At 42.7% G+C, this 57,064-nt stretch carries 59 protein-coding genes and 2 pseudogenes (2 of these 61 only partly in view); 35 read left to right on the forward strand and 26 right to left on the reverse strand.

Annotated elements, in window-relative coordinates:
* Positions 1-549, forward strand: partial view of a Tex family protein gene (locus RH40_RS08310; protein WP_009600992.1) — the 3' end only. The gene continues 1,755 nt to the left of window position 1, outside the view; the window shows 549 of its 2,304 coding nt (coding positions 1,756-2,304); the start codon falls outside the window, past its left edge; the stop codon is at positions 547-549.
* 67 nt (positions 550-616) lie between these two features.
* Here RH40_RS08310 and RH40_RS08315 read toward each other — a convergent pair whose 3' ends face one another.
* Both RH40_RS08315 and bioH read right to left on the reverse strand, forming a co-directional pair.
* Positions 617-1,087, reverse strand: coding sequence for a hypothetical protein (locus tag RH40_RS08315; protein WP_009600993.1), 471 nt, complete (start codon positions 1,085-1,087; stop codon positions 617-619).
* A gap of 112 nt (positions 1,088-1,199) precedes the next feature.
* Positions 1,200-2,003, reverse strand: a complete 804-nt coding sequence (gene bioH / locus RH40_RS08320; RefSeq protein ID WP_039954448.1) for a pimeloyl-ACP methyl ester esterase BioH — start codon at positions 2,001-2,003, stop codon at positions 1,200-1,202.
* A gap of 122 nt (positions 2,004-2,125) precedes the next feature.
* On the opposite strand from bioH, the gene RH40_RS20320 reads away from it, so the two are divergent.
* The 4 genes from RH40_RS20320 (at position 2,126) to cysQ (ending at position 5,054) form a co-directional block, all read left to right on the forward strand.
* Positions 2,126-2,758 (forward strand): ComF family protein, encoded by a 633-nt coding sequence (locus tag RH40_RS20320; RefSeq protein ID WP_241209872.1) that lies wholly within the window; start codon positions 2,126-2,128, stop codon positions 2,756-2,758.
* 147 nt (positions 2,759-2,905) lie between these two features.
* Positions 2,906-3,493: a Fe-S biogenesis protein NfuA gene (nfuA, locus tag RH40_RS08330; protein WP_009600997.1), complete on the forward strand. Its 588-nt coding sequence runs from the start codon at positions 2,906-2,908 to the stop codon at positions 3,491-3,493.
* 115 nt (positions 3,494-3,608) lie between these two features.
* Positions 3,609-4,163 (forward strand): ADP compounds hydrolase NudE, encoded by a 555-nt coding sequence (gene nudE / locus RH40_RS08335; RefSeq protein WP_009600998.1) that lies wholly within the window; start codon positions 3,609-3,611, stop codon positions 4,161-4,163.
* 63 nt (positions 4,164-4,226) lie between these two features.
* Complete coding sequence (gene cysQ, locus RH40_RS08340) at positions 4,227-5,054, forward strand: 3'(2'),5'-bisphosphate nucleotidase CysQ (protein WP_039954467.1); 828 nt, start codon at positions 4,227-4,229, stop codon at positions 5,052-5,054.
* Positions 5,055-5,062: 8 nt separating this feature from the next.
* On the opposite strand, the gene recG is transcribed toward cysQ, so the two are convergent.
* From recG to gmk, 5 genes are all read right to left on the reverse strand, one after another.
* On the reverse strand, positions 5,063-7,141 hold the full coding sequence (gene recG, locus RH40_RS08345) for an ATP-dependent DNA helicase RecG (RefSeq protein ID WP_009601000.1): 2,079 nt from the start codon (positions 7,139-7,141) through the stop codon (positions 5,063-5,065).
* Between the two features lie 329 nt (positions 7,142-7,470).
* The gene (gene trmH, locus RH40_RS08355) at positions 7,471-8,154 is read right to left on the reverse strand and encodes a tRNA (guanosine(18)-2'-O)-methyltransferase TrmH (RefSeq protein WP_009601003.1); all 684 of its coding nucleotides are present in this window, start codon (positions 8,152-8,154) and stop codon (positions 7,471-7,473) included.
* Between the two features lie 57 nt (positions 8,155-8,211).
* Positions 8,212-10,323 (reverse strand): bifunctional GTP diphosphokinase/guanosine-3',5'-bis pyrophosphate 3'-pyrophosphohydrolase, encoded by a 2,112-nt coding sequence (spoT, locus tag RH40_RS08360; RefSeq protein ID WP_009601005.1) that lies wholly within the window; start codon positions 10,321-10,323, stop codon positions 8,212-8,214.
* A 37-nt stretch (positions 10,324-10,360) separates the two neighbouring features.
* The gene (gene rpoZ / locus RH40_RS08365; RefSeq protein WP_009601007.1) at positions 10,361-10,633 is read right to left on the reverse strand and encodes a DNA-directed RNA polymerase subunit omega; all 273 of its coding nucleotides are present in this window, start codon (positions 10,631-10,633) and stop codon (positions 10,361-10,363) included.
* Between the two features lie 70 nt (positions 10,634-10,703).
* On the reverse strand, positions 10,704-11,327 hold the full coding sequence (gmk, locus tag RH40_RS08370) for a guanylate kinase (RefSeq protein ID WP_009601009.1): 624 nt from the start codon (positions 11,325-11,327) through the stop codon (positions 10,704-10,706).
* A 437-nt stretch (positions 11,328-11,764) separates the two neighbouring features.
* Between gmk and RH40_RS08375 the strand changes: the two genes are divergently transcribed.
* The 6 genes from RH40_RS08375 (at position 11,765) to RH40_RS08400 (ending at position 18,090) form a co-directional block, all read left to right on the forward strand.
* Positions 11,765-12,895: an efflux RND transporter periplasmic adaptor subunit gene (locus RH40_RS08375; RefSeq protein WP_009601011.1), complete on the forward strand. Its 1,131-nt coding sequence runs from the start codon at positions 11,765-11,767 to the stop codon at positions 12,893-12,895.
* Positions 12,885-14,159 (forward strand): TolC family protein, encoded by a 1,275-nt coding sequence (locus RH40_RS08380; RefSeq protein ID WP_009601013.1) that lies wholly within the window; start codon positions 12,885-12,887, stop codon positions 14,157-14,159. The genes RH40_RS08375 and RH40_RS08380 overlap by 11 nt, the downstream gene beginning before the upstream one ends.
* The gene (locus tag RH40_RS08385) at positions 14,156-15,370 is read left to right on the forward strand and encodes an ABC transporter permease (protein ID WP_009601015.1); all 1,215 of its coding nucleotides are present in this window, start codon (positions 14,156-14,158) and stop codon (positions 15,368-15,370) included. Before RH40_RS08380 ends, RH40_RS08385 begins: the two co-directional genes overlap by 4 nt.
* 2 nt (positions 15,371-15,372) lie before the next feature.
* Positions 15,373-16,656, forward strand: coding sequence for an ABC transporter permease (locus RH40_RS08390; RefSeq protein WP_009601016.1), 1,284 nt, complete (start codon positions 15,373-15,375; stop codon positions 16,654-16,656).
* Between the two features lie 25 nt (positions 16,657-16,681).
* Positions 16,682-17,389, forward strand: coding sequence for an ABC transporter ATP-binding protein (locus RH40_RS08395; RefSeq protein ID WP_009601017.1), 708 nt, complete (start codon positions 16,682-16,684; stop codon positions 17,387-17,389).
* 95 nt (positions 17,390-17,484) lie between these two features.
* Complete coding sequence (locus RH40_RS08400) at positions 17,485-18,090, forward strand: LysE family translocator (protein WP_009601018.1); 606 nt, start codon at positions 17,485-17,487, stop codon at positions 18,088-18,090.
* Between the two features lie 50 nt (positions 18,091-18,140).
* Here the strand turns inward: RH40_RS08400 and RH40_RS08405 are convergent, their stop codons facing one another.
* Positions 18,141-19,007: a YicC/YloC family endoribonuclease gene (locus tag RH40_RS08405; protein WP_009601019.1), complete on the reverse strand. Its 867-nt coding sequence runs from the start codon at positions 19,005-19,007 to the stop codon at positions 18,141-18,143.
* Positions 19,008-19,159: 152 nt separating this feature from the next.
* On the opposite strand from RH40_RS08405, the gene rph reads away from it, so the two are divergent.
* The gene (gene rph, locus RH40_RS08410) at positions 19,160-19,876 is read left to right on the forward strand and encodes a ribonuclease PH (RefSeq protein WP_009601020.1); all 717 of its coding nucleotides are present in this window, start codon (positions 19,160-19,162) and stop codon (positions 19,874-19,876) included.
* Positions 19,877-19,991: 115 nt separating this feature from the next.
* Positions 19,992-20,633: an orotate phosphoribosyltransferase gene (gene pyrE, locus RH40_RS08415; protein ID WP_009601021.1), complete on the forward strand. Its 642-nt coding sequence runs from the start codon at positions 19,992-19,994 to the stop codon at positions 20,631-20,633.
* 59 nt (positions 20,634-20,692) lie between these two features.
* Here pyrE and lpxM read toward each other — a convergent pair whose 3' ends face one another.
* From lpxM to coaBC, 4 genes are all read right to left on the reverse strand, one after another.
* Positions 20,693-21,685 (reverse strand): lauroyl-Kdo(2)-lipid IV(A) myristoyltransferase, encoded by a 993-nt coding sequence (lpxM, locus tag RH40_RS08420; RefSeq protein ID WP_009601022.1) that lies wholly within the window; start codon positions 21,683-21,685, stop codon positions 20,693-20,695.
* Between the two features lie 11 nt (positions 21,686-21,696).
* Positions 21,697-22,644 (reverse strand): LpxL/LpxP family Kdo(2)-lipid IV(A) lauroyl/palmitoleoyl acyltransferase, encoded by a 948-nt coding sequence (gene lpxL, locus RH40_RS08425; RefSeq protein WP_009601023.1) that lies wholly within the window; start codon positions 22,642-22,644, stop codon positions 21,697-21,699.
* A gap of 5 nt (positions 22,645-22,649) precedes the next feature.
* Positions 22,650-23,240 carry a nucleoid occlusion factor SlmA gene (gene slmA, locus RH40_RS08430; protein WP_009601024.1) on the reverse strand — a complete coding sequence of 197 codons (591 nt, stop codon included), beginning with the start codon at positions 23,238-23,240 and terminating at the stop codon, positions 22,650-22,652.
* Between the two features lie 108 nt (positions 23,241-23,348).
* Positions 23,349-24,554, reverse strand: coding sequence for a bifunctional phosphopantothenoylcysteine decarboxylase/phosphopantothenate--cysteine ligase CoaBC (gene coaBC, locus RH40_RS08435; RefSeq protein WP_009601025.1), 1,206 nt, complete (start codon positions 24,552-24,554; stop codon positions 23,349-23,351).
* Between the two features lie 301 nt (positions 24,555-24,855).
* On the opposite strand from coaBC, the gene radC reads away from it, so the two are divergent.
* The 5 genes from radC (at position 24,856) to mutM (ending at position 27,639) form a co-directional block, all read left to right on the forward strand.
* Positions 24,856-25,500, forward strand: a complete 645-nt coding sequence (gene radC / locus RH40_RS08440) for a RadC family protein (RefSeq protein ID WP_039954472.1) — start codon at positions 24,856-24,858, stop codon at positions 25,498-25,500.
* Positions 25,501-25,774: 274 nt separating this feature from the next.
* Positions 25,775-26,011 carry a 50S ribosomal protein L28 gene (gene rpmB / locus RH40_RS08445; RefSeq protein WP_006881432.1) on the forward strand — a complete coding sequence of 79 codons (237 nt, stop codon included), beginning with the start codon at positions 25,775-25,777 and terminating at the stop codon, positions 26,009-26,011.
* Between the two features lie 13 nt (positions 26,012-26,024).
* Positions 26,025-26,195 carry a 50S ribosomal protein L33 gene (gene rpmG / locus RH40_RS08450; RefSeq protein ID WP_004410866.1) on the forward strand — a complete coding sequence of 57 codons (171 nt, stop codon included), beginning with the start codon at positions 26,025-26,027 and terminating at the stop codon, positions 26,193-26,195.
* 128 nt (positions 26,196-26,323) lie between these two features.
* On the forward strand, positions 26,324-26,806 hold the full coding sequence (locus RH40_RS08455; protein ID WP_009601027.1) for a hypothetical protein: 483 nt from the start codon (positions 26,324-26,326) through the stop codon (positions 26,804-26,806).
* Positions 26,807-26,832: 26 nt separating this feature from the next.
* On the forward strand, positions 26,833-27,639 hold the full coding sequence (mutM, locus tag RH40_RS08460) for a bifunctional DNA-formamidopyrimidine glycosylase/DNA-(apurinic or apyrimidinic site) lyase (protein ID WP_009601028.1): 807 nt from the start codon (positions 26,833-26,835) through the stop codon (positions 27,637-27,639).
* 12 nt (positions 27,640-27,651) lie between these two features.
* On the opposite strand, the gene coaD is transcribed toward mutM, so the two are convergent.
* On the reverse strand, positions 27,652-28,146 hold the full coding sequence (coaD, locus tag RH40_RS08465; protein WP_009601029.1) for a pantetheine-phosphate adenylyltransferase: 495 nt from the start codon (positions 28,144-28,146) through the stop codon (positions 27,652-27,654).
* A gap of 106 nt (positions 28,147-28,252) precedes the next feature.
* Between coaD and RH40_RS08470 the strand changes: the two genes are divergently transcribed.
* Positions 28,253-29,287, forward strand: a complete 1,035-nt coding sequence (locus RH40_RS08470) for a glycosyltransferase family 9 protein (RefSeq protein WP_009601030.1) — start codon at positions 28,253-28,255, stop codon at positions 29,285-29,287.
* Between the two features lie 31 nt (positions 29,288-29,318).
* Here RH40_RS08470 and RH40_RS08475 read toward each other — a convergent pair whose 3' ends face one another.
* Complete coding sequence (locus tag RH40_RS08475; protein ID WP_009601031.1) at positions 29,319-30,104, reverse strand: glycosyltransferase family 2 protein; 786 nt, start codon at positions 30,102-30,104, stop codon at positions 29,319-29,321.
* Entirely contained in the window at positions 30,101-31,180 is a 1,080-nt protein-coding gene (locus RH40_RS08480; RefSeq protein ID WP_009601032.1) for a glycosyltransferase family 9 protein, read from the reverse strand. The genes RH40_RS08475 and RH40_RS08480 overlap by 4 nt, the downstream gene beginning before the upstream one ends.
* Before the next feature lie 94 nt (positions 31,181-31,274).
* On the opposite strand from RH40_RS08480, the gene RH40_RS08485 reads away from it, so the two are divergent.
* On the forward strand, positions 31,275-31,976 hold the full coding sequence (locus RH40_RS08485) for a 3-deoxy-D-manno-octulosonic acid kinase (RefSeq protein ID WP_009601033.1): 702 nt from the start codon (positions 31,275-31,277) through the stop codon (positions 31,974-31,976).
* Between the two features lie 431 nt (positions 31,977-32,407).
* Positions 32,408-33,346 carry a WavE lipopolysaccharide synthesis family protein gene (locus RH40_RS08490; RefSeq protein ID WP_009601034.1) on the forward strand — a complete coding sequence of 313 codons (939 nt, stop codon included), beginning with the start codon at positions 32,408-32,410 and terminating at the stop codon, positions 33,344-33,346.
* A 140-nt stretch (positions 33,347-33,486) separates the two neighbouring features.
* On the opposite strand, the pseudogene RH40_RS21295 reads toward RH40_RS08490, so the two are convergent.
* From RH40_RS21295 to rfaD, 11 genes and pseudogenes are all read right to left on the reverse strand, one after another.
* Positions 33,487-33,693 (reverse strand): annotated as a pseudogene (locus RH40_RS21295) (CatB-related O-acetyltransferase); the annotation flags it as partial.
* Between the two features lie 376 nt (positions 33,694-34,069).
* Positions 34,070-34,993 (reverse strand): WavE lipopolysaccharide synthesis family protein, encoded by a 924-nt coding sequence (locus RH40_RS08500; RefSeq protein ID WP_009601036.1) that lies wholly within the window; start codon positions 34,991-34,993, stop codon positions 34,070-34,072.
* Position 34,994: 1 nt separating this feature from the next.
* A complete protein-coding gene (locus RH40_RS08505) occupies positions 34,995-35,732 on the reverse strand; it encodes a glycosyltransferase family 2 protein (protein ID WP_009601037.1) in 738 nt (245 codons plus the stop codon).
* Positions 35,729-37,312, reverse strand: coding sequence for a hypothetical protein (locus RH40_RS08510; protein ID WP_009601038.1), 1,584 nt, complete (start codon positions 37,310-37,312; stop codon positions 35,729-35,731). The genes RH40_RS08505 and RH40_RS08510 overlap by 4 nt, the downstream gene beginning before the upstream one ends.
* On the reverse strand, positions 37,303-37,683 hold the full coding sequence (locus tag RH40_RS08515; RefSeq protein ID WP_009601040.1) for an HAD hydrolase family protein: 381 nt from the start codon (positions 37,681-37,683) through the stop codon (positions 37,303-37,305). The genes RH40_RS08510 and RH40_RS08515 overlap by 10 nt, the downstream gene beginning before the upstream one ends.
* A 10-nt stretch (positions 37,684-37,693) precedes the next feature.
* Positions 37,694-38,962 carry a lipid IV(A) 3-deoxy-D-manno-octulosonic acid transferase gene (gene waaA, locus RH40_RS08520; RefSeq protein WP_009601042.1) on the reverse strand — a complete coding sequence of 423 codons (1,269 nt, stop codon included), beginning with the start codon at positions 38,960-38,962 and terminating at the stop codon, positions 37,694-37,696.
* Positions 38,963-38,979: 17 nt separating this feature from the next.
* Positions 38,980-39,792, reverse strand: coding sequence for a glycosyltransferase family 32 protein (locus tag RH40_RS08525; RefSeq protein ID WP_009601044.1), 813 nt, complete (start codon positions 39,790-39,792; stop codon positions 38,980-38,982).
* A 105-nt stretch (positions 39,793-39,897) separates the two neighbouring features.
* Complete coding sequence (gene waaF, locus RH40_RS08530) at positions 39,898-40,932, reverse strand: lipopolysaccharide heptosyltransferase II (protein WP_009601046.1); 1,035 nt, start codon at positions 40,930-40,932, stop codon at positions 39,898-39,900.
* The gene (locus RH40_RS08535) at positions 40,929-42,179 is read right to left on the reverse strand and encodes an O-antigen ligase family protein (protein ID WP_009601047.1); all 1,251 of its coding nucleotides are present in this window, start codon (positions 42,177-42,179) and stop codon (positions 40,929-40,931) included. The genes waaF and RH40_RS08535 overlap by 4 nt, the downstream gene beginning before the upstream one ends.
* An 8-nt stretch (positions 42,180-42,187) precedes the next feature.
* Positions 42,188-43,954, reverse strand: coding sequence for a bifunctional glycosyltransferase family 4 protein/polysaccharide deacetylase (locus tag RH40_RS08540; protein WP_039954453.1), 1,767 nt, complete (start codon positions 43,952-43,954; stop codon positions 42,188-42,190).
* Positions 43,955-44,046: 92 nt separating this feature from the next.
* Positions 44,047-44,988, reverse strand: coding sequence for an ADP-glyceromanno-heptose 6-epimerase (gene rfaD / locus RH40_RS08545; protein WP_009601049.1), 942 nt, complete (start codon positions 44,986-44,988; stop codon positions 44,047-44,049).
* A 217-nt stretch (positions 44,989-45,205) separates the two neighbouring features.
* On the opposite strand from rfaD, the gene rfbB reads away from it, so the two are divergent.
* The 14 genes and pseudogenes from rfbB to RH40_RS08615 all read left to right on the forward strand — a co-directional run.
* Positions 45,206-46,279 carry a dTDP-glucose 4,6-dehydratase gene (rfbB, locus tag RH40_RS08550; protein WP_009601050.1) on the forward strand — a complete coding sequence of 358 codons (1,074 nt, stop codon included), beginning with the start codon at positions 45,206-45,208 and terminating at the stop codon, positions 46,277-46,279.
* Between the two features lie 4 nt (positions 46,280-46,283).
* Entirely contained in the window at positions 46,284-47,150 is an 867-nt protein-coding gene (gene rfbA, locus RH40_RS08555; protein ID WP_009601051.1) for a glucose-1-phosphate thymidylyltransferase RfbA, read from the forward strand.
* A 2-nt stretch (positions 47,151-47,152) separates the two neighbouring features.
* A complete protein-coding gene (locus RH40_RS08560; RefSeq protein WP_009601052.1) occupies positions 47,153-47,551 on the forward strand; it encodes a sugar 3,4-ketoisomerase in 399 nt (132 codons plus the stop codon).
* Between the two features lie 75 nt (positions 47,552-47,626).
* Positions 47,627-48,738: pseudogene (locus RH40_RS08565) on the forward strand (DegT/DnrJ/EryC1/StrS family aminotransferase).
* Positions 48,738-49,292 carry a dTDP-4-dehydrorhamnose 3,5-epimerase gene (rfbC, locus tag RH40_RS08570; RefSeq protein ID WP_009601053.1) on the forward strand — a complete coding sequence of 185 codons (555 nt, stop codon included), beginning with the start codon at positions 48,738-48,740 and terminating at the stop codon, positions 49,290-49,292. The pseudogene RH40_RS08565 and the gene rfbC overlap by 1 nt, the downstream one beginning before the upstream one ends.
* Positions 49,289-50,113: an NAD-dependent epimerase/dehydratase family protein gene (locus RH40_RS08575; protein ID WP_009601054.1), complete on the forward strand. Its 825-nt coding sequence runs from the start codon at positions 49,289-49,291 to the stop codon at positions 50,111-50,113. Before rfbC ends, RH40_RS08575 begins: the two co-directional genes overlap by 4 nt.
* Complete coding sequence (locus RH40_RS08580; RefSeq protein WP_009601055.1) at positions 50,113-51,372, forward strand: MATE family efflux transporter; 1,260 nt, start codon at positions 50,113-50,115, stop codon at positions 51,370-51,372. Before RH40_RS08575 ends, RH40_RS08580 begins: the two co-directional genes overlap by 1 nt.
* 10 nt (positions 51,373-51,382) lie before the next feature.
* Positions 51,383-52,318, forward strand: a complete 936-nt coding sequence (locus tag RH40_RS20045; protein WP_158091821.1) for a glycosyltransferase family 2 protein — start codon at positions 51,383-51,385, stop codon at positions 52,316-52,318.
* Complete coding sequence (locus RH40_RS08590) at positions 52,318-53,454, forward strand: O-antigen polymerase (RefSeq protein ID WP_009601057.1); 1,137 nt, start codon at positions 52,318-52,320, stop codon at positions 53,452-53,454. Before RH40_RS20045 ends, RH40_RS08590 begins: the two co-directional genes overlap by 1 nt.
* Entirely contained in the window at positions 53,451-53,984 is a 534-nt protein-coding gene (locus RH40_RS08595) for a serine O-acetyltransferase (RefSeq protein WP_009601058.1), read from the forward strand. Before RH40_RS08590 ends, RH40_RS08595 begins: the two co-directional genes overlap by 4 nt.
* A complete protein-coding gene (locus tag RH40_RS08600) occupies positions 53,974-54,969 on the forward strand; it encodes a WaaS/CpsH family glycosyltransferase (protein WP_009601059.1) in 996 nt (331 codons plus the stop codon). The genes RH40_RS08595 and RH40_RS08600 overlap by 11 nt, the downstream gene beginning before the upstream one ends.
* Positions 54,970-55,098: 129 nt before the next feature.
* Positions 55,099-56,025 carry an NAD-dependent epimerase/dehydratase family protein gene (locus RH40_RS08605; RefSeq protein ID WP_009601061.1) on the forward strand — a complete coding sequence of 309 codons (927 nt, stop codon included), beginning with the start codon at positions 55,099-55,101 and terminating at the stop codon, positions 56,023-56,025.
* Complete coding sequence (locus tag RH40_RS08610; protein WP_009601062.1) at positions 56,018-56,566, forward strand: sugar transferase; 549 nt, start codon at positions 56,018-56,020, stop codon at positions 56,564-56,566. The genes RH40_RS08605 and RH40_RS08610 overlap by 8 nt, the downstream gene beginning before the upstream one ends.
* A gap of 31 nt (positions 56,567-56,597) precedes the next feature.
* Positions 56,598-57,064 carry the beginning of a glycosyltransferase family 2 protein gene (locus RH40_RS08615; RefSeq protein ID WP_009601063.1) on the forward strand. It continues 478 nt past the right edge of the window, so 467 of the gene's 945 nt are visible here — the first part of the coding sequence; the start codon lies at positions 56,598-56,600; its stop codon lies off the right edge, out of view.

The following is a 57,064-nucleotide window of genomic DNA, read 5'->3' on the forward strand; positions in this document are numbered from 1 at the left end:
AAAGGATTAATTGGTGATAGTCAGTTTTTGCATCAGCTTCATGCTGCCGACTACGTGAGTGACAGTTTCGGCATTCCTACGGTTAGTGACATCATTAAAGAATTGGATAAACCTGGTCGAGATCCGCGCCCTGAATTTAAAACGGCGGTCTTTGCTGAAGGGGTAAATAAGGTGTCCGATCTTGAGCCCGGAATGGTATTAGAGGGCGTGGTGTCTAATGTAGCGAACTTCGGCGCTTTTGTTGATATCGGGGTACATCAGGATGGCTTGGTTCATATATCCGCGTTGACCGATAAGTTTGTCTCTGACCCTCGTGAGGTTGTTAAAGCAGGCGACATTGTCAAGGTAAAAGTCATGGAAGTTGATGTAAAAAGAAAACGTATTGGTTTGTCCATGCGATTGAATGACGAGCCCGGTCAAACGAATCGGACCTCTCGAAGCGGTGGTCAACAAACTCACCAACGTTCATCTCAAAAAAATACCCAGCAGGCTCAATCGAGTGCAATGGGCGGTGCTTTTGCTCAAGCATTTGCTAAAGCTAAGCGCTAGATGAGAGAAAAATCCCCACAACAGACGTGAGTTTGGTGGGGATTATCCCTACATATCATATCAGTGATTATAAGATTGCAATGACATCGGATGGCGTGTTTGGTGCGATAGAATGGCCATAATGAAATTGTATGACGGTTCTTCGCTTTGCCATGGTTCCTTCGGTAATGGCCGCATCAATGATTCGCTTTGGTAAGCGAAAACGCATAGCGTAGCCTTTTCCCTGATGTTCACTGTAACTCTCTAGAGACAGAAGGCGAAAAAGCTTAGTAAGCAAATCTTGAGGCGCTTCGTTTGAGGCGCTTTCCTCCGCACTGTTTTCATCCTGATCATAACTCGGATGTTCAGCAGGATCCCAAGAAGATTGTTTACGACGCTTGTCGTCTGCTGTCACTTTCCGCTCTTGATTGCTTTTTGTTAATGCAATCGTCGGCGTGACAGGCTCTCTTGCCTTATTGTCACGCGCGGCTTGCTCTGTTTGTATATTGACAGACGGGGCAATGAGCGGAACACTGACATTCGTGGGTGAAACGAGCATAGTGTTCATCTCCATTCATCCGCGACCGCAAAGAAACCGTTCTCTGCAGCTTGTTTATTTATCGACAGACCTACTTAAATGTTTAGCACCGTTTTTATTTTTTGCACATTGTTCATTTAAGGCTTTGGTTAGCGAATTCGATTATTTTCTGTGAAAAAAGGTCGGCTTCTGTAATAAAAGGAGCATGGGAAGAGGCTTGAAAAATAAGGCTGGTGCTCTCTGTCGTAAGTATATCAACATCTGGAGCCACTTTACGTGGAACAAGTCCATCCAAACGGCCATATAGACGCAGCATGGGTATAGTTAATTGCTTTAAATCTTGACGATAATCGACAGTCGCTAAAATATCTAATCCAGACATTAAAGCCTCTGGATTTGGTGTAGGGCGAGACAAAACAGCCTGTTTGAGCGTTTTGATGTCTGATTTTGCTGATGGGCTGCCCATGGCTTGTAGTGCCATGAAGCGTTCAATAGTGAGCGTAAAATCACCAAGTAATTGTTGTTTGAAAGTATCTAATACAGCAGGCTGGATACCGCGCCATTTACCTTCTGCTGCAAATTTGGGTGAACTTGCCACAGTGATGAGCGCATCAACCCTTTGTGGCGCTTTTAAAGCGATATGGGTAGCAATGAGCCCTCCGAGCGACCAACCAAGCCAGATGGCCTGACGAGGGGCATGTTCTAGAACTTGGTTGGCTAAGTCTTCAATCGAAGAAAATGACGTCATATTGCTGTGACCAAAACCGGGAAGGTCAACAACGTGCACACAAAAATATTCACTGAGCTGTGCGACGGTCTGTTGCCAAACCGCTCCATTCATTCCCCAGCCATGCAGCAGGACTAATGCTTGGCCCTTTCCTGAGGATTGCCAATACAGGGAATGCTTTTTGATCTCATTAGACAACACTTTTTTCATCCTTTTTGTTTCGAGGTTTTCTGCACAATGACCTTTTGGGACGTTTGGGCGTACTCATGGTAACGCAGCGACTAAGAAAATACATTGTTCCTATATTACCTCTCCAGTGCGAGATTTGTCATTTGAACTCAAAGTTTGATCACTTACAGGTTGGTATATGCTGTCATTGTCGAGAGTACTTTTTACCAAAAACTCGATGTCAGTGCTGCGGTCTAGTGATGAGCTGTGACGCTGAACAATGCGGACATTGCCTAAACTCTCCCCCAAGTTGGCAACGTCTTTACTGTGTTGGTGATTATCATCGTCCAATTTCTACATTTATCCATCGCCTCAAATTCCATGGTGAGTTTTGGCAGGCCAAAAAGCTCGCACACATGTTGGCACCTCTTATCGAAAGCCCGGCTCGGCAGTTGACTTATGTGCCTCTTCACTGGCAGCGCTACATGACTCGTGGTTACAACCAAAGTGAGCTGTTAGCCAAATCTTTGGGACAAATACTTGATATTCCATGTTTTCCTTTTTTTAGGCGTGTACGAAAGACCCTGCCACAGCTTGGTCTGAACTCAAACCAGCGTAAGGCCAATTTAAATCAAGCATTTATTCTCAGGCAAGCGCGGTTATCCAATCATGTTGCCATCGTCGATGATGTTCTGACAACAGGAAGTACCGTCGATGGTCTTTGTTCTTTGTTACGTAATGCCGGAGTGGAAAAAGTGGATATTTATTGTATCTGCCGTACTGCCAATGTTGGTTGAAGAGTCGACAGAATCAAGTAATGCAGAGTGACCGTTTTTGTTTAGGTAGACGAGGCTGAGAAAGAAATTGTGTAAAAGGCTAGATATCTTCGTTATCAAGAGTAAAATGTCTAACAAGTAGCCTATTAAATTACTCAGGTATCCGTCGTGTCAAATACAATTATTATTACTGAAACTGCCCAAAAACATTTTGCAAACTTACTCAGTCAGCAATCCGAAGGCACACATATTCGTGTTTTTGTTGTTAACCCAGGTACTCAAAATGCTGAGTGTGGCGTCTCTTATTGTCCCCCTGAGGCTGTAGAGTCAACGGATACTGAGCTTAAATTTGCTGACTTTTCTGCATTTATCGATGAACTCAGCCTACCATTTTTAGAGGATGCTGAGATCGATTTTGTGACGGATAAGATGGGCTCTCAGCTGACTTTGAAAGCACCTAATGCCAAAATGCGTAAAGTAAACGATGACGCGCCTTTGATAGAACGTGTGGAATATGCGATCCAAACTCAAGTTAATCCTCAACTTGCGAGTCATGGGGGTAACGTTAATCTTATTGAGATCACTGAAGAGGGCGTCGCGATTGTCGCATTCGGTGGTGGATGTAACGGTTGTTCTATGGTTGATGTCACATTGAAAGAGGGCATTGAAAAAGAGTTGTTGCAGCAGTTTGAAGGTGAGTTAACGGCGGTTCGCGATGCCACTGAGCATGATCGTGGCGACCATTCATATTATTGATGGTCAGCAGACTATGGCAGACATAAAAAAGGGTTGGCGATAAAGCTGACCCTTTTTTTATTTTAATAGTGATAATTTTCTCATATATTAACAGTTCCCCTTTGTCGAAAGGAGTATGCGAGTGGTCAAAAGGACATTACCCGAAATTCTACAGAAACAAACGGTGGCAAAATCTCGCTTATTTGCCATAGAGTCGCTTGATTTGCGTTTTAGTAATGGTGTTGAACGTACGTATGAGCGAATGAAACCTAGTGGTCGCAATGCTGTCATGATGGTGCCTATTACAGAAAATCGTGAATTATTGTTGGTGCGCGAGTATGCAGCGGGCACCGAACGTTATGAGCTTGGATTTCCCAAGGGTCTGATTGATAAGGGAGAAACTCCCGAGCAAGCGGCGGTTCGTGAATTGAAAGAAGAAATTGGCTTTGGAGCAAATAAACTAACGCCTATGAAAGAAGTGGTGCTAGCACCTTCCCACTTTTCCAGCAAAATGACCTTATTTATTGCAGAAGAACTATACTCAGAACAATTAGAAGGTGATGAGCCTGAACCGTTAGATATTGTTCGCTGGCCATTAGAACAGGCCGAAGAACTGCTGACACATTTGGATTTTAGTGAAGCACGCAGTTGTACTGCGTTGTTACTCACTTTGCGCGCCCTAAAATCATAATTAATACATTGCTCAATTTGGTCGCAATGGAATAAAGGGTCATTAGAGCGCTAAGGATTGTTTATACTGATGACAGAAAAGATCGCCCAACATTTATCTGCAATACTTGATATTGCTCGCTCTGCTGGTCAACTTATCGTTGATATCTACAACAGCCAGGATTACAAAGCGTATACCAAGAGTGATGATACTCCCGTGACCAGCGCTGATATCGCAGCGCACAAACTGATATGCCAGCGACTTGCTGAGCTAACCCCTAACATTCCTATATTATCTGAAGAGGACGCCGACATTGATTTAGCTCAGCGTTCAAACTGGGAGCGCTACTGGCTCGTTGACCCACTTGACGGTACTCAAGAGTTTATTGCTCGTAGTGGTGACTTTGCGACCATTATTGCACTTATCGAAGACAATAAACCTGTATTGGGCGTTGTCTATGCGCCTGTCTCTGGTGTGACTTATTACGCGTGCCACGATCTTGGGGCTTGGAAGATTATGCCTTCGAATGAAAAAGTTCGCATCAATATCCATCAGCACAGTGGCCCAAAGCATCCCATCGCAATGGCGGTAAGTCGCAGGCAAGATGTTGCGAGTATTATGGGGCGTATGAATGGTGAATGGAGTTACGACCTCGTACCACTGGGTAGTGCTGCACTAAAGGCTTGTTTGGTTGCTGAAGGTGCCGTTGATTGCTATCTACGTGTCGGACCTACTGGTGAATGGGATACGGCTGCGACTCAATGCATCGTCGAAGAAGCAGGCGGAAAAATCCTTAGTACCGCATTACAGCCTCTTTCTTACAACGAACGGGATACTCTCGAAAATCCAAACTTTATCGTTGTAGGTGACAAAACACTGCCCTGGGATGAAATTGTTGTCAATAAGACTTGAGCATCAGGTTAGGCTTTAGAGTAGATATCTCGCTCACCCAGCCAGCGCTCAATGATGCTTTTTGCATTATCTGGGTAGTTCTCATGTATGTGGCGCGCGATTTTTTGCACTTCGGGGATAAGCCCTTGGTCACGCACCAGGTCGGCAATTTTAAAGTCAGCCAGCCCAGTTTGTTTGGTGCCCAGTAGCTCACCTGGGCCTCGTATTTCCAAATCACGTTGAGCTATCACGAATCCATCATTACTGTCACGTAAGACCGCCAGACGCTTCTGTGCGGTTTTGGATAATGGAGAATGATAAAGCAGTACACAATGACTAGCCACCTTGCCACGCCCAACGCGTCCTCGCAGTTGGTGCAGTTGGGCAAGCCCCAAGCGCTCAGGGTTTTCGATAATCATCAGGCTGGCGTTAGGCACATCAACACCGACTTCTATGACAGTTGTTGCAACCAACAAATGGAGCTTATTGTCTTTGAAGTCTTGCATCACCGCCTGTTTTTCTGCGGGTTTCATACGCCCATGCACCAGCCCTATCTTTAGCTCTGGCAGCTTACGCTGCAGATCTTCAGATGTGTCAGCGGCGGCTTGTGCTTCCAACACTTCTGACTCATCGATTAACGTACATACCCAATAGGCTTGTTTCCCCTCGTGCATACAAGCATTCTGTACACGCGCGATAATGTCATCACGCTTGGTATCAGGAATAGCGACGGTCTGAATGGGTGTTCTACCCGGAGGTAGCTCATCAATAATGGAGGTTTCTAAGTCAGCGTAAGCGGTCATGGCAAGCGTACGTGGGATAGGAGTAGCCGTCATGATCAATTGATGAGGGTAAAGGTTATCGTGTTGACCTTTTTCCCTTAATTCAAGGCGTTGATGGACGCCAAAGCGATGCTGTTCATCGATAATAACCAGAGCCAGATGCGAAAAATGAACTTGGTCTTGAAATAATGCATGGGTACCAACGACCATCTGCATTTCACCGTTTGCTATCTTCTCAAGTGCGGTCTGTTTGGCTTTCCCCTTTAATTTGCCTGCCAACCAGCCCACTTGAATACCGAGTGGCTCAAGCCACTGAGTGAAATTGAGAGCATGCTGCTCTGCAAGTAGCTCCGTCGGTGCCATTAAGGCGACTTGATGACCTTTTTCAAGCGCGCCTAATCCTGCCAGTGCCGCCACTAATGTTTTGCCAGAACCAACATCGCCTTGGACTAAGCGCATCATAGGATGGTTTTTTTGTAGGTCTTGTTCTACCTCTCGCACCACACGATCTTGTGCTTTGGTCGGTGAAAATGGCAGTTGAGCGAGTAATTTTGGCTTGAGGTTCTGACTGACTGGCAAAGCTTGCGCGAGATCCTGTTGGCCTTGGCTTCTCACCGCGAGCATGGATAGGTTTTGTGCAAGGAGTTCCTCTATGATCAGCCTCAATTGGGCAGGGTGTTGGCCCTGGTCAAACTGTTCTAAGTCGATACTTGGTGGAGGTCTATGGATAGTATGTAATGCTTCCCCAAGGGTAGTTTGATAGTCGTAGAGACCTGCTGGTAGCAGCTCTTTAACTGCAGATTTGGCTAAAAGTTCTAATGCTTGCTCGGTGAGATTTCTCAGTGTAATTTGTCGCAGCCCCTCGGTGGTTGGGTAAACTGGGGTCAATGTTGCTTCGGCTGCAGGTTTGTTTTCAGAAACATGAAACTTGTAATCAGGGTGAACAATCTCAAGCCCGTAGTTGCCTCGCTTGATTTCTCCGTAGGCATGAACCGTTTTTCCAGCAGTAAAGTTATTTTTCATGGCTGCGGTAAAGTTAAAAAACCTTAGCGTCAATGTCCCATTACCATCGCTCACTTTTACCGTGAGCATTTTTCTGCGACCGAATGAGACATCGGTTGCCATTACTTGACCCTGTATCGCAGCCCAGAGTCCTGTATGCAGTTGAGCAATAGGATAAACGCGAGTTCTATCTTCGTATCGAGAGGGCAAATGGAACAGCAAGTCTTGAACCGAGTTGAGTCCAATTTTTGTCAGCTTTTCTGCAACCTTAGCACCAACGCCTGTCAGTGAACTTAAAGGGATCGTAGAGAGTAGTTGAGACATATCAGAACTCGGTAAATGACTTTGGTCTTTTGACCTTATGCGATTAGATATTGTTCGAAAAAAAGTATTTCAAGTGCAGCGCAGGGTTTTCAGCGTGGCTGTTTTGCGCACATTTCTTTTGATTAAGAATAAAGTACTTTTTATCGAACCCTTAAAGCAACGTTTGTGGTGCTTTTTTGCTGTTCTCGGTCATGGGTATCCTAAAGCCCTTATCAAGAGACAGAAACAGAAAGTTGCTTGAAAAAGCCAGTGACTCAAAATGACGAGTAAAAGACTCTCATAGTTAAACACCGAGCTGTATTTTTGTACAGGATATTTTATTACACTCGTTATTTCTGTTGCATTTCACGCCACCAGGTATCGTCGGCGATAATTTGCCCCGAATCATCGAGTGGTGGATAAGCAAGTCCTTTGCGTTTGGCGACTTTAGCTAGCACAGGATGGCCGCGCTCAAATAATAGTCGATGAATTATCTCTTGTGGTACTTGGCTCACCTCGTTGTCATACATGCCAGCAGCTTGGCGTTGCCTTTGTGCTTCATAGAGCACAACAGCACTAGCAACTGAAACATTGAGAGATTGCACCATTCCAACCATAGGAACGATGATGTCTTGGTCGGAGAGTTGTTTTGCTCGCTCTGAAGCCCCGGTCTTTTCACTACCTAAAATGATGGCGGTTGGCTTAGTATAATCAATGTCACGAAAATCAACGGCGGTGGGTGATAGGTTCGTGACGAGTACTTGCATATCTTGCTCTTTCAACTGGCAAACCGCCTCATCAATAGAGTCATGGGTCTCAACATCGACCCAGTTTCTAGCACCGGCAGACGTGTGACTTAACGTTCTCATTTCATTAGGCCAAACCGCATGAATTTTATGCAGGCCAGTTGCATCCGCGGTGCGGATGACGGCAGAGACGTTGTTCGGCTTATGGACTTCTTCAAGGCATAGGGTCAGATCAGCTTGACGTGCTTTGAGGACTTGTTGGATGCGATGGTATCGTTCTATGTTCATGAAAGGCATTCCACTCGCTCCACGAGGTGCGGAGCGACAGTATTGATCGGAGTGTGATTAATTTTTACGGCGACGCACTCTTAGGGTTTGTGGCATGGCTTTAATTCTGCGCATAATACCCGCAAGGTGAACGCGGTCTTTGGTCGTTAACAGTACCGTGACTGTATAGAGACGGCCGTCTCTTTCTTCAGTGGAGAGTCCGTGAATGTTCGACCCAGTTTTGGAAATCACGTTGGTAAGCTCAGCAAGGGCACCTTGGCGATTTTGCACATCTACAGTCAATTCGGTGATGAACTCTTTGTCGTAGTCATCTGACCATTCTACCGCCATGTATTTGTCGAGCTCTTTCTGATAACCACGAACATTTGGACAGGTCTCGCGGTGGACGACTAAGCCTCTTCCAGGAGATACGTGAGCAATGATGTGATCATCAGGGATAGGATGACAGCAATTGGCAAATGTCAGTAGGATTCCTTCAGCGCCACGAATAGGTAGTTTTTTATTGGTTTGGCTATCTACCTCGGCGAGTTCTTCTGCATCACCCAGTAGTCGGCGAGCAATGACGATACTCATCAATTCACCCAAACCGATGTCAGCCAATAAATCATCCAAAGTGTCTACTTTGAGGTCGGCCAACACATGGGTGAGATTTTCTTCATTCACATCGGATAGCGACAACTCACCCAGAGCATGATTGAGTAGTCTGCGGCCCAGCGTAATGGATTCCTCTCTACGCATGGTTTTGAGTACTTGTCGAATTTTTGTTCGAGCTCGTGATGTGACGACATAGTTCAGCCAAGCGGCGTTAGGTCGAGCACCTGGGGCACTGATGATTTCGATCGTTTGGCCATTTTTGAGGGATTTACTCAAAGGGTAAGGGTTACGATCAACACGTGCGCCTACACAGGTATTACCTACGTCAGTATGAACGGCATAAGCAAAGTCTACCGCTGTAGCGCCTACAGGCAGTTCAACGATACGTCCTTTCGGTGTAAAAACGTAGATTTCATCTGGGAATAAATCGGATTTAACGTTTTCAATAAACTCGAATGAGTTACCCGCACTTTGTTGTAGCTCGAGCAAACTCTGCATCCAACGTTGTGCTTTGACCTGAGCAGTTGTACCAGTGCGCTCGCTATTGCCTTTATAGGACCAATGTGCCGCAACCCCTTTATCCGCCATTTGGTCCATATCCTCAGTGCGAATTTGCACTTCAACAGGAACACCGTGTGGCCCGACCATGGAAGTATGAATAGACTGGTAACCGTTGGCTTTAGGAACCGCGATATAGTCTTTCATTCGTCCTGGGCGTGGTTTAAACAAACTGTGTACTTGACCAAGTACTCGGTAGCAAGTATCGGGGTCTTCAACGACGACACGGAAGGCATAAATATCCATAATGGTATGAAAACGCTGCTCTTTGGTTTTCATTTTGTTATAGATAGAGAAAAGGTTTTTCTCGCGGCCAAACACTCGTGCTTTTAGACCAACCTCTTCGAGGCGACCTTCAATCTCAGAGTGGATTCTTTGAATCATCTCTTTGCGATTGCCACGTGCGGCTTTGACCACCTCTTTTAGCACTCGATAGCGATTTGGGTACAAAGCCTCAAAACCGAGTTCTTCGAGCTCAGTTTTGATGTTGTGGATACCCAAGCGATGAGCGAGTGGTGAATAGATTTCAAGTGTTTCGCGTGCAATACGACGCTTTTTATCGGCGCGCAGAGCGCCTAAAGTGCGCATATTGTGTGTGCGGTCGGCAAGTTTTATCAAGATGACTCGAATATCTTGCACCATGGCAAGAACCATTTTGCGAAAGTTTTCCGCTTGAGCCTCTTTACGGTCGCGAAATTTTAGCTTGTCTAATTTAGAGACCCCGTCAACGACTTCCGCCACTGTGGTGCCGAACTGATGAGCAAGGTCTTCTTTGGTTGCTTCAGTATCCTCAATAACATCGTGCAATAGAGCCGCTTGTAACGTCTCAATATCGAGTCGCATTTCAGCCAAAATGCGCGCAACAGCCACTGGGTGAATAATGTAGGGTTCACCACTTGAGCGTGTTTGTCCCTCATGGGAATCTTTCGCCACAATATAAGCTTCGCGCAGCGCCTCAATTTGAGGCTCTGGTAAATACTCTTGTGCGACATCTTTGAGGCTATCGAATAGATACAAACTTACAACCTAGAAGAATAAACTATTAAAAAATCGATTAGCGACCGTGTGCAATACTACTTACGGCTGCTAGTTCTGCCGCTTCTTGCTCTTGCTGCTCTTGGCGCTCACGAGCATCAAGAATATCTTTAGTGATTAAGCCTTCTTCGATTTCACGCAGAGCGATAACCGTTTGCTTATCATTCTCTTCTGGCACCAGTGAATCTTTTCCACCTGTTTGCATTTGACGAGCGCGGCGTGCCGCAATGAGAACTAAGTCGAAACGGTTGCCAACTTTTTCAACGGCGTCTTGAACAGTTACGCGTGCCATGAGAACTCCAATTAGTTAAATTTTAAATGATTAGAAATTATACAGGGTGTCAGTTCCTAGTGTCTAGGACTTACTCTGCTAAAAGTGCACTTAACATGCTCTTATGTTTATCAGTTTGCTTATCTTGCTTCAACCTTTCTGCGCGCAGAATCGCTTTGAAGTCGATCAGAGCATTATCGAAGTCATCGTTAACGATGACATAGTCATACTCTGTATAATGCGAAATCTCGGACTTAGCTTCTGCCATGCGTTTTGCAATGACTTCTTCACTATCTTGCCCCCGAGCATTAAGACGTCTCTCTAATTCGTCCTTTGATGGCGGTAAGATAAAGACACTTTTCGCACTTGGCATAAGCTGCCTGATCTGACGACCACCTTGCCAATCAATATCAAGAAAGACATCAATACCTTTATTGAGGTTCTCTTCAATCCAAACCCGCGAGGTTCCGTAGTAGTTGCCAAATACTTCCGCGTATTCGAGAAACTCTCCACGGGCGATCAATGTTTCAAAGTGTTGTTTTTCAACAAAATGATAATGAACACCGTCTTGTTCTCCAGGGCGAATCGTGCGCGTTGTATGAGAGACAGAGACCTTCATCGCATAGGTTGGGCTTGTTTCAAGCATGGCAGATATCAAGCTTGATTTACCAGCACCGCTTGGTGCAGAAACGATGTATAAGGTGCCTTTACCCATAGGTCTGATTCCAAAGTTAGTATTGAACAAGATGAGCAAGTATTGACTTACTTTCTGTAAAGATAGCACTGACCGATAGCGGCCGCTTGAGTGGCACAATTCCAGTCAGAAAATGGAGCCGAAGAGTAGCACGATCTTTATCATTACCTCAAGTATTTCAATTAAGGGCGAGCCTTCTTTAATCTAGACATTCAAAGGCCGCCTAGGAGCAGTTTCGAATGTGATGGCAGTGTAGTGTTAACCTTGCGCTCTGAACATGAAGTCACTCGGGTATATGTGTCAGAGGTTGTTTTGTGTCTTATCTATTTATTTAAATGATGACTTGGCCGAGAAATTATGAAGGAAAATAATGTAATGAACAATGTTTTTTACTTCGATGAACTTTTTTTTTATCATCCAGTCTCAGTACACACAATATACGATAACAGGACAAATATATGTCGAGATCTTGGGTCGTGTTGATTATGGCATGTCTTCTGATGGCGAGTGCGGGCGTTTATTACCTCAGTCAGAGTGATCAAACCATATCACAACCAACATTGACGATTGAAACAGGCACGATAGAGAAAAAAGCGGTAGCAGTGGGTAGTATTGTTCCGGCGCATTCTGTTTCAATCAAATCACAAAATAACGGTATTGTCGGCGAGATCTACGTCAAAGTGGGTGAGAAAGTGAAGCAAGGCCAAGCTTTGATCAAGGTGAGTCCTAACCCAACGCCAAAGGCATTGACGGATGCTTCAACCGATCTGATGCGCTCTCAAGCGGCATTAGAATCAGCAAAGCAAAAGCTTAACAACCTGCAACGTCTGCTTGATGAAAAAATTATTCCGGCAAACTTTGATGAATATGTAAGCGCCCGTTCTGAAGTGAAATCGGCTCAGGCTGATATGATGCAAAAGCGGCAAAACCTTGAGCTCATTCGTAGTGGTGAGGCGACCGTCGGCGATGCAAAGCTATCATCGACTATCTATGCACCAATTGACGGCACAGTATTAAATCTGAAAGTCGAGGTCGGAGAACCGATTATCTCTACAGAATCAAGCCAAGCCGCAACGGAAATGATGTCGTTGGCCGATATGAAGGCGATGATTTTTAAAGGTAGTGTCAGTGAGCACGATGCTGCGATGCTAGCGCCTGATATGAAGGCGATGATCACGGTTGCCCCTTTCCCTGATAAACCAATTCAAGGTTTGCTCAATACAGTGGCTATTCAGTCTCAGAAACGCAATAACCCAACAGACACTGAAGCAAAGAGTTTTGATAATGGCTTTGAAGTGGAAGTCGACAATCTCGATATTCCGAGTGATATCCACTTACGCTCCGGTTTTTCGGCCAACGCGGACATCACGCTCAAGAAGGTTGAAAATGTGTTGGTTGTCCCTGAGAGAGCCCTTAAATTCGAGGGAGAGGTTCCTATGGTTCTTATTCCCGATAGTTCGAAACAAGGCTTCCACACTCAACCAGTCACATTGGGCCTATCCGATGGTATTCATGTTGAAGTACTTAAAGGGGTCAACCAAGGTCAAACTGTCGTCGATAACAGTATGGTGGGTATTGATGTTGAATAAGTCAGTTGTCCGGACCTTGTGTCTATTGGGGGCAAGCGCTTGGAGTGTGAGTGGGTTTACTATGTCGCTTGAACAAGCTTGGAAAGCTGCCCAGCAATATAACCCCAGTTATCAAAAGGCGCAGATTGGGGTTGAAGTGAGTCAAAATGCTTTCACCGCCAATCGTAGTGCTTTATTACCTTCACTGGATGCGAGTGCAAGCTCGAATTGGAGTGACAGTCGCTCTGGGTCCACCAACAGTTATAATGTGAGCCTTTCACAAACCATTTGGGATAGCAGCTTGTGGGCAAACCTCGACCAATCACAAGCGCAGCAAGTGGTTGCACAGTTGCAATTGACCCAAGCCTATAATCAGTTAGCTCAAGAGCTCATTCATGCCTATCTTGAAATGGCTCGTGCACAAAGTGATGTTGCGCTCGCACAAAGTAAGTTGGACGAGGGGCAAAAATTACTAGCAATGACTGAGCAGAGATACAAGGCTGGCCGAGTAAAGTCGATTGACGTAGAGGATATGCGTGCTAATCACCTGAGCGAGAAAATGGCTTTGCTTACGGCACAAACTGATCTTGAGAAAAAGCGCTCAGCATTACAGTCACTTACCAATGAGAGCCCGATTAGGGTTGCACAAGTTGTCATAAATATTGTGACTGAACCTCCTATGCTGGTTGAATCTCAGCAAGAGTGGTTAAACCTTGCGAAAAATACCAGCCCAGAACTGCTTGCTGCAATACAAAAGGTCAGTGCTAAGCAGTACGCGAAAGAAGCGGCGAAAGGTGGATATTTTCCTAAAGTGAAGGGCACGGTTGGCTATAGCGATGATGATCGATTTTCTAACGGTGATACGACCGCTGGCATTTCCGTCAGTATTCCTATTGATATCAATGGTTCCATCCGAGCCAAAGTGGACAGCGCGGCGCTTGATGTTCGAAGTGCTGAACAGGAAGTGCGGGAGACCGAAATCGGTCTGCGCGAAAAAGTGCAGCAACAGTTTGTGCAAATTAAACATTCATGGCAGCTGGTGCGCTCAGCGGGCGAGCTCTCAGGATATCGTCAAAAGGTGTTACAGGGCAAACAATCACTTTATCAAGCAGGCCGAGTGCAAGCTTCAGAGTTGATTGATGCGCACAATAATGTATTCACAGCGCGTAATGAGTTGCAACACAATCTCTATCAATATTGGTCTGAGAGAGTGAACCTATTACAAAGTGCAGGCAAGCTTGATGACGATGCAATCAGCCGCATCAGTGGTGCATTGAGCTTATGAGAGCCGCACTATTTCAGGCTTGGAAGACGCTGTTAGCGCACAAAGTCAAAAGTATTTTGGCTGTGGTTGCTATTGTTTGGGGGCTAGTGTCGATTATTGTACTGATGGCGCTTGGAGAAGGCTTCTATCAGCATTACAGCGCCTCATTTTCTCTGCTGAACAGTGACAGTCAGTATGTTCAGCCTTCGCAAGCTAGTAAGCCTTGGCAGGGTTTGCCTGTACGGCGTAACATCCGTATTACTGAGCAGCAAGTTGAGCGACTGCGTGAGTCTCCCTTTGTCGAACAACTGGCGATAGTGTACGAAAATTGGGAAGCGCGAGTGAGCGATGCACATGGCATATCCATCACTTCTTTCGTTGCCGGTACTGAAAGCAGTTACCTGCCTCTGGTAAAGCAAGGTCTAACCAAAGGTTCCCGTAACTTGAATCATAGCGATGAGCATCACCATTCCCGAGTGGCGTTAGTGGGAGATTTGCTTGCTCGTCGGAGCCATTTAGCGGTGGGCGACAAGATAAAAGTTCACGGCATTCCCTTTCAAGTTATCGGTATTCTCGCTGACGCTGATGGTGTGAATTTTTTTGCCAACTCCGACAGAGTGTTTATCCCATCGTCGACTTTCCAAGATATTTGGAAAAAAGAGATCAGTAATCTCATGGTGAAACCCGTGTCAGGAGTCAATGGCGAGCAGTTAAGGCGTAATCTCATCGACTTTTTTGCTAAGCAAGAGCATTTTGACCCCAGTGATAATGACGCGTTGTATTTACCCGACTTTAGTGCGAGTGGCAAAGTACTGATGAGCATTCTTCATGGTATCCAAATCTTTCTTGCTTGCAGTGGTGCTATGACGTTGGCTGTCGGTGCTCTGGGTGTTGCCAATATTATGTTTTTATCTGTCACCGAGCGCACCCGTGAAATTGGGGTACGGTTAGCCATTGGTGCTGCGCCTCGTACTATTCTTGCCCAGTTCCTTATTGAGGGTATGCTGTTGGCCTTTTTCGGCGCTTTATTGGGGCTGTCGATCGCCATTCTGGTGGTGTTTTTGCTGAGTAAGATGCATTTACCATCTTGGATAGGCGTTCCTGTTGTAACGTCTGATTCAATTGGTGTGGCTTTGTTCGTGACGTGTGTACTGGCGATATTAGCGGCGTACTTTCCAGCTCGCCGAGCTGCAGGTTTAACGCCGGTTGTCGCTTTGAGTGCGAGGGTATAGCCTTGATTTTACCAGTAAGACAGATTGTCCAAGAAATGGCGGCTGAGCGACTGCGCCTGGGTTTAACCATCTTGGCGGTTGCTTGGGCAACTTTATGCATTACTTCGATGCTGGCGGTCGGAGAAGGGCTTCGTCAAGGTGTGACGAGAGCGGCGCAAAGTGGTAACGGCAATCTTATTTACCTGACTGGTGGAATGGCGACCATGAACAATGGCACTTTCCACCAAGGACAAGCCCTCAAGATCCACTCTGAAGATGCCGCAGTCATTGCTGCGCTGCCTTGGGTTAAACGCGCTTTATCAACGGCTCGATGGGACGAGCGTTTATCGGTAGGCGATCGTACTTCGTGGGGAGACCCTTATGCAGTGAGTCAAGATTATCAGGCTATGACAGGCCTAGAACTGCTACCTGGTGGACGCTGGTTTAATCCGCTTGATGTTGGTCAAAGACGTAAAGTTATTGTTTTAGGGTATTCGAAAGCGGCACATTTGTTTAATCCTGAACAAGAAGGTTCATGGTTTTCCTCAGTCAAGCTACAGGTTGATCCGGTCGGGAAAACGCTCAAGCTTGGCGAAGAGGAGTTTGTTGTTATTGGTGTGCTGAAAAAAAGTAGTGCCTCAGTTGAGCAAGGCTACCCTGTCGATAACGTTGCATTCGTGCCATTTGAAACGTGGCGACGTTTTCACTCTGCTGGCGATATTTTCGCCATTAATGTCGAGCCAATGCCAGGTGCCGATCGATTGCGTTTAGTGGACACGCTTCGTCAGGTCATTGCACGTAAGTATGGTGCCTCACCAAATGATCCAAATGTCGTTCAGGTTAAAGATAGATTCCTGGAGCAAAAAAGCATGCAAAGCTTTTTGGTTGGCTTACAAGGCTTTCTTGGCATTATAGGTTTTGTCACTCTTGCAGTCGCAGGGCTTGGCATTGCCAATGTAATGTATGCCACGGTCAAACGTTCAACCAAAGATATCGGTGTTCGGATGGCGGTCGGTGCTACGCCAACGGCGATTCGATGGCATTACATTTTACAGTCCATGCTCACTATGATGATGGGAGGGGGGCTTGGTATTTTGTTGACCCTTACCTTAGTTGAAGGGATAAGTAGGCTCGATTTTTCTGGCAATAGTATTTATGAAAGTTTAGGTGAGCCTATCCCAGAGCTGTCTTGGTTGGTTGTTGCCATTGTGATTGTTACCTTGATGGTGGTCGGTGTGGCGGCGGCTTGGTTGCCTGCTCATCGAGCGGCTAAGGTGACCCCGTTGGAGGCATTGCAAAGTGAATAATTCCATTTTAATCAAGGAGTCCAATGTGTCGAAAACCCCTTTGGTCGAGATTACATCTATGTGTAAGTATTACACCAGCGGAGAGGCGGAAGTGCGCGCTTTAGATGGCGTTGATCTCTCTATCGAACGTGGTGAGTACCTTGCGATCCTGGGTCCTTCCGGTTCTGGTAAATCGACGCTGATGAATATGTTGGGGTGTTTGGATACCCCAACCCGTGGTGATTATCACTTGGGTGGCTCTGATGTTGCCAAGTTGGAGGCTAATCAACTGGCCGCGATTCGCAACCAAAACATTGGTTTTGTCTTTCAGAGCTTTAATTTACTCGAATACGCCAGTGCTCTAGATAATGTTGCGCTACCTTTGGTTTATGCTGGCGTTAGTGCCAAGCAACGCAAGCAAAGGGCAGCAGCGCTGCTTGAGCAAGTTGGACTTGGTGACCGCTTGGATCATAAACCGAATCAGCTATCAGGAGGACAAAAGCAGCGGGTAGCGATTGCACGTGCTTTAGTCAACGACCCACAGATTCTTCTCGCGGATGAACCCACAGGTGCACTGGACTCAAAATCAGGCGCAGAAATTGAAGCGCTCTTTAACCAGCTTCACTCAGAAGGACGCACCATTATTATTGTTACCCATGACAATGCGTTGGCAGAGCGAACGAAACGCATTATTACCATTAAAGATGGTAAGATTATCGCCGATCGAGCGCCGCAAATACTGAATGTGAGCTAGCTAAGAGCCCAAAACAAACGCACTGGTTGTTTTTTGACCAGTCCGTCTTGTTGTGTTAATTTGCTCATTAGTCAATAAGGATTGAGGGTGCGCCGATGGAATTGACTCATTTACTTTTGTTTGCACTAACGTTTGCTGTAGCAGTGGCGCTGCCTGGCCCTAATTCGGCTTTTACCATTGGCCAAGCGCTGAAATATGGCCGTTTTGGCTTTATTTGGGCACCGCTAGGGTTTATGTCAGCTACTATGATTCATGCCTTATTGGTGTTATCTGGTCTGGCGCTTTTTTTGCAGCAGCACATTGAAGTGTTTCAGGCTATCAAGTGGTTTGGAGTTCTCTACTTGGTGTACCTAGCTTTTAAGGCGTTTAGGCATCAACCCTCTAAGGCAGAGGCTTTACCACCTGCATTATCGAAAAAGAAAATGTATCTCTCGGCGTTGGCCGTGTCATTGACCAACCCCAAAGCGATGTTAGCGGGAATGGCGCTTTTCCCTTTGTTTTTGCAGCCTAATGTTGCTTTTTACCCACAAGTCTTTTTTCTTACTGTGACCGCGATGACGATTTCTTTTTCGATTTACTTTGGCTATGGATTATTGGCCACCTTCTTCTCTCATCGCGTGGGTCGCTCGACATGGGTGCATAAACTGCTTGGCACGGGCTACCTTGGTGCGGCGGTTGGCATTGCGCGTCATCAGTCTTAGGTAATAAAAAAGCCAGTGAGTCACTGGCTTATAGATAAACGGGATGGCCTTTATTCAATATTCTGAATCTGCTCGCGCATTTGCTCAATCAGTACTTTTAGCTCGACACCTGAGGCGGTGATATCAGTACTGATGGATTTCGATGCAAGCGTGTTCGACTCGCGATTAAACTCCTGCATCATAAAGTCCAGTCTGCGGCCGCAAGCCCCGCCTTTTTTAAGGATGTTGGTGGCTTCTTTTACGTGAGAATCAAGGCGGTCGAGCTCTTCTGCAACGTCAGACTTTTGCGCCAGTAAAATTAGCTCTTGCTCCACTCTTGATGGGTCTAGCTCAACTTTTGCATCCTCAAATTTAGTGAACAAACGCTCGCGTTGCCACTCTAAAATTTCAGGCATACGGGTGCGCACTTTAATGACTTCATCACTGATTGCTGATAGGCGCTGTTCAATCAGCGCTTTCATGTTCTCACCCTCACGGCCTCGAGCTTGAATAAACTCACTCACCGCATCATCAAAGCCAGCGAGCAAGTCTTGGTTGACCGCATCCATGTCTTGCTCTGGCGTTTCCATCACACCGGGCCAGTTCATCACTTGAAATGGATTGAGGCGACTTTCATCTCCGGTCATTTTGATGACTTGATTGGCGGCATTAATTACTTGCTGCGCAAGGTCTTGGTTGATGCTCAGCTCACCTTTGGCGGCTGGGTTGGCTTCAAAACGCAGTGCACATTCTACTTTGCCGCGTGCCAAGCGCTTGCGAAAGCGCTCTCTTAATACGGGTTCTAAACCACGAAATTGCTCTGGCAGACGGAAATAGGTTTCCAAGTAGCGTTGATTGACGCTGCGGATTTCCCATACTGCGGTACCCCAATCGCCCTTGACCTCTTTTCGAGCGTAGGCGGTCATACTGTATATCATCGAATTTTCCTGTTGTATAAGCTGTGAAAATAACGCGTGGCCATAGTAACACAGATTTTGCTGCGATAGCTTTGCGGGCTAAATTTGGGTATACTTCGGCTCCAACAAATGAGGCTTGTCTCTCTTCAGGTCGATAACCTAGGTAAATGTTCATGCGTCCAAACGATCGTCTGGCGGATCAAATTCGCCCAATCAAAATGACCCGTCACTACACGGCCTATGCAGAAGGTTCGGTGTTGGTAGAATTCGGCAATACCAAAGTGTTGTGTAATGCTACCGTAGAGGAAAATGTTCCTCGTTGGCTTAAAGGTCAGGGCAAAGGTTGGGTAACGGCAGAATACGGTATGCTGCCACGTTCGACTCACTCTCGTATGCGCCGTGAGGCATCAAGTGGCAAACAAGGTGGCCGTACTCTCGAAATTCAGCGCCTTATTGCTCGTAGCCTACGAGCTGTGGTTGATTTAGAGGCGATGGGTGAGATGATGATTACGGTCGATTGTGACGTAATACAAGCCGATGGTGGTACACGTACGGCCTCTATCTCGGGCGCGAGTGTTGCAATGGCAGATGCGTTTGAAACCTTGGTGAAAAGTGGCAAGCTTAAGCATAACCCAATGAAGGGCCATGTTGCGGCGGTTTCTGTCGGGATTTTAGGTCAAGATATCTTGTGCGACCTTGAGTATGTAGAAGACTCTGCTGCAGATACGGACATGAATGTCGTGATGACAGAAGATGGCCGTATGATTGAAGTACAAGGTACAGCAGAAGGGGAACCCTTCTCGAGACAGGAGTTAAATGTCTTGCTTGATGTGGCTGAAAAAGGCATTGCTGATATTGTTAAAGCGCAAAAATTAGCGTTAGAAAATTGATAAAAAGGGCTTCCAATTGGGGGCCTTTTTTTACCCTTTTATTGGCGTTAAACGAAGGGGTTATAGAAATCATAAAACGTCCGATTAATCTGGTTTTTAATAAAGTGAGGAAGTGATGAAAGCATACCAGCGTGAATTTATTGAGTTTGCATTAGAGAAACAGGTGCTCAAGTTTGGAGAGTTCACATTAAAGTCTGGACGTAAAAGTCCGTATTTCTTTAACGCTGGTCTTTTCAATACTGGCAGCGATCTGGCCCGTCTGGGGCGATTTTATGCGGCTGCATTAGCGGACTCTGGGATTGAGTTTGATGTCCTTTTTGGGCCTGCTTACAAAGGTATACCTATCGCAACCACGACGGCCGTTGCCCTAGCTGATCACCACAATATAGATACGCCATATTGTTTTAATCGCAAGGAAGCAAAAGCACATGGTGAGGGTGGCAGCTTGGTGGGCAGCGACCTTAAAGGGCGAATTATGCTAGTTGATGATGTTATCACAGCGGGCACAGCTATCCGTGAGTCGATGGAGATTATTCAACATCAAGGTGCAGACTTAGCGGGTGTTTTGGTTGCCATCGATCGTCAAGAAAAAGGCAAAGCTGAGCTGTCTGCTATTCAAGAAGTGGAGCGAGACTTTGGTTGTCGTGTCACGGCGATTGTCAGTTTGAGCGACCTGATTGCGTACTTAGAAGAACAAGGTAACGCAAGTGAGCATCTGGAATCAGTCAAGGCTTATCGCACAGAGTTTGGTATTTAAACGTGTTCTAGCTTACACCCAAATAACCTCAAATGACTTGGGTGTAAGCGAAATATGTTTTATGGCATTTCAACAGGCTGATCGCCCTTGTGTGAATTGTCGTAAATCTCGCGCCCATCTCGCTGAGTTTTGAGTAGCGATAAATTCCACATGTACTGCTCAGGTCTTGGGCGAACCAAGTCTTCGATAGCTTGGTTCATTGCTCTTGCGTCCGCTTCTTCATCTCCCGTCGGAAATCCTTCCAAAGCAGGAAGAATATGAACTTCGTATTTACCACTGATTTCGTTGTAAGCAGGTAGCACAGGGACAACTTTTGCTTTTGATAGGCGTGCCATTTTGCCAAAGCCTTTTAACGTGGCCTTTTCTGTCCCAAAAAAGGGCACATAAACAGAATTTGCCTCACCAAAGTCCTCATCTGGGAGCCAGTAGCCTAAATAACCGTCTTTTATCGAGCGAACAAAGGGTTTGACGCCTGCCTCTCTGGCAAAAATTCGTCCTCCGTATTGCATCCTCTGAACTTGCATTAGCCAGTCACCAATAGGGTTTCTCTGAGGCTTCATGATGGTGGTAACTTTATAGCCCTTAGCCGCCAGCATGACGGCTGGATAATCAACCGCCCATGCATGAGGTGCTAATATGATGACATTTTCGCCAGCATCAAGGAGAGGTAGGATATTTTCTTCGCCTATCATCTCTCCGCGCTGCTGATTGTGCTTGGTCGAACGAACCAAAAACTCAGAATAGCCCATCAAGTATTGAGCGGCCTTGACGAAGGTTTCTTCTAAGATAACTTGGCGTTCCTCGGCCGATTTCTCAGGGAAACAATAGGCCAGGTTAACCCGTGCTCTGCGTACTACCCGGCCATTTTTTCTCACGATAAAGACCGATAATTTTCTCGCTAGTTTGTCGCGCCAACGAAATGGAATAAAAGCAAACAATGCTGCAATAGCAATACCGATCCAAGTGCCCCAGTGTTTGGGGTGTAAAAAGGACCATTCAAAGATTGGGTTGTGTAAGTATTTCTCAATATTATTTTTATCAGGGGTATTCATTTAGATTTAGTCTATTGATAACGAGAGTTGGTTAAGGACTCATCGGGTAGTGATTTAAAACGTTTGTGCAGCCACAGCCATTGCTCTGGTGCTTTAAGAATAATTTCTTCAATAAATTTGTTCATGTAGGTAGCTGCTGCCACATGATCGTTTTGTGGATAGTCCGCTTCTATGGATTGGTTGGCGATCACATCATATTGACCACTAGCATTACGAAAGCCGGAGCCAGTAACGATGGCACATTGGCTGGTATAGGCAAGCAGACTTGTTCCTGTGGTTGTACAGGCTTCTTCAACAGCAAAGAAGGGAACAAAGACAGATTTATTATGACCGTAGTCTTGGTCGGGTAAATAAAACAGCATTTCACCGTTTCTTAGCACACGAATCATTTGTTTGAGATCGCGCCTGTAAACCAATTGATTACCATTTTGGGCGCGCCCTCGATATTGGATAAACTCGTAAACTGGATTGCTATGGGGGCGATAAACCCCAAACCCAGGAACACCTAATACACCAAAAGCCCTTGCAGTAATTTCCAGGTTGAGGGCATGAACGCAGCACAGCAATACTCCCTTACCTTCTTGTCTGTGTCGTCTGATTTCATCAACGTGGTCGTTAATAATTCGTTTGAAGCGCCAAGTTGGCCAGAACCAGGCTATTCCCGTTTCGATAAGGGCCATTCCGGTATTTTTGAAATTTTCTTCGACTCGGCTCTCCACCTCTTCAGCACTTAATTGTGGGAAGGCCAACTCAAAGTTACGTTTGGCTATTGCAGCCCTTGATTTGGCTACAGGTCTAGCCATGGCACCAAGTCCCCGGCCAAGATAAAACAAGACTCGATACGGCAGCACATTGACCACAAGGGCAAGGAGGCCAAACCCTAACCAAACCCCCCAGTACTTGGGGTGCAGTAGGCGGATGGAAAACGTCGGCTTTTCAACGGTAGTAGGATTACTCATTACGATTACTTAATCTGTACACTCAATAGTGCCCAGTACTGCTCAAAGTTAGCAGTGGGCTGATATTTAAAATCAGAACGAACAAAGCGATTCAAACTGCCTTCTACTTGACCAAGAAGCTGTGCAGCCAGAACATTCTCATCGACAGGAAAGGCCTTGCCTTCTCGAAGCATTCGTTCACGTAATATTTGTCTCAGCGAGGTTTCGATCCGCTCAAACAACTGGTTGATGCGCTCACGTAAACGTTCATTTTCAAACATTAACGCGTGGCCAGATAAAATCCGGCTTAACCCCGGATTTTTTTCTGCAAAGGCGAGTACCAACTGTAAAACCATTCTAATGCGGCTAAGGGTATCTTTTTCCTCATCAAGAATCCGATTGATGCGGCTCATTAAAGACTCTTCAATAAATTCTATTAGCCCTTCAAACATCCGAGCTTTGCTGGGAAAATGACGATAAAGCGCCGCTTCGGAAACGCCCACTTGTTTCGCAAGTTTTGCCGTCGTAATGCGCGAGCTGCCATCGTTAGACTCTAGCATTTCGGCCAAAGCTTGTAAGATTTCTTCTCGACGGTTGGTTTTTCTTGTTACGGCCATGAGCCTGTTTTCCTTTATTCTATGACTAAATAACGTGAGCTATCAGCGCTCAAGCAGGCGACGTTCCAAATTGTCGCCTGTCAGTTTACTCGATTTGAGATGTTTCCTTCAATCATCGAGTTTGGTGGCAATTAAAGTGATGATTTGCTCTGCGACTTTTCGCTTTGAATTTAGAGGCAGTGCTTGCTGGCCGTCTTTCCAGTAGACATTGATGGCATTATCTTCGCTATTGAACCCTTGCCCTTGGATAGACACGTCATTAGCACAGATCATGTCGAGATTTTTCTTAATTAACTTGGCTTTTGCGTATCGTTCAACATCTTGTGTTTCCGCGGCAAACCCGACAGTAAAGGGGCGTGATGTTTTTAGAGAAGCAATCGAAGCAATGATATCGGGGTTTTTTACCATAGTAATGGTCATCTCATTGCTCTTATCTGTTTTCTTGATTTTTTGCTGTGCGATAGTGGTCGGGCGATAGTCTGCTACCGCAGCACAGCCAATAAAAATATCATTTTTCTTGGCAAAGTGTATTGCTTGTTCACACATTTGCTCTGCACTGGTTACATCAATACGCGTTACACCAAGAGGGGTTGGTAGGCTCACTGGTCCAGAAATGAGAGTCACGTTAGCACCCAGGTTGATCGCTGCTTGAGCAAGTGAAAAGCCCATTTTTCCGGAGCTATGATTGGAAATATAGCGCACGGGGTCAATGGCTTCACGAGTAGGACCTGCCGTAATAACAACCGATTTTCCTTGCATGGGCTTGTGAGAGAAAAAATGTTCACAATGCTCGACAATTTGTATTGGTTCGAGCATGCGACCCAGGCCGATATCACCGCACGCTTGTTCACCAGAGGCCGGCCCCCAGATAAAGAAGCCTCTATTCTCAAGTGTTTGAAGATTTTCCTGTGTGGCAATATTGGCGTACATCTGCTGGTTCATTGCCGGTGATAAAGCCACTGGAGAGCTGGTCGCTAGGATACAAGTACTGAGTAAATCGTTTCCCATTCCTGCTGCCGTTCTAGCAATCATGTCAGCACTTGCCGGAGCAACGAGAACGAGGTCTGCCCATTTTGCTAGTTCTATGTGTCCCATTGATGCTTCGGCAGCAGGGTCCAATAGGCTATCGGATACAGGCCGCCCAGACACAGCTTGCATGGTAAGCGGGGTAATAAACTCTTTGGCCGCTTCCGTCATAATGACGTGAACTTCTGCGCCGCGCTCTACTAAGCGACGAGTCAGATCTGCGCATTTGTAAGCGGCAATACCGCCACTAAGACCCAAGACTATTTTTTTACCTGACAGTGTTTGCATTTTGCTCTTCCTTACGGTTCCCAGCGATAAGATACCATGGCAGTGATTTCTATGACTACTGCAATTGAACTTAGCATCTTGATGTTACTCAGGTACAGGTGGGGTTTCGAGGAGAAAATGGGCGTTTAACTTTTGATGTAGGCTCGATTTTCTCACTCAAGAGTGTGCTGAGCTGGGGGGGATCTATGATAACTTTTTCACAAATTGTGTCACCTCCATAAAGAGTTTTATTCCAGATGAGTACTCTGAACGTGGGTCTATTTGATTGGGGGTGAGGGTGAGTAATCAAGCTAATACTCTAATGCCAAGAGAAAAATTATTGAAAATGGGGGCCAGCTCGCTCAGTGATGCAGAACTACTGGCCATTTTCCTACGTACCGGCATTCATAAAATGCCGGTTCTAGAGCTGGCTAACTGCGTACTCGAAGAATTTGGCTCTTTAAGGGCGCTTTTTATGGCTGATCCCACTTCTTTTTGTCGTCACAGAGGATTAGGTTTAACCAAGTATGCTCAGCTACAAGCTTCATTAGAAGTGACGAGAAGATATTTATTAGAGCAGCTCAAGGCAAAGGACATATTGACTAGCCCAGAACAAACAAAGCTGTTTCTCACTGATTTATTGAGAGATAAGCCACGAGAGGAGTTTGCGGTCATTTTTTTGGACTCTCAACACAGAGTACTCAGTTGTGAGTCGCTTTTTTTTGGTACGATTGATTGTGCATCTGTGTATCCAAGAGAAGTGGTGAAAAGATCATTAGAGATGAATGCTGCCGCGATTATACTTGCGCATAATCATCCATCTGGGGTTGCAGAACCAAGTCAAAGTGACCGAAGAATTACCCGCAAAATTGTTGATGCTATGGGGTTGGTTGATATTCGAGTGCTCGATCATTTTGTGGTTGGTGATGGTGAGTTCGTTTCGTTCGCAGAACGTGGTTGGATTTAACTCACATTTCTAGTTGTGAGTTTGCTGATTTCTGCTACAATCGCCCAACATTTTTTGTACTTAAATCAGCTCTAATTAAAAAAGATCACGAAAACCCGTAAAAAGGATCTGTTCGGGTCTTGAGCAATGCTAATCAAGTTAGTATAATGCGCGACCTTTGATAGCCTTGTATGGGTTTCCATAACGGTACAAAACCTCCCACTTCTGCTAAAGAAACGAGAGGTTCGGCCACCAAGGTTGATATCGAGCTGAAACGATTTTGGAGAAGACATTCATGTCACGAGTATGCCAAGTAACTGGTAAGCGTCCAGTAACGGGTAACAACCGTTCACACGCACGTAATGCTACTAAACGTCGTTTTCTGCCGAACCTACAAACTCATCGTTTCTGGGTAGAGAGCGAAAAACGTTTTGTTAAACTACGCCTATCTGCAAAAGGTATGCGTATCATCGACAAGAAGGGCATTGATGCTGTTCTTGCTGACATTCGCGCAAACGGCGAAAACGTTTAAGAGGAAATAGGCAATGGCAAAGAAAGGCGTTCGTGAGAAAATCCGTCTAGTATCTTCTGCAGGTACAGGCCACTTCTACACAACTGATAAGAACAAGCGTAACATGCCAGGAAAATTTGAGATCAAGAAATTTGATCCAGTTGTTCGTCAGCATGTTATGTACAAAGAAGCAAAAATTAAGTAATTAGTTTTTCTTTTTTGTTACCTCTATTTAGATAGAAGTTAAAAATTTAAACCCAACTTCAGTAATGTCGTTGGGTTTTTTCTTTTCTGCGATTTATACTCGAGTTAGAACTGAATATGGGGTCTACTATGCGAGTCTCACCAAAGCGGCGCAGACGTTGGAACAACATTCTGATTTTGGGTGTGATTGCTTTTATCGCTTTGCTTAATCTGCCGACCGTGATTAAAACCTACTTAATTGAAGATACAGAAGTATCCAGTGCCCATCCCTATTTACTTAATCCGCATGCCAATCTTCAAGCGCTTCACTTTACTGATTGGTCGTTAGAGCACATTCAAGGGCAATGGCAAAGCAGCGTTGTGCTTGAAGTTGATGAACAAGAACTCGTGCATCGATGGGTTAGCCTAGCTGGGACAGAAGTCTCACAAGAGAAATTCAACATGCTTAAGAGCCAGCTGGGTATGCCTCGTACCATTGAGATATGGTATGCGGACCAGAGCGAGCCCCAAAGAGTCACTTATTATCAAACCACAAACTTTTGGCTGTTAAAGAATTGGCAAGACAAGTGGATAGCAATTTCGCTTGAACCTCGTTATCTTATGCCCAAGTAGCAAATCATAAGTAATAGGAAGTCTTGATGCCTGAGTTACCAGAAGTGGAAGTCAGCCGAATGGGGATATCTCCCCATCTAGTTGGAGAAAAGGTTGTTAAGGTCACGGTGAGAACACCAAAGCTGAGATGGGACATTCCAACTGAACTCAAAGAAATGCAAGGGCAAGTCATTCAAAGTATTTCACGTCGAGCTAAGTACTTATTGATCCAGACAAAAGTCGGCACAGCTATCGTCCATTTGGGAATGTCTGGCTCTTTAAGGGTGTTAGATGCAGAGCTTGCGCCGCAAAAACATGATCACGTCGATGTGAAACTCGCCAATGGAAAAGTATTACGTTACAACGATCCTCGTCGATTTGGTGCTTGGCTGTGGAGCGAAGATGGTTGTCACACTGTGCTCAAGACCATGGGGCCAGAACCGCTGACTGATGATTTTGATGCAGATTATATCAGCGCAAAAGCGGTGTCAAAACGGGTGACGGTAAAGCAATTTATTATGGATAATAAAATCGTTGTGGGTGTGGGTAATATCTATGCCAATGAATCTTTATTTACCGCGGGTATTTTACCCACGAGAGGAGCGGGTACCCTCTCATTAAATGAATGGCAGAAGCTGGTAAAAGAAATAAAAAAAGTGCTGAGTACCGCCATTGCTCAGGGAGGCACTACCCTAAAAGACTTTGCTCAAGCGGATGGTAAACCTGGCTATTTTGCTCAAGAGCTCCAAGTCTATGGAAAAGGGGGACAAGCGTGCCCTTGTTGTGCTCACCCTGTGAAGGAGCAGAAAATCGGTCAAAGAAACACATTTTTTTGCGAGTATTGTCAGAGGTAGCGGTTTTTACCGCTACACTTTTGCCTTACTTTGCAGTGCTTTAGCGACAACATCTGGCACAAAGTTACTGACGTCTCCACCGTGAATGGCAACTTCTTTGACTATGGTTGAGGAGATAAACGCATGCTCCTCTGCTGGGGTTAAAAAGACACTTTCAAGCCCAGGCATTAAACGGCGGTACATATTGGTGAGGCCAAACTCATACTCGAAGTCGACCGTTGTGCGTAATCCACGAATCAATACATTGGCTTGCTCTTGACTTGCAAAGTCCACCATCAGTCCGGAAAACCCCTTAGAGGAAACGCTCGTCAGGTGCTGAGTGACTTCTTGAGCAAATTGAACACGTTGATCGAGTGAAAACATAGTGTTTTTACTTGGGCTGGCTGCAACGGCAATGATGACTTCGTCAAACATATCAGCTGCACGCTCAATAAGATCAAGGTGGCCATTGGTGATAGGATCGAACGTACCGGGGTAAATCACTCTAGATAGTCGTTTTTTACTCACAATATTTACTCAGTTTGTCGGTGTTTACTTAGATACTATCAAAAAGGCTCACATTTACCCAATGAAGTCGTTATCATTGCATCAAAATAAAGATTTGGAAAAGTGAATGAAAAAAATACTGGTTATTAGAAATGATAAGATTGGTGATTTTATGTTGGCTTGGCCAAGTTTTGCCATGCTTAAAGCATCTCTGCCAGAATGCCACATTACCGCTTTAGTACCAAATTATACTGTGGCATTAGCCCGTCTTTGTCCTTGGATTGATAGTGTGATTACTGATGTCGGTAAAGACGCAGATAAACGGCATAAAAAACAATTACTAGAGCAAATTCGTAATGAGCATTTTAATGTTTCAATTAATCTATTCTCGACCACTTACAACGCGAAACTTGTTTGGAAGGGCAATATCCCTTATCGCTTAGCGCCAGCAACGAAACTGGCTCAAGTTTTTTATAACAAACGGATCAAACAAAAACGTTCTCAGTCGGCTAAACCAGAGTTTGAATACAACCTCGATCTTATTCGGGCGTTTTTAACCGATATTGGTTCAAATATCGTTGAGACCGCAGGACCTTATTTATCGTTTGAATCAAAGAAACTTGAGCAGCAAAAGAGCAAATTAGCGCAGCAACTGGGATTGGATGTTACCAAGCCTTGGCTTTATGTTCACGCGGGTAGTGGTGGCTCTGCCAATAACCTGTCATTAGAGCAATATACTTCGCTCGTTTGTGGTTTGGCTGGGGAGTTTGAAGTTGTGCTGACTGCAGGGCCTGGTGAGGAAGAGAAAGCCGCTGAACTAAAGAAGTTAATGGCTGAGAAGGGACGTAGTTCGGTTCTTTATGATAAGAATGATGGCCTAGTCGATTTTTCATGCTCGATAGCCTGTGCAGATATGTTTATTGCGGGCTCGACTGGGCCGCTGCACATTGCCGCGGCGATAGACGTGCCAACGGTTGGTTTTTTCCCAAGTAAACGCTCTGCAACACCACTGCGCTGGCAACCTATCAATACTCGAGGCAATCATCTGGCGTTTTGCCCACCACCGGCAAAGGATAAAGCGACCCAAGAGGATATGACGCGAGTAGATATTGATACGGTATTGCAGCAGCTTAAGCCATGGTTCGAGAGCAAATTACGTTAAAGCAAAAGCGGCTCGATGGTCGCTTTTGCTATCAATCTTTACTGGGCATCTCCTCTGTCTCACTACGAACCCACAAATCTGCATATTTAACAAACGTTGAGTGAGCCGATAGCAATGATAGTAAGAAGCCTTGTTTACCATCTAAAAAGCCTGCTTTAACCACGTACATCTTAATAAAGCAGCCTAGCGCGTGAAGAATGCCTTGTGAAATACTGCTTTTTTTGCCTTTTTTTTCACGTTGCTCTGCCCAAGCTTTGGCATATCCTGCCGATTTAACCAAGTAATGGTGTATATCATTATAGGTAAAGTGGATCAGGTCACCGCTGAGGTTTTTTACTTTCATATTTGATGAAACTTCGACTTTTTCATGTACCAATGCATCGTTGTATTGAGTCAGCTTAGTTGGATATAAACGTAACACGCGATCAGGATACCAGCCGCAATGACGAATATAGCGGCCAAAAACCCAGCTTAATCGTGACATTTGGTAAATCGTATCGAGGTTGTTTTGGCCAACCGCAGCTAAAATGCTCGACTTAAGCTCTGGCGTTACTCGCTCATCAGCGTCAAGCCAAAGGAGGTAATCGGATTCGACGTAAGATTGTGCCAGCCTGCGTTGAGGACCAAAACCAGGCCAATCTTGATTGACAAAAAATTTATCGGTAAAGGTGCGGGCGACCCGCTCGGTTCCATCACTGCTTCCAGAGTCTAGAATAACGATTTCATCCACCCAATCATGGACAGTTTCCAAACAAGCTTGAAGGTGCTTTGCTTCGTTTTTAACGATAAGTGCAACGGCAATAGTTGGTTTACTCACTGTGGTTCCTCTGGAGTGGGCGGTTGTAGTGCTAAGTCAGTGACTATTTTATCAAACATCGAGATAACTTGTTGTGGCCGAATGCGCTGCATCGCATTTTTGTCTTTGACTCGTGCACGCCAGTTGAGTTCATTTGATGGCTTTCCTGTCTCTGCTTGGATGGCTTCTTCGTAGGCAGAAACTACGTACTGGCGATATTGATATGGTCCAGTTCGCTCAGGGTTGTGGTGTGCATAGAGGCCAATTACAGGGGTGTTGACCGCATTAGCCATATGTGCAGGACCGGTGTCTGGTGCAATCACAAGCGTTGCTTTATCCAGTAAGGCGAGCATCTGTTTTAAAGAGCTTTGTCCGACTTGGTTAGACACCTCAATGCTGAGCCGTTGTTCAATTTTTGCAGCTAAGTCAACTTCGATTTGAGCCGGGCTGCCAGCAAGAATGATATTCCACCCTGCGGTAGCAGCATGCTCAATAAGCTGCGCATAACCTTGTTCTGTCCAGTTTTTGTACGCTTTACTCGCTCCGGGCACAACAACCAAATTGGGTCTGCTTGAACTGAGGTGTTTCTTTGTCCAGACTAAATCGTCGCTTGAGTAGCTAATGTCCCATGTGGGGGACATATCTTTAACACCTAGTATTTCACCAAAGGCAAGCAACCCATCCAACACATGCATTGTGTTGGGGGAAGGGACTTTAACATTGGTAAACAAGGTCTGAAAATCTTGGCTGCGAGTAGAGTCAAAGCCGAGTTTATACTGTGCATTGATTCCCAATGTGGCAATACTGGCTCTTAGCGCGTATTGCATATGCAAAAGTGCGTCAAACTTATAGCCCCTCAGGGTTTGCCAAAGCTGTTTGTAACCTGATAAGCCCGATTTCTTGTCAAATATAATCACTTCAACATTATCTAGACCATCAATTAACTTGGCTTCTAGCGCTCCAGTAATCCAAACGATCCGTGTTTGGGGCCAGTTGCGCAGAATTGCTTGAACGGCTGCAACCGTATTACAGACATCTCCGATGGCAGACAAACGAAGTATACAGATAGATTTGGGAGGCGAAGTAAACAGAGCCATAACAACGGATTTTTGAACACAGATGTCCAAGATTATGCAGAGAGCGAGATTAAATGTAAAATACTAGCGTAATTTTAGTTAGAGACCTCCCTTTATGAATTCCCTAGCCTTAGACAATGAAATGGTTTGGTATGACCCCGAATTAGTAAGTGCTGATTTGGTTGAGATGTTCGACCCAAGTTACTGGCAAGAAAAACAAAAAGTAACTGGCAGTGCCAATGGACGTGGAACAACATGGTTTGTTGACCTGGATCATCTAGAGGGAGCCCTGCGCCATTATCGTCGAGGGGGGATGTTGGGTAAGTTAATCCAAGACAGCTATCTTTTTTCTGATTGGGAATCGACACGTAGTTTTCAAGAGTTTCAGCTCTTAAACATCATGAAGGACGCGGGTCTTCATGTGCCAAGACCGATTGCCGCTCGCGCAGTAAAAAGGGGGCCCTTTTATACTGCAGACTTGTTGAGTGAAAAGATTCCTAAGTCACGTGATTTAGTTTCTATCTTACAAGAGGCTCCTCTTCCGGCAGAGATTTATCAAAAAATTGGTCGAGAGATTAGGAAGATGCATGACCTTCAAGTCAATCATACTGATCTTAATATCCACAATATATTGATCGATGATAATGATAAAATCTGGCTGATTGATTTTGATAAATGTTATCAGCAGACCGGCGATGGTTGGAAGATAAGCAACCTGGCTAGACTCAAACGCTCTTTTGAAAAAGAATTGCACAAACGAAACATACACTGGTCCCACGAAGATTGGTGCTATTTAGGGTTCAAGGTAGGCATATGAAAATTTTTAAAAGCGATCGAGTGCGGGATTTTCTCGGTTAACAATTTTATATCAGAGACCTATTTACATGGTATCCCGAGTGTTGGCATCCATGCCTTACGCAATTTATGCTCCCAACGATATAGAGGGTACAATTCAAGGCAAGTTAACCTAACTAACGTGCCTTTAATTTTTAAAGCTACGCGAGAGCAGCATCGATTCTATCGGTTCCTGGGAAATGTCTTTCTGGAATCGGAAAATGCTGAGGCAACTCAAAAAATAAGTTACGAGCATTAATTTATCGATAGAAGATTATTGTCAAGATTCTGTTTTGAATGGTCATAAGTTTGTAAGTAAATCCTTGGGTAACATCAAATTTTTCAGCATTTTTTATGGTTATTTGTTACCGATGGTTATAATGGCGTGCCTTAGAGGTCCTATTTTAAAATACCATGAATTTCGAAGATATAACTTTTGTGACACAAGGCCCAGTACACCCGACTATCACAAAACGCTCAATTTCAGCAATTAGAGAAATATTTCCAGGAAGTAAAGTGATTCTCTCAACTTGGGAAGGGCAAGATGTCTGTGGTATTGACGCTGACGAGATTATATTTAATAAGGATCCTAGTTCATCGATCTTCGTTTATAGCAAGAAGAATGAAGCGATTAAAGTGAATATTAATCGCCAGATTACCTCTAGTTATCAGGGCCTGAAGGCAGTTAAAACTAAATATGCGGCCAAGTTAAGAACTGACAACATTCTCTTCAACACCAATATCATCAAGATTTTTGGTCAATATCCAAGACGTGACGAACAATTTTCATTTCTCAATCAGAGATTAGTGTGCTCTAACTGTTTTGCAAAAGAGTTTGAACGTGGCCTCCCAATTCCTTACTTCTATTCAGATTTGTTTCAATTCGGTGAGACAGAGGACCTTTTGAAAGTATGGAGCATCGATCACTTTCCGGACTATGAGTACAGAGAGGCTTTTTGTGGAAAAAAACAGCATGAACATTACCCTAGAGACAGTATTCATGTTGAACAGAAGATTTGGAGCAATTTTGTCAACCAGTTCATTCCAGCCAAACTGGTTGATGAGCATGGCTGTAAGCGTGACATAAAGAACTCACGTAACATCATGATTAACAATTTAATTGTTGTTGACGCCGATATTCTTGGATTACAACTACCAGAGCGTTTGCAACAGAATAATGGTTACCCTTATGAATACCACACTTATCAACGATGGCAATGGCAGTATGAAAAGGCGTATGGAGAGTGTTTAGGTGTTCCCTTCGCATACAAGATAAAGTGGTCTTTTGCGATGTCGTGGAAATGGCTACGCAAAGGGATACGCCTAAAAATTCGAAAGGCACTAAAAAGATAAACAAAGCATAACTAGAGAGTAATATTTCTGGCCTTGAACGTAGCAATTTCTTTATTGCTAACTTTTGTATATAGCGACTCTAAAAAGTCTGCAGCACTATTTTCAAAACAAAGACCTGAAAAGTCTAAATATGAATATTGCCACCATTTAAACTCTACAAGCTTTTTGATAAGTTCTTTGTCAAATCGGTAGCGAATAATTTTAGCTGGTACACCTCCAACAATGGTATAAGGGGGAACGTCTTTGGTTACTACTGCGTTAGCCGCGATGATGGCGCCATCTGAGATGGTAATTCCTGGTTTCAGGGTGACATTTTGGCCTATCCAAACATCATTACCAATGTTTAGCTTGCTGGCTTCAATTGAAGCAAAGGTCTCGATTCTTCCTTCGTTAACGCCGAAGAGGTCACAATATGTGACTGGACTAGCCGTGATTCTCTCGAAAGGATGTTGAAATCCAAGTATTTCTAAGCCCTTTGCTATTGATGTATATCTTCCAACTGTTGCATAGTTTGGCAAAACTGAGTGAGAGTAGGAAAAGCTGCCCATGCTCCAGATGTACTTAGACTTTGGATAAATACAGGATTCTTCGATTACTATCGGTTGTTCACAGGCAGATACTTTTCCCCAATAATGGCGGGGAGATAATGAGATGTTAAGGTTTTTAAGTTGTCTTCTTTGTTGAAATGAGAGAAAAAATTTTCTGTTATGCATGTACCTAGCCTTATCCAAAAAAGAAGCGTAATACTTTAGACTCGTATTTTTTTAGAGCTCGCTTGAGACGCTTTTTATCCCAAGTTCTTTTTTTGATTCCGGCAAACTCTTTCCAATCAGCAAGATCGATTTCTTGTGATAAGTTGCCACGATGATAAAACCGTTCTGTTACATCTAGCCCAAGGTTTTCTGGTAAATCGACGATGAGGTTGCTGGCAATAAAATGCTTCCAATAGTTTTCCCCTAGCCCAGCATCGTCTCCAGCTTTGACTGTGAGTTTATAATTTTCGCCTAATAAATGAGAAATCCACTTTAAGCACAAAAACTGTTCAGTCGCAGGGTAGCGCGATTTATAGCCGGCTTTCTTACTAAAGTGTAGTGTTGGCACAAAATTACCATCCCAAATCTTTAGTAAGTCTTGTGTTTCACCAAAATCAAAGAGGTCACTTTTATGAAAGTGGGTATCTTGACCTGCATGAGACAAGAGGAAAAAGGTGCTACTCGTAACGACACGTGAGTTGAGCAAGCTATATTGGCTTTCTCTCTTTATCTCTGAATATCTCTCATACAGTTCAACAAAGCCTCTGCCCATGAGTTGATTATCAGTTCTCATTTTTACGGCAAATTTGGTTTTTACTGCCGCTAAACCCATATGTGAGCTATACAGTTGGCGGTTATTATTAAGTTGAACTTGCTTCTCACCATAGAAAATGAAATTAGGGCCAGGATCCTCAAGTTCAAGCACTTGATCATAATCTAGGCCTTCGAAAGGCTGTCCAGCCCAAGTAGAAAGTATAATTTTAGACTCTGGGAAATGGGCTCTAATAGAGCGAAGGCATTGTTCAGTGATGCCTGAAAGCTGTTTGCGCTCTTGACTGGCCTGAACTGGCCCTTGAACAACAAACGTAATATCTTTATCGGCTATTTGAGTCATATTAGTCTCTGGCAAGAAAATCGGTGTATTCGTCTGGAGTACCGCAGAAAACTACGTCATCTCGCTCGATCAGATGGTAGTGAATATCAGCCCCTTTTTCGATCATTAGGTTGTAAAGTGGTGCAATGTAAAGTTCGCCTTTTTCCCATTCCTCTTGCGGCTTGGCAACGTATTCTTGATATACACTTAAATAGATATGCTTGCTACAAAAGTGATAAAGGCCTGTACTGCAAAGATCGGATATTGGGTTTTTCTCAGTGGTTTTGATGACTCTGGTTGAGCCCTTTTTTTCAGGAAGGGCAAAAGACCAGTTATCACCAGAGCCCTTGAATACCTCTAGATAACCACTGCCTTTTTTACTCACATCAGGAAACTCAAAGTTAGGTCTGAAGGTGTCAATATTAAAAACAGTTATAGGTTCTTGATAGTCACGACGCTGTTGCTCTAGTAACTTTAAGCCTAAGGCTACTGTTTCTGCTTGCCCTCTCGTTTCTTGCTCTAAAACAACAATATAGAATTTTTCTATGCCGAGTTTATGCGCTCTGGTTCTGACAAAGTCTTCCGTTTCATAAATATCTCTGACGATAAATAGAAAAGGCAATGAGGAAAAGTAGGCTTGAAAGCTTTTTACTGAGTGATCAAATAAGGTGTCGCCATGGGCCTCAAGCATATATTTTGGTTTAGTGTAGCCCGCTTTAAAAAATCTCGAGCTCATACCAGCCATTGGGATCACTATCATTGTTCTAATCTCTGCAATATTTGATGTAGTCTAAATGCATTCGCGAATAAAGCATCTTGTCGATTCTTATCATCGGCGTGAAGTGGTAGCATAGAAAGGAAAAGTTGAATCTGCATCGCATATAGATTTTGCGCCGTAATACCAAACTCCTCTTCAACTAATTCTACAAAGACTTGCTGTGTTTCCCTATGCAAGCCGCCATCAGCAATGTCTAATTTTATCTTATTGTTTTCTATAGAAACTTCATAGTATCCTGCGACAATCCAATCGTATAAGCCTAGTACTGAATGGCTTAATTTTGCGATATCATAACATACATCACCATAGATAGTTTGGTGCCCATCAGGCGTCATACCTCTAGGATCTATGGTTTTGATTTTACTCGATCGGAAGTCATATAAAATGTTGCTAAAGCAGAAGTCACCGTGTAAAACCCCAACTGTTTTTTGAGCATCAGGCAGATGTTTCTCACTATTAGTAAGGATTTCGTTTAGGCTTGTCTCATGGCCTTGAAAAATCCATGGACTACTTAGATCTATTTTTCGCGACTGACAAAACTCCTCAAGTCGTGTTGGTGTTTTACTGCCAAACAACATATCCAGCGTGTTGGCGTGAATATCACCAGCCATATTTTGCTTACTGCATTGTGAAAGAAATATTATGCAGTCAGTCAAAATTTGCTTCCAAACTTGCGTCGGAAGTTTTGAGAAAACGAACAACTCATTTAAAGCGGTAAGGTGCAGGTACTCGAGTTTATATGAAATTTTACCTTGCTTATTGCTACTACCCATATACTGTGGCACGTAACCACGCAAGGAATAAGGCAGTGTTTCAAACCAGTTAGCTTCTGCTGCGATTTTGTTATTTTTAGCACTGGCTTTTTCAATCCACTTTGGTGTGATTGTAAGTTCATTGAATGCTCTTTGGGTGGTGTGTTCCGCTTTTGAGCGGTAGTATGTATTAACATGTCCAAAATCAAGCCAACCATTTGAATCGACAGGTGTCAGTCCTACTACCTGATGATAGCGGTTGAGTCCCTCGATAAAACTCCATTCACTTTGGGTAATGCAGCGTATTAACTCTCGCGGCTGACTAAATTTGAAGTATCCATCAATGATGCGGTTCGATTCTATGCTTTGACGTTGTTCGTTATCCTTCAGCCAATGTGCAGTATCATCGGTTAAGACAGCCCAGTTATAACTGTCTTTTGCTGTAGATACGCTAGCAATGTCATCACCGGTGGGGATCTGAGAAAATAATGTATCACCATAAAGAACGTGTAAGGGCATACTAAGTGAGTGCCCACTGATGTTTACGGAAGCTACCAGAGACGCGCCTAAACTTAGGCCATCGGGTATGCTAATTAGGTTGACCCTCTTTTTATTGAGCCACTTCTTATCTACAGTTGATACTGAATATGTTTCAGGCACCGATAGATAGACTTCGACACCTTCAGGCGCTAAATCAACTTGATGTTGAAAAAGACGCCGGTTACCGAGTGGTAAAAAGCTAGGTGGAATATGCCCAAACTCAGACTCTAATTCCTGTCCGACATATGCACCGGACATGATTAAGAACATACTGTTTCCTTTTCAAGCAACTGATTGATCTCTTCAAATGATAAGTTCGCAAATTCAGAAGGTCGCACAGCACGATCATCGATATAAAATCCGTCATGACCACACCAAGGTTTACCCACCAAGATTTCATCGTAGGGAACATTATGCTCATCTAGCCATTCTGTAATGATCGGTAAAGTATGAATATTAATCTTACCGATGTTCCCCTCGTAGGTTCGCATATTTCGCGCAGTGGAGATGACAATCTCAAAACCTTGTTCTTTATAACGCACTAACTGTTGGATTACATCAAGGCGGGGTAGGACGCGTTTGTAGTCAGAAGTGTTAGCTTGTGTGAGGGTACCGTCTAGGTCAACGATTAACTTTTTCATGACTTTATTCCTAGTTTAATTCAAGCTGAGCAAGTGATCTCTCAATCGCTCCAGTATTATGGCTCACTACGCTTAATGCTTGTTTGGCACTATGTTCTCTTGCTTGTTGGTTGGTGAGCCATAGCGTGAGCTGTTTGACAATCTCTGCTTTGTCCCGAAGGATTATACATGCACCAGCACTTTCTAGTGTGTGAGTAATATCCGTAAAGTTGTAATAGCTGGGTCCTGTGATGATTGGTTTTCCCAAAGCAGCAGGCTCTAGTAGATTATGCCCGCCTACTTTTTTTCCTATTAAACTCCCTGCCATAAAGCAAACGTCAGAGGCCTGTAGTAGAGTGAGCATTTCTCCCATAGTGTCGCCAATATATACTTGCGTGTTGGGAGTAATTGGCTGTTTACTACTGCGAGTCACTGTCGAGAAACCAGTTTGTTCAGAGAGCTTGAGAACAGTGTTAAATCGTTCTGGATGTCTTGGAACAATAATTAATAAGGCCTCAGGGATGATACTCAGTAACTGCTGATGAACGGAGAACAAAACTTCGTCTTCTCCTTCATGAGTACTTGCTGCAATCCATATTGGACGTTGCTCACCCAACTGTGCTCTCAGAGCATCTCCATCCTGCAAAATATCGTCTGTGATCGTAATATCAAACTTTATTGAGCCAGTGATAGTTATATTATGCCTATTTACACCTAGTCCGATAAAACGTTCGGCATCTGTGTCAAATTGACACAGTACTTTTGATAACCGCCTTGTCATCGGTCGTACCAGTGGCATTACTTTGCGATAGCCAGTGTAGGACTTGTTAGAGAGCCGCGCGTTGAGTATGGTAGTTGGTATGCCTGATTTTGAAACGGCATTCACAGTATTAGGCCAAAGTTCTGTTTCGACGATGATGAATTGGCAAGGCCGAATTATACGCAAAAAGCGATTTATCGCGAAAGTAAAGTCTATTGGCGTGTATCTATGTGAGATAAGATCTCCTAGTCGCCGTGCTTGTTCAGCTCCCGTAGGTGTAGTCGTGGTTAGAAGAATGGGAAGATCCGGTTTGATTGTCTTCAGTCTTTTGATAAAAGGAATGACAGCCAGAGTCTCACCGACAGAAGCGGCATGAATCCATATGGGACGGTCTTGAGACTCTAATGAAGGGGTAATGCCAAAGTGCTCTTTCCAACGTTTCCCTACACTGGGCTTTCCTTTTTTTTTCTTATAAAGGCTGTATAGGAAAAATGGAGCGGCTAAGACAAGTAAGAGTGTATAAAACCAACGAAATACCAAAGTGATAGTCCTATAATCTACTTTTTGATTAAGTCATCAGGATCTAAATGAGTCCACTTTCCACGCGGCTTATCCATATACTGAAAGTACTCATTGGTAAATGTACCTTGAATACAGACATGATTACGGTCTCGAGATGTTACCTTGCTTTCCCGAGATGTTACCTTGCGTTCTTCCAGAACTCTATTCAACACAATAGGGCCCGTCGTATCGTAAACGCCTTTGGCTCGCTCACCTTGAGCATAATTAATAACATTATCTACAATAAGGTCTAGCGCTTCTTTAAATATAGGGTTGTTGGGCTCAGTAGCTAGAAAGTAGTTAGTGTATTCAGTATTTTTTTTGATTTTAATAAATAAACACGATTCTACGTTAGATAGTAGCCGCTTCAGTGGCCAGACTAGAGTTGCATCGATGTCCATATATACCCCCCCTTCGTTATGTAAGACAGCTAAGCGCCATACATCAGCCTGAGCAGCTCCATCAGTGAGCTTCATGTAGTTCTCATATACTTCTGTTGACGCACTATTTTTAAGGTACTCTTCACGACCCTCGGTACTGACGTATCGATATTCATAGTCAAGTGACATCAATCGATTGAAGAGATAGTTCAAATAGACTGGTAGTGTTGATTTATTCGAAAAATTGGTCTGCCAGATAATCTTTGTCACAGCACTTTTTCGATTAGTGCGAATTTTTGCGGGGGAGTATTCAGGTATGGTAAAGCGCAATTTTGGAAACGCAAAGTGAAAAGGATATGACAGCACTTTAAATAGATTACCAATAAGACGAATTGACCTGTTGGCTATCATTATTGGGAGGTTTTTCATAATTTGCCTTTATATTTTATGTATTACTGCCCTAGCGTGTCGCTGTATCGGCAGGTTTTTGGGTGCTTAACGCTAGCTCATCATCCATTACTGTTCTAACGAAGTTTAGTGTTGTTCGATAAACTCTTTTAGGACATCGATAACTATGTTTGGTTCCAGTTTATTGAGGCAGTCTAAATGGCCAAGAGGGCACTCTCTTTTAAAACAAGGTCTACAGTCTACATTAGTGTGTACCATTCTTAGCTTCTCTGTAAGGGGAGGGGTGTATCTTGGTGAACTTGAGCCGTAAATAGCGACGATATTACAACCAACCGCAGAAGAAACGTGCATTAGCCCAGAGTCATTACTGACCACTGTGTGGCATGCTGCTAGTAGGTCGACAGCTTCGATCAGAGATGTTTCACCGGCTAGATTAAAACATAAATCAGCTTGCTCGTTCGATAACTTTGAGCGAATGAGTTCGCAGACTTCTCTATCTTTAGCTGAGCCAAATAGCCAAACCTGATAACCATTTTCTATTGCAAACTGCGCGACTTGTGCATAATAGGGATCCGGCCAGCGTTTTGCTGGCCCAAATTCTGCTCCCGGGCATAGACCAATGACTGGTCTTAAGTTAGTAAGTTTTAAACGCGACTTCGCTTGCTGTTGATTTTTCGGATCGATTTGTAGAGTAGGTTTCGGGCAGTTTTCGAGTTTTACTGCATCAAGCATAGTGGCTCTAGAATAAGCCAGGGCTACATACCTTTCTACCATGTATTGGAAAACGCGTTTGTTTGGCCGTAAGTCATTAAGGAGACCATAGCGCATTTCACCTTTCCAACCCGTTCTACTTTTTATCCTCGCAAAAAAGGGAATGAGCGCAGATTTGGCCGAGTTGGGCAGTACTAAAGCATGGGTGTAGTTATTGGCTGCGAGTTTTCGAGCGAGTTGCCATCGTGTCTTGAGGCTGAATTCGCCATGGCCTATGGGCATTTCTATCGCTTGGTTTATTTCAGGCATACGCTCTAAAATAGGTTTACACCAAGCCGGTGCTAAAACGTGAATCTCGGCATTTGGGTGCTGTTGTTTTAATACTGAATATAGGCTCTGCGACATAACCATATCACCTACCCAAGACGGACCAACAATAAAAAACTTCATGATAATCCTGTGCTTTTTATATTGGCAGCGTGCCTTTCGACAGAAATCTGTGCAAAAAATATACTCAACATAAATCCATAGAAAAAACCGATTAGGTTTGCAGTAAGAAGAACTTCAGTTAGACCAAAAATAATAAAACCTGATACAAATACAGATCCAGAAAATGCCCAATCAGACGATGTCTCTCTATAATGACGAATCATCAATATCAGAGGGATAAAAAGAGAGGTCATGATCGTTACAATACCGAGAATACCATTACTGGCGATTAGCTCAAAATATTGACTATGTGCATGGCCTCGCTGTACTTTTGAGGCGCGCTCTCCTAATTTTCCTTCCAAAAATAACTGGTGATTGAGTTCTTGTCTTTCACGAAAAGATAATCCGAAAACAGGACTTTTCTTGAATGCTTCAGTAGCGCCAAACCAGTACTGTAGTCTATCTCCTGATGAGGCCGCCCTGTTTATATGACCATTGGCAATGTTGGAGAATTCCGTCACTGTATAATCGATTCGATTTTTTACATTTGAAGAGTATTGATAGGATAAAATACAGATAGAGAGAAAAGCGACGATAGCCGCCACTAAAAATTTTGGATTTATACTTTTTAGTTGAAAAATGGGAAAAAGAATTAATAGGAGAGGTATTGCAAAGATTGCCCCTCTAGTGAACGTTAGCACAGCGGAAACAGCACTGAGGAAAAATGCAGCGGCTAGCCACAGTTTGTTATTTGATTTGATACTCAATGAAAGTGCTAAAAAAGCTAGACTACAGGCTAAATAACCAAAGTTGATACTAAAGAGAAAGCCATCCACTCTTGGCATTCTCAAAAAATAGAATTGATAGCAGGCTAATGCGAAGGCACCCAATGAGCCCAGAATAACTCCAATTTCCAAATACTTTCTGATAGGAATTGATTTTTTCTTGAACAAATCAATGAGAGCCAAATAAACAGGGATAGCGGCTAAAAGTCTAACGCCACCCTGAAAATACCGACCTGTGTCACCGTCGTAGATGGTGATAGGAATGCTACCTATAAAATACCAAGCAAGACAGAAAATCACTATTTTGTCGAATCTTTGAAGTTGTATTTTACATCCATTACTCAGAAGGTAACCAATGGAAGCGATCGTAATGAATCCGATTATTACAACACTGGCATTAGGCGTTGTTAAAAGAAGAGTGGGTATTAATAAACAGGACCAACATACCACTTTTGTATAAAATGACTGGTAAGTATTTAGCATCTAAATTTTCACTTTACTTTTTTGAAAAGGTAGCTTCCACGTATTTTCCGCCAAAGGCCAAAAACACTTGTTCTCGGAAAAATTGCGATTCTACGTATTTGAAATTTATCACCATGTACATGAATGGGACCACTATCGGTTGCAACAGCATATTGATAGCCAATTTTTGAGGCAATATTTTTGGAATCTTCATTGAGCGAACCATACGGGTAGGCAAAAGACGTTAATCTTTTTCCAATCATACTTTCTAATGCGACCTTATTATCATAAATCTCTTGCTCTTGTTCCGCTGACGTTAAACGACTGAGGTCAGGGTGTGTCACTGTGTGACCACCAATCTCAACCAGTCCAGATTCAGACAGTTCTTTGACTTGCTCTGGGCTCATAAGTTCAACCTGTTTTTCTGGGTTCGATGGAACCTCAACATCCCAACGATTGAATGTTTCTCCAGAAACTGTATATATCACAGCTTTAAAGTTGTATTTCTTGAGAAGAGGAAAAAGCAGTTCATAATTATCCTTGTAGCCGTCATCTACCGTGATAATGATATAGCGTTTTCCATATTCTAGCCTGCAGATTAACCCTTTCTTTGCTAGGTCTTCGAAAGTAATGGGTTCAAATCCCATTTTTTTTATCAGTTTTAGATGCTTATCCAGCATGTCAATATGAAGATAGGTGCCGTGAACGCCCTTTTCAGAGTCATTTTTGATAAAACGGTGATACATGATGATCGGCATTTCTTTACGCAACTTTTGCACGTAAACGCTTTGATAAATATCTTCTATTTGGTCGACGACAATAGACAGGTCATAGTTTTCTTTTACTGTTTTAGTGACTCCACTGTCGCAGTGCTTGTTTTTTAAACCAAACTCAATTTGTTGAGGGATTTGGGTAAAATCGATGTTTAGGTCTTTGGGGCCAATATCGCCAAAATTAGATCTGATTGCCTCTTGAATATTATTCTGGTCAACCAGTCCAATCGACTCAGACTCACCCACAGCAAGTGTAGGGCGACCACAAAGTAAAGATTCCATCGCGACTCGACCAGCGCCTATAACTAAGTCAGAGGTTGCTAAAATCGAGGTGATGTTATCTGAATAGCCACTGAATTCTACTTGATGAGTAAACTTATCAAAACGGGGTTCAATATCAGAGCCTGAGACTATTCTTACGTGATACTTGTTTGTATCCAAACATTCGTCCAGCAGCTTATAACAAAGATCGCCTTTGGGGCCAGTCAGTCGTCCAATGATAGATATAATTGGTTTGTTGTTTTGAGGGGCTCCGAGCCAATGAAACTCCTCTGTTTCTATACCGTTTCTACTTACCTCTAAAAGACTTTTAGAGACTCCTAGATCATTTACTAGTTGCTCTTCAATTGACTCGCATACGGGAAGCGCTTTATCCCCCATGGCATGAAATTTTTTGCGTGACGGGTGTACAGGCTGCCTTCCATGAACGCTGGTAACCATAGGTGTCTGCGTTATCTTACAGGCAATATGGCAACTCCAGCTGGAAGCTCTGGAATGTGCATGAACCAGTTGAATTTTGTGCTTTTTAATCAGATAGATTAAGTAGGCGACATGCCAAAAGCGACGAGGAATACTACGTTTGTTGAAACGAAGTTTAAAAAATTGCCCTGTGTATGGTTTCGTCAGTGTATCCGATACGTAGTAGACGCTATGGCCTCGTTTAGTTAGCTGATTTCCAACAGTTGTTGCGTACACTTCAGCACCAGTAACTTCTAACTGAGAAAGTGCCATCAAAATATTCATTTGTTAACCCACGAAACCATTAAGCGCAATATTCTAACCTGTAAATATTCAGAGTTCAAAGATTGAACTCTGAATAGACGGAAAACAGAGCACTACGCGTTGATAATCGACATATATTCGGCAACACCTTCAGCAACAGTTTTAAAATGATGACTGCAGCCAGCTGCGCGCAGTTTGGTGAGATCAGCTTGGGTATATTCCTGATAAGCACCTTTCAAGTGTTCTGGAAAGGGGATTGTCTCTACAGTACCCTGACCGTGGAACTTTATCACTGCCTTAGCAACTTCTTCAAATGACTCTGCATTACCCGTACCTAAATTGAAGATTCCAGAACTACCATTTTCCATAAACCAAAGGTTTACCGCGGCCACGTCACCGACGTAAACAAAGTCACGTTTAAAAGATTCGCTACCTGCAAACAATTTAGGGTTCTCACCTGCATTCATTTGGTTATTTAGATGAAAAGCAACTGATGCCATCGAGCCTTTATGTTGTTCTCGGGGACCGTAAACATTGAAATAACGAAACCCCGTTATTTGAGAAAGCTTTTCTCCATGTTCTTCAGCATCTTGCCAAATACGTCGCACGTAGTTATCAAATTGCTGTTTAGAGTAGCCGTATACGTTCAGCGCACCTTCATACTCTTTTTCTTCAATGAAAGTATTTGTTTCACCATAGGTAGCCGCAGATGAAGCATAAAGGAAAGGAATCTCACGCTCTAGACAATAATGCAAAAGTTCTTTTGAATACTCATAGTTATTAAGCATCATGTACTTACCGTCCCACTCAGTTGTCGCAGAGCAAGCCCCCTCATGGAAAATTGCTTCGATATGACCAAAGTCATCACCAGCCATGACTTGAGCTAGAAAGTCGTCACGGTCCATGTAGTCAGTGATATCTAGATCAACCAAGTTCTGAAATTTCTTACCACTCTTAAGGTTGTCGACTACCAAAATGTCGTTAATGCCTTTTTCATTGAGGGCTTTAACGATGTTGCTGCCGATCATGCCAGCGCCACCAGTTACGATGATCATAACCTTTCCTTCTCTAGTATCTGTTTTTTTGATTCTATCAAGATAGCCCAGTGGTTAAAATATCTAAAACTTATGTTTTGAATATTACTCTAGGGCTCGCACAGAGTTCAGAGTTTGTGTATCATACAATATTAAAACTTATATTTAATCGTCGACCCTGCCTTAGGTGTAACACTCTGATGGGCTTTGGTTCCACTGGTAATAACAAGGTAAATAAGTGAAAATTTTGGTAACAGGTGGCGCTGGCTTTATTGGCTCAGCAGTTGTGCGTCACATAATTGAAAGCACTAACGATAGTGTTGTTAACGTTGACTGCTTGACCTATGCTGGTAACTTAGAATCTTTAGCTAGTGTAGAAAATAATGAGCGATATGTTTTTGAGCAAGTAAATATTTGCGATAGAGCAGAGCTTGATCGAGTTTTCTCTGAATATAACCCAGATGCAGTTATGCATTTAGCAGCAGAGTCCCATGTTGATCGGTCCATTACTGGTCCTGCTGCTTTTATTGAAACTAATGTAGTCGGTACCTATACCTTACTTGAGGCTACTCGCGCTTATTGGAACGATTTAAGCTTAGATGCAAAGCAATCTTTCCGTTTCCACCACATTTCCACCGATGAAGTGTATGGCGATCTTCCGCACCCTGATGAGTTTGATGCTGGAACAGAGTTACCTATGTTCTTAGAGACAACTCCATATGCTCCATCTAGCCCGTATTCAGCTTCAAAAGCATCTAGCGACCACCTTGTTCGAGCATGGTTGCGTACTTATGGTCTTCCTACTATTGTGACAAATTGCTCAAATAACTATGGACCATATCACTTCCCTGAAAAGCTGATCCCACTTGTCATTTTAAATGCTTTAGAAGGCAAAGAGTTACCGATTTATGGTAAAGGTGATCAAATTCGAGATTGGCTATTCGTTGAAGACCACGCACGGGCTCTTTATAAAGTAGTGACTGAAGGGGGCATAGGTGAAACTTACAATATTGGAGGTCATAACGAAAAACGAAACCTCGAAGTTGTTGAAACTATTTGCTCTATCTTGGATGTATTAGTGCCGAAAGATTCGCCTTATGCTGAACAAATAACCTATGTACAAGATCGACCGGGGCACGATCGTCGCTATGCGATTGATTCTTCAAAGATGCAACAAGAGTTAGGTTGGACTCCAATAGAAACATTTGAAACGGGCCTTAAAAAAACTGTCCAGTGGTATTTAGATAACCATAAGTGGTGCCAGAACGTTCAAGATGGCAGCTATCAACGTGAACGCTTAGGTGTGGAGTAAAGGTATGAAAGGCATTGTATTAGCTGGTGGTTCAGGCACTCGTTTGTATCCTATTACTAGAGGAGTATCTAAGCAGTTGCTTCCTGTATATGACAAACCTATGATTTATTACCCGCTTTCAACTCTTATGCTAGCTGGCATTCGCGATGTTTTGATTATTACTACCCCTGAGGATAATGAGAGCTTCAAAAGACTTTTAGGTGATGGCAGTGATTTTGGTATAAACCTAGAGTATGCCGTGCAGCCATCTCCAGATGGTCTCGCTCAAGCGTTTATTATTGGTGAAGATTTTATTGGTGATGATAGCGTGTGTTTAGTCTTAGGTGACAATATCTTTTATGGTCAATCCTTTAGCTCTACTCTTGTTAATGCAGCGAATCGAGGAACTGGTGCGACAGTATTCGGTTATCAAGTGAAAGATCCTGAACGCTTTGGTGTTGTTGAGTTTGATGAAAATATGAAAGCTATTTCTTTGGAGGAAAAGCCCAAGGCTCCGAAGTCTAATTATGCTGTTACCGGTCTTTATTTTTATGACAATCGAGTAATTGAGTTTGCCAAGCAAGTCAAACCATCTGATAGAGGTGAGTTAGAGATAACTTCGTTGAACGAAATGTATCTAAATGATGGGACTCTTAACGTGGAGCTACTTGGTCGTGGTTTTGCTTGGTTGGATACAGGAACACACCAAAGCCTACATGAAGCTTCTTCTTTCGTCCAAACCATTGAAAATGTTCAGGGATTAAAAGTTGCTTGCCTAGAAGAAATTGCATGGCGTAATCACTGGTTAAGTGATAAAGAGCTGATGACATTGGCGACACCTATGCTTAAAAACGAGTATGGAAAATATCTAATGGATTTAATCGAAAAGTAATTATGAGCCTACTTAATTTTTATGACTTTAATGTTCTCGGTGATTCTAGAGGGGCACTTGTGTCCATTGAGGCGGAGAGAAGTATACCTTTCGAAATTAGACGGGTTTACTACATTTTTGGTACGCAGAAAGGGGTCGCTAGAGGATTTCATGCACACAAAGAACTACAGCAAGTGGCGGTTTGTTTGGCGGGAAGCTGTAAGTTCTTAATGGACGATGGAAAACATAAGGAAGAAACGGTTCTTGATTCTAATTCGCAGGGGCTACTTATTGATGTAATGCAATGGCATGAAATGTATGACTTCTCAGAAGATTGTATATTAATGGTCTTAGCTAGCGATCATTATGATGAGAGTGATTATATTAGAAGCTATGATGAATTTTTGAGAGAAATAAAATAAGCATACATACTGCAAAGTCGGACGCCAGAAAGTTATTACTGGTGTAGTTGAAATCTATATTCCAGAGAAAGAAAAATGATTCCATTTCTTGACCTTAAGTCAATTAATCAAACTTATCGAGACGAACTAACTAGTGCATGTCAAAGGGTTATCGATTCTGGGTGGTACATCATGGGTACCGAAGTTAAAGAGTTTGAGAAGGCCTTTGCCGATTATTGCGGTGTGGCGTATGCACTAGGCGTTGCTAGTGGTTTAGACGCTCTTTCCTTAGTGCTTAGAGCATGGAAAGAGATGGGGAAAATTAATAGTGGTGATGAAGTAATTGTACCTGCCAACACTTACATCGCATCTATTCTGGCGATTAGTGACAATGGATTAGTGCCTGTTCTCGTTGAACCGTGTGAAGAGTCGTATAACCTTACGGAAGATGGTATTAGGAAGGCGATTACTGAAAAACTAAGGTAATACTTCCCGTTCACCTCTATGGCAATATTTCTCCTATGGAGGAAATTATGGATATTGCTGATGAGTTTAATCTTCTAGTATTGGAAGATTGTGCTCAATCCCACGGCGCCTCGATACAATCAAGGAAAGCTGGATCTTGGGGTGATGCGGGAGCCTTTAGTTTTTATCCAGGCAAGAACTTAGGGGCACTAGGTGATGCTGGTGGAATTACGACAAACGACGAAGAGTTGATGAGTGTGGTAACAGCCCTGAGAAACTATGGCTCGCACACTAAATATGAGAATAGGTATAAAGGTGTCAACTCCCGCTTAGATGAAATGCAAGCTGCGATGTTGAGAGTTAAACTCAATTACTTAGATGGTGAGACGAGTCGACGTAAGCAAATTGCTCAATACTACAATCAACATATTGATAACAGTTTAGTTTTAAAACAACCATACGTCGACTCTGCTGAGAATCATGTATTCCACCTTTATGTTATACAAGTTGAAAATAGGGCTGATTTTGTGGCGTATCTTGAAAGTCGAGGGGTGCATACGATGGTTCACTACCCAATAGCCCCACATAAGCAGCAGGCATATCCCGAACTTGGCCACTTGTCCCTACCTGTTACAGAAAAAATTCATCGCCAAGTTGTAAGTCTTCCTATGGGGCCAACAATGACTGATGAACAAGTCGCTAGCGTCGTAGAAGTTGTCAACAGCTATGTATTGAGAGCGTAATGAAGGTTACTAAAACGAACTTAGATGGCTGTATCGTTATTGAGCCAGATGTATATGGAGATGAAAGAGGCTATTTTTTTGAGAGCTTTCATGAAGAAAAATATCGTGAAATTGGCATCAAAGAAACTTTTGTCCAAGATAATTTTTCAAAATCTTCAAAAGGAATATTAAGAGGTTTACATTCGCAGCTCAATAAGCCGCAAGGAAAGTTGGTTTCTGTCACTAAAGGTGAGGTTTTTGATGTTGCAGTTGATCTGAGAGAAACCTCTCCGACATTTGGTAAGCATTTTTCAATTGTTCTTTCTGATAAAAATCACAAGCAGCTGTATATACCACCAGGCTTTGCTCATGGTTTTTTGACGCTTTCTGACGTCGTACATTTTGGTTATAAGTGTACCGACTTTTATGACCCTGAAGATGAACTTGGCATTCTTTGGAATGATGCTGATCTAGATATTGACTGGCCTACAGATACTCCACAACTGTCGAAAAAAGATAAAGAGCAGCCAAGTTTTCAAGAGTATTTGAACATATTAAAAGGCCTAAAGAAATGAAAAAGTGTCTTGTAATTGGTGGTAGAGGCTTCATTGGAAGCCAAATTGTTAACGATTTAGAATCAAGTGGATATGATGTAGATATACCTGAAAGAGGTGATGTTAGCTTTTTTCAAACTTCTTATGATGCCATTGTATACGCTGCTGGTTACGGTGTGTGTACTAAGCCTATTGATGTAATTGAAGCTAACGTTAACTTTTTTAATGAAGTTTTATTTAAAGCTAATTATGAACATCTTATTTACATTTCTTCAACTAGATTGTATATGTCGACGCCAAATACAAATGAAGAGATTGACCTGCATGTGCCGCAAAATGATGAAAGAAAGCTTTTTAACTTGTCTAAGTTAGTCTCTGAAGAAGTCGCTAGGCTTTCTGGGAAAAATGTTACAGTGATAAGACCAAGTAATGTTTATGGTACAGCATTAAATAGTAATCTGTTTTTGCCAATGATAATTAAAAATGCTCTGACTCATAATAAAATAGATATGTATGTAGAGCCTGAATATGAAAAAGATTATGTGTCTTTGGATGATGTGTCGCGTTTTGTTATTAAGTGTGTAAATGACGGTTTTAAATATTTCAATGTTTACAATGTTGCTTCTGGTGTGAATGTTTCTGCGAAATCTATCGCTGAAATAATTCAGCAAGAAACCAATTGTCAAGTTAACTGGCATGATGGCTTTGTAGGTGAAGTGTTTACGCCAATAAATATTGATAAGTCAAAGAGAAACTATAGCTTTAAGCCTAAACATTTATTGGACGAACTACCAGGTATAATCTCCGGCTTTAAAGAAGCTCTTTCTAAACAGGCGAACTAGTGAACTTTGCATCTACTACTTTATTTACAGTTGCACAAACTGTGATGAAAATGCTAGCTGGTTTTGTAGTTATCAAGATAGTAGCTTCATTATCTGGCCCAGAAGGAATGTCTAACCTTGGTGTTGTGCAAAATGTAAACCTTATTTACGTGATGCTTTGTGGCGGTATTATGGCTACAGGTATAACAAAGAATATTGCAAGTAATGACCGAAATAAAAGCCTGTTTGGGATTTTTAATTCTGTAAAGAGTTTGGAGTCTAAGTTATCTATTATTGCGTCTATTATAGTCGTTATTGTTATTGTATTGTTGTATTTTTTGTCGTCACATGATTATCAAAATTTAATGCTTTTGATAATAATATCACTTGTATTAACGTTCTTTCATGCAAAAGTTCTAATTTATATTTCAGCTCTAAATGGTCTTTTTAAAATACGAGAGTTGTCTGGGTTACATATTTTAGCATCGGTGTTTACAATAATCATTAGTACGGTTACTTATTATTTGTATCCAGACTGGAGGCTTGCTGTTGTTAGCTTGCCACTCGGGTATGCTATCGTTTTTTTTATAATTAGAAAAGAAAGAAATCGATTGTATAGGTATTACAATCGCATCGAAATTAACAAGAGCGCTAAGGAAAGTATCCAGCAATATGCTATTTTTGGGGTGATTAGCGCAATCTGTTTACCTACATCTCAACTGATTATAAGAACTTATATTGCGAATGATATCTCAGTGCATGACTCTGGTATTTGGCAAGGTGTGATCCGGTTTAGTGAAGTGTACCTTGTATTAATATCTTCAGCTTTATCTGTTTATTTGATACCAAAAATATCAAATATGAAGGATGGTAAATGCATTAAGAGGTTGGTATATCATTTCGTTGGCATTGTTTCACTTGTCTCAATTGCCGGAATGTTCGCTATATATTCTATGAGAGAGTATATAATAGTAATTCTGTTTGATGATACTTTTGAAGAGATGGCATCTCTTTTTCTATATCAGTTGCCAGGCGACTTTTTTAAGATAATCTCATGGGTTTTCGCATTTTCTATGCTCGGTTTGGGTAGCGTAAAAAAGATGTTGATCTTAGAGGTAATATTCTCACTCACCTATGTTGTTCTCTCTATATTGGGAGTCAATGTATTGGGTGTGAAAGGTGCTGTCGTAGCGTACAGTATAAATTATGTACTATATTTTTTCGCTATTGGTATTATATTTGGAGTTGAAGTTGGAAAGCACAAAAAAAAATCAACCTAAGGTCTCTGTTATGATTGTTACATACAATCAAGAAGACCTAATTGGGGAAACTATAGACAGTGTATTGAATCAGGACTACTCAAATTTAGAAATTGTCGTTGCTGATGATGCCTCAACTGATAATACTCCTAATATCATTAAACAGTACTATGATAAATATCCAGACATTATTGTGCCTGTATTGAACCAAACTAACCTAGGTATTACCGGGAACTCTAACGCATCACTTTTTGCTTGTAAGGGAGAACTGATTGCAATTTTGGGTGGTGATGATCTGTTTCTTCCGGGGAAAATATCCAAACAAGTAAAAGTTTTTGATGATCCAGAGGTAGTGCTTTCTTATCACCCAGTAGATGTCTTTTTACATCAGACCAACGAAACCCTATTCCTTACTAATCAAACTGTCAAAGAACAAATTAATGATGTTTATGACATTATTGCAAAAGGAGGAATCCCAGGAGCATCCTCTATTATGGTAAGGGCTTCAGCGTGTCCCGAACATGGCTTTGATCCTAAGTTTCCAGTTGTCTCGGATTGGATTTTCTCAATAGAAACAGCTTACAAAGGTAAAGTAAAAGAAATTCCTGAGTTACTTGGCAGATACCGGAAGCACGGTAAAGGTGCAAGTGAGAGGACTTTTGAGTTATTGGATGAATCTTTATTGACACTTTCTACGATACAGCAACATTATCCAAATGACGAGAGATTGTCAGAAGCGTGCAGTAAAGGAAGATATAGGTATCTTTGCGGAGAACTTTTTCGTCAATTAAGTTCATTGAACTATATGCGATTTAAGTTTGTAGCTGGGAAAATTGCAGAAGATGTTCCAAAGACGAAAAAAGTACAATGGCGAATTATTTCAATATTGACGCTTCACCCATTGTTTTTCAAAACGGCAGGAGTATTCATACCTAAAGTCAAAAGCTTGGTTAAAAGGTTCGTATGATGTTAACTTCACCAATCATTGTATACTTTTTTGCCTGGGGGCTAGTTTTAACGCTTTATGCCCTAGGATTGACAACAAACCTCTTTCCATTTTCTTGGGAAGGCATGTTTATGATCGCTGCCAATTTGGTATCTATGTTTGTGGCTTACTTGTTTACTACTTTGGGGCGACGGAGAAAAAAGATAACGCAGGACTATTTTGGTGTTGTAAAGCAATATGCCAAATTTTTATTTATATTCTGGCTCTTAGGGTCGCTAGTAGAAATTTATCATGGTAGGGGAGTCCCCCTTACTTGGGTGATTTTCGGTACCGGTCGACTGTACACAGAGTTTGGGATTCCTTCATTTCATGGTGTGATGAACGCATGTTACCTGCAACTAGTTACTTCGCTAGCATATCTCGGTTTAGTTCAGAAGAAGAGGATATACTTCTTCTTTATTCTAGTTTTATTAGCTTGGCCAATAATGATGCTCGGTCGAGGTATACTACTTAGTGCGTTGGTTCAGATCACCGTAGTGGCCATGTTCTTTATCAAAGTAAAGCCTAAGTATTTTCTAGCCCTTTTACTTTTGGGGTTGATGTTTATTGTTGGTTTCGGTTTTTTGGGAGATATGAGGCAAAATGCCAATCCGTTTGAGTACCTAGTGAAAGATGACTACAAAGAGATTTTCTCCAGTTTACCTTCAGGCTTTCTCTGGGTTTATGTCTACCTCACCGCCGGCTTATCAAACTTGTTTTACAACTTACCAACGTTGGAGCCGACATATACATTTAATTATAGCTTTTCTAACATGCTGCCTACCATCGTTCGAGAATTTTTCGACATATCCGGGAGGAATGACCTTTTTTTATTCGTCGACCACAACTTGAATACATCGACAGTGTACGCTGGATTTGCTTCTGATTTTTGGATTCTTGGAGGTTTTGTCATGGTAGCACTTATTCAGCTGTTTGCATGTATGGCTTATCGAATTGCAATGTGGGGACGGCCATGGGGGATTTTCGCTTACACAGTATTTTTCCAAATTTTATTATTCTCTATCTTCTATGATATGTTCTTCTTACTTCCTACATTATTTCAGTTAGCTATGACAATGCTACTGTATGCTTATTCGCAATTTGGTTATAGAAAATGAAAAAATTAGTGCTTAGTGACATAGATAATTATCTAATGCTTAGTAGGGGGGAGCATTACTCGGCTAACATGTTTAAGCGATTGATTACCATGATCTCTCCTAGGATGCTTCCAGTACTGTTCGTTAGAATATCAACATCAAATTTACCAATCATAAATCGTATTTTTTCGATAATTAATGTGATGCTATTTGGTATAGAAGTTAATTCGCAATGTCAAATTGGCCGGGGATTATTCTTACCGCATACCAGTGGCACTGTAATAGGTGCCAGAGAAATTGGTGATAATTGCACCATATTTCAGGGGGTTACTCTTGGGGCTAAGAACCTGGATTTTTCCAACGCAGATGATAAGCGCCCTGTAATTGGTAATAATGTAACTATTGGCGCGGGAGCGAAAGTGCTTGGGGGCATTTCTATTGGCAATAATGTTAAGATAGGAGCCAATACTGTTGTAACTAAATCTATACCCGATGGCAAAACTGTCATTGGATCAAAAGCGACAATTATTGGTTCGGGTGATGACGAGTAAAACAAAAGTACTTTTAATATGTCCTCGCTTTTTTGGTTATGAGGAAAGAATTTGCTCTAAGCTTTTGGAGTTAGAATATGATGTCGACCTCATTATTGATACTCCTTCTGATAAGGGAGTTATTAAAGGTCTGATTCGTTTGTTCAGACCGTTGTTTAGAGGTTATATTACAAGAAGCCTTTCTGAAAAAATTAAAGAAGTTGAAAATCAAAATTATAGCAAGATAATTATTGTAAAAGGTGAGTATGTTACTGAAGAAATATTAAGATATATAAAGTGCAGATTCTCAGGTGCGGAATTAATTTATTATAACTGGGATTCTATTAAGAACAGTCCGTACTCTTTAAGCCTTATTGAACAGGTCTCACGAGCATATACGTTTGACTCCTTCGATTCCGAATGTCACAAGAAACTCCAATTATTACCCCTGTTTTATGTGGATGAATATAGGCAAGAGGTTATAGTTGATGACTTAAAATATGATGTGTGCTTCGTCGGTACAGCAAGAAAGGGTCGTTTTAGCTGTATTGAAAAAATATCTTCTTTACAAGAAGAACTCTCATTATGTTTTTACGTTTATGTTCAGTCTAGAATTAAGCATTATATTAATATTTTAATGATTGAGAAATATAGCAAGTTTGACAAGAGGTATATTAATTTTTCTCCTATCACTGCAGTCAAGATAAAAGAGATCTTTGATAGCTCTAAGGCGGTTCTTGATATTCAACATCCATCACAGTCAGGTTTGACCATGAGGACTTTTGAGTGTTTGGCATCTGGAAAAAAACTAATTACTACAAATGAAAATATTAAATATTATGATTTCTATAATGAAGAAAATATCTTTATTTTACGAAATGGCAATATAGGTGAATTACAAAGCTTTATAAGAAAACCATATGTTGAATTAAATAAAGATTTGGTAAAAAAATATAGCTTGGAAAGTTGGTCTAAAACAATCATGGGATGCGACAATGAATGGTAATATTCAAGTGTCAAGAATTGTTGCTGGTTTGTGCGTGTTTTCTTTTCATACGGAAATTTGTTTTTTTAGTATGGAGGGGGCTGAAACAAGAAACTGTTCTTTTGAGTCAATAGAGGGCGATTACACTTTATGAAAACTTTGATTACTGGAGCGTCAGGCTTCATAGGTAGCGAAGTTGTAAAAAGCAGAGCTGCGAGATTTAGGCTTGTTTCTAGAAATCTAAGATCTAATCCGATTGAAACTGATGAAAGCGACATCTTTTATGTTGAATCCATAGATAGTTCGACAGATTGGACGGGAGCGTTTGGAAACATTGACTCTGTTTTGCATTTAGCAGGACTTGCTCACAATAAGGATTCTAAGCCTGCTGACTATGATGAGGTGAATTTTCTTGGGACTATTAGGCTTGCTCAAGAGGCGCAGAAGCAAGGTGTCAAACGATTTGTTTTCGTCAGTACAATCGGCGTATTGGGCCGATGCTCCAAAGAAGGCCCCTTGAATAGATTTAGTTCAACGGCTCCATATGACTGTTACTCCAAATCAAAGTTAAAAGCTGAAAGAGCTTTACAGGAGCTGGCAAGTAAAGGAAGTATGGAGTTAGTTATTGTTCGACCCACTTTAGTGTATGGTGCGCATGCCCCTGGTAACTTTCAGAAGCTAGTAAAGTTAGTCAATCTTTCTCCAATTTTGCCTTTTGGTTTAGCCAATAATCGACGCAGTTTTATCTCGGTTTACAACTTGTCAGATCTACTGCTGCGCTGCTTAACTCACGAACAAGCCGCAGGCCATATTTTTCATGCATGCGAACAAGAACCGATTTCAACCAAAGATTTTGTCAACAAAGTGGCAAAAGGATTAAATAAATCTCTAATACAAGCCAAGATCCCACCGAAATTAATGAAAGTCTTTCTGACTTGTATTGGAAAAAAAATAACGTATGATCAACTGTTTGGGGACCTTGAAGTGGATGGAGCATGCTCACAAAAGACCTTGAACTGGTCCCCCCCGTATACTATTGACGAATCTATGAAATTTTTAAGGAATACAAATGATTAGGCTTATTGACTTCATTGCATCTTTTTTGGGTTTGCTTCTCTTTAGTCCTATCATGCTTATCGTTTTGATATTGGGATACTTTGACACTGGAGCCCCTATATTCGTTCAAGAAAGAGTCGGTAAAAGTAAGAAGCCTTTTAATTTAATCAAGTTCAGGACTATGCCTGTACACACGGCCTCTGTAGCTAGCCACCTTGCCAAAGATGTGGAAATTACTAAGTTAGGCTTAGTATTGCGGAAAACAAAGCTTGATGAACTTCCTCAACTGATTAACGTTTTAAAAGGAGAGATGAGCCTTGTTGGTCCAAGGCCAAATTTGTTTAATCAGGTGGAGTTAATAAAGGAACGTGATATACTGGACGTCTACAATGTTTTGCCAGGTATTACAGGTCTAGCACAAGTTAATAATATAGATATGTCTGAGCCTGAAAGGTTGGCAATGGTTGATAAAGAGATGATTGATTCGTTAAATTTGGCCAATTACTTTAAATATATCTTGCAAACAATCGTTGGGAAAGGAGCTGGGGATGCAGTTCGTTAGTTTTTTGAATATGGGTTATGACGATTAAACTATGAAAAAGAAATTTTCCTTAGTTATTCCTGTTTATAAAAACCAAGAATCTATACCAGCGTTGCTGAAAGTCATCGAGCATATGTCTACCGAGCTAGATAGGGATCTCGAGGTTGTGTTTGTAGTCGATGGTAGTCCAGATAACAGTTTTAACATATTAAGTGCGCAGCTAGAATCACTTCAGTTTCCTGCGAAATTAATTAGCCACTCCCGTAACTTCGGTTCTTTTGCTGCAGTACGCACTGGTTTAGCACATTGTACCGGAGAATACTCATGTGTAATGGCTGCTGATTTGCAAGAGCCCGTTTCTTTATTTATTTCTATGTTTAGAGAGCTTTCCCAAGGTGAGTGTGATGTTGTGGTAGGAACTCGTGATTCTCGTTCTGACCCATTCTTATCCAAAGTGTTTTCAAGTGTTTACTGGAAGCTTTACCGAAAATTCGTAGTGCCAGATATGCCTAAAAGTGG

Source organism: Vibrio caribbeanicus ATCC BAA-2122 (assembly GCF_000165125.1).
In the GTDB taxonomy this organism is placed as follows: Bacteria; Pseudomonadota; Gammaproteobacteria; order Enterobacterales; family Vibrionaceae; genus Vibrio; species Vibrio caribbeanicus.

What these genes read in the sequence shown, in the direction of transcription:
- RH40_RS08315 (WP_009600993.1), bottom strand. Translation starts at nt 1,087, where the DNA reads ATGCTCGTTTCACCCACGAATGTCAGTGTTCCGCTCATTGCCCCGTCT.
- bioH (WP_039954448.1), bottom strand. Translation starts at nt 2,003, where the DNA reads ATGAAAAAAGTGTTGTCTAATGAGATCAAAAAGCATTCCCTGTATTGG.
- nudE (WP_009600998.1), top strand. Translation starts at nt 3,609, where the DNA reads ATGCGAGTGGTCAAAAGGACATTACCCGAAATTCTACAGAAACAAACG.
- recG (WP_009601000.1), bottom strand. Translation starts at nt 7,141, where the DNA reads ATGTCTCAACTACTCTCTACGATCCCTTTAAGTTCACTGACAGGCGTT.
- trmH (WP_009601003.1), bottom strand. Translation starts at nt 8,154, where the DNA reads ATGAACATAGAACGATACCATCGCATCCAACAAGTCCTCAAAGCACGT.
- rpoZ (WP_009601007.1), bottom strand. Translation starts at nt 10,633, where the DNA reads ATGGCACGCGTAACTGTTCAAGACGCCGTTGAAAAAGTTGGCAACCGT.
- gmk (WP_009601009.1), bottom strand. Translation starts at nt 11,327, where the DNA reads ATGGGTAAAGGCACCTTATACATCGTTTCTGCACCAAGCGGTGCTGGT.
- RH40_RS08375 (WP_009601011.1), top strand. Translation starts at nt 11,765, where the DNA reads ATGTCGAGATCTTGGGTCGTGTTGATTATGGCATGTCTTCTGATGGCG.
- RH40_RS08380 (WP_009601013.1), top strand. Translation starts at nt 12,885, where the DNA reads ATGTTGAATAAGTCAGTTGTCCGGACCTTGTGTCTATTGGGGGCAAGC.
- RH40_RS08385 (WP_009601015.1), top strand. Translation starts at nt 14,156, where the DNA reads ATGAGAGCCGCACTATTTCAGGCTTGGAAGACGCTGTTAGCGCACAAA.
- RH40_RS08400 (WP_009601018.1), top strand. Translation starts at nt 17,485, where the DNA reads ATGGAATTGACTCATTTACTTTTGTTTGCACTAACGTTTGCTGTAGCA.
- RH40_RS08405 (WP_009601019.1), bottom strand. Translation starts at nt 19,007, where the DNA reads ATGATATACAGTATGACCGCCTACGCTCGAAAAGAGGTCAAGGGCGAT.
- rph (WP_009601020.1), top strand. Translation starts at nt 19,160, where the DNA reads ATGCGTCCAAACGATCGTCTGGCGGATCAAATTCGCCCAATCAAAATG.
- pyrE (WP_009601021.1), top strand. Translation starts at nt 19,992, where the DNA reads ATGAAAGCATACCAGCGTGAATTTATTGAGTTTGCATTAGAGAAACAG.
- lpxM (WP_009601022.1), bottom strand. Translation starts at nt 21,685, where the DNA reads ATGAATACCCCTGATAAAAATAATATTGAGAAATACTTACACAACCCA.
- lpxL (WP_009601023.1), bottom strand. Translation starts at nt 22,644, where the DNA reads ATGAGTAATCCTACTACCGTTGAAAAGCCGACGTTTTCCATCCGCCTA.
- slmA (WP_009601024.1), bottom strand. Translation starts at nt 23,240, where the DNA reads ATGGCCGTAACAAGAAAAACCAACCGTCGAGAAGAAATCTTACAAGCT.
- coaBC (WP_009601025.1), bottom strand. Translation starts at nt 24,554, where the DNA reads ATGCAAACACTGTCAGGTAAAAAAATAGTCTTGGGTCTTAGTGGCGGT.
- radC (WP_039954472.1), top strand. Translation starts at nt 24,856, where the DNA reads ATGCCAAGAGAAAAATTATTGAAAATGGGGGCCAGCTCGCTCAGTGAT.
- rpmB (WP_006881432.1), top strand. Translation starts at nt 25,775, where the DNA reads ATGTCACGAGTATGCCAAGTAACTGGTAAGCGTCCAGTAACGGGTAAC.
- rpmG (WP_004410866.1), top strand. Translation starts at nt 26,025, where the DNA reads ATGGCAAAGAAAGGCGTTCGTGAGAAAATCCGTCTAGTATCTTCTGCA.
- RH40_RS08455 (WP_009601027.1), top strand. Translation starts at nt 26,324, where the DNA reads ATGCGAGTCTCACCAAAGCGGCGCAGACGTTGGAACAACATTCTGATT.
- mutM (WP_009601028.1), top strand. Translation starts at nt 26,833, where the DNA reads ATGCCTGAGTTACCAGAAGTGGAAGTCAGCCGAATGGGGATATCTCCC.
- RH40_RS08470 (WP_009601030.1), top strand. Translation starts at nt 28,253, where the DNA reads ATGAAAAAAATACTGGTTATTAGAAATGATAAGATTGGTGATTTTATG.
- RH40_RS08480 (WP_009601032.1), bottom strand. Translation starts at nt 31,180, where the DNA reads ATGGCTCTGTTTACTTCGCCTCCCAAATCTATCTGTATACTTCGTTTG.
- RH40_RS08485 (WP_009601033.1), top strand. Translation starts at nt 31,275, where the DNA reads ATGAATTCCCTAGCCTTAGACAATGAAATGGTTTGGTATGACCCCGAA.
- RH40_RS08490 (WP_009601034.1), top strand. Translation starts at nt 32,408, where the DNA reads ATGAATTTCGAAGATATAACTTTTGTGACACAAGGCCCAGTACACCCG.
- RH40_RS08500 (WP_009601036.1), bottom strand. Translation starts at nt 34,993, where the DNA reads ATGACTCAAATAGCCGATAAAGATATTACGTTTGTTGTTCAAGGGCCA.
- RH40_RS08505 (WP_009601037.1), bottom strand. Translation starts at nt 35,732, where the DNA reads ATGATAGTGATCCCAATGGCTGGTATGAGCTCGAGATTTTTTAAAGCG.
- RH40_RS08510 (WP_009601038.1), bottom strand. Translation starts at nt 37,312, where the DNA reads ATGTTCTTAATCATGTCCGGTGCATATGTCGGACAGGAATTAGAGTCT.
- RH40_RS08515 (WP_009601040.1), bottom strand. Translation starts at nt 37,683, where the DNA reads ATGAAAAAGTTAATCGTTGACCTAGACGGTACCCTCACACAAGCTAAC.
- RH40_RS08525 (WP_009601044.1), bottom strand. Translation starts at nt 39,792, where the DNA reads ATGAAAAACCTCCCAATAATGATAGCCAACAGGTCAATTCGTCTTATT.
- waaF (WP_009601046.1), bottom strand. Translation starts at nt 40,932, where the DNA reads ATGAAGTTTTTTATTGTTGGTCCGTCTTGGGTAGGTGATATGGTTATG.
- RH40_RS08535 (WP_009601047.1), bottom strand. Translation starts at nt 42,179, where the DNA reads ATGCTAAATACTTACCAGTCATTTTATACAAAAGTGGTATGTTGGTCC.
- RH40_RS08540 (WP_039954453.1), bottom strand. Translation starts at nt 43,954, where the DNA reads ATGAATATTTTGATGGCACTTTCTCAGTTAGAAGTTACTGGTGCTGAA.
- rfaD (WP_009601049.1), bottom strand. Translation starts at nt 44,988, where the DNA reads ATGATCATCGTAACTGGTGGCGCTGGCATGATCGGCAGCAACATCGTT.
- rfbA (WP_009601051.1), top strand. Translation starts at nt 46,284, where the DNA reads ATGAAAGGCATTGTATTAGCTGGTGGTTCAGGCACTCGTTTGTATCCT.
- RH40_RS08560 (WP_009601052.1), top strand. Translation starts at nt 47,153, where the DNA reads ATGAGCCTACTTAATTTTTATGACTTTAATGTTCTCGGTGATTCTAGA.
- rfbC (WP_009601053.1), top strand. Translation starts at nt 48,738, where the DNA reads ATGAAGGTTACTAAAACGAACTTAGATGGCTGTATCGTTATTGAGCCA.
- RH40_RS08575 (WP_009601054.1), top strand. Translation starts at nt 49,289, where the DNA reads ATGAAAAAGTGTCTTGTAATTGGTGGTAGAGGCTTCATTGGAAGCCAA.
- RH40_RS20045 (WP_158091821.1), top strand. Translation starts at nt 51,383, where the DNA reads ATGATTGTTACATACAATCAAGAAGACCTAATTGGGGAAACTATAGAC.
- RH40_RS08590 (WP_009601057.1), top strand. Translation starts at nt 52,318, where the DNA reads ATGTTAACTTCACCAATCATTGTATACTTTTTTGCCTGGGGGCTAGTT.
- RH40_RS08595 (WP_009601058.1), top strand. Translation starts at nt 53,451, where the DNA reads ATGAAAAAATTAGTGCTTAGTGACATAGATAATTATCTAATGCTTAGT.
- RH40_RS08600 (WP_009601059.1), top strand. Translation starts at nt 53,974, where the DNA reads ATGACGAGTAAAACAAAAGTACTTTTAATATGTCCTCGCTTTTTTGGT.
- RH40_RS08605 (WP_009601061.1), top strand. Translation starts at nt 55,099, where the DNA reads ATGAAAACTTTGATTACTGGAGCGTCAGGCTTCATAGGTAGCGAAGTT.
- RH40_RS08610 (WP_009601062.1), top strand. Translation starts at nt 56,018, where the DNA reads ATGATTAGGCTTATTGACTTCATTGCATCTTTTTTGGGTTTGCTTCTC.